A 44,379-nucleotide genomic window follows, 5' to 3' on the forward strand; every position below is an offset into this window, starting at 1 on the left:
AGACATCCGATATGGAATCGAAGGCTTCGCGCAGAAGTTCCGCGAACTCAACGAGGGCGGACAGTTGCGAAAACTGCTCAGAGAGACGCGCACCCTCACCGGGGCTCCGATAGAGCAGGCCCCGGAAGTCTTCACTGAGCAGTATCTCATCGAGCCAGTGCTGCATGGGTTGGGCTATCTGAATCCGATCTCCGAGGACTATGACAGTGCTGCCCCGCACTTCATCAGGCGGCCGATTACCTACGAGAAAGTCGAACCGCGCCAGCCCGACTATCTCCTGAAAAATATTCCCGCAGGGGACGACGCCCCCGGAGTGGTCTGCATTGTCGAAGCGAAAGCCGCCAACCGAGAACAGCCCACTGGATCGAAGCAAGACGCGACCGAGGACATCCGGGAATACCTCGACGAAGATACGTTCTGCAAGTACCTCCGCGACATCAACCAGCGGTATCTGGCCGGTATCGGCACCGATGGCCTCCGGTGGACGCTGTGGATGAAAGACCTCGAAACGGGCGCGGTGAAACAGGATTATCCGAAAGTCGATATTTCGAGCGTCGTTGAAAACGAGGCCAAGCGGCTCGATACGATTGCGGGCGAGGTAGCAGCCGGGCGAGCCAGCGACCGAAACGTTCTGACCGACGAGTTCGTCCCCGCGTTCGCAGCGACGAATCTATCCGATCATATTATCGACTCCTTCGCCGACTCGCAGTGATTTGATTTCATAGCATCCGCGAGCGACCAACGGGAGCGAGGCTGTCGGGGAATGAACCAATTTAGCGATTACGATCAATCCAACGGCAAAACGCATCGAAATCCTCGGCACCGGCTTGCTCTGCAATGTTCCGTAGGGTTCCAATACGAATCCGATCTTTCCGAGGGACACTAACTGTTCGTGGGTCAGTGTCGTGATCTTCTGGCGGCATCCATTTCAGTATCATATGGCTGCCGGTGGTACGAATCCAATCGAATCCGCCGACATTGACCAACACCGCAACGATACCATCGCCAGAAAAATCCCGCGTCACCATGTGCCGATTATTTCAGTATATCCGGTAGCTCGCCGCTCGTGTTCTCGTCGGGATCAACCCCCATTTCACGGAGTTCTTCGTCTGTGGGTTCGCGCCCTGCCTCTCCGTTGTACGCCGCGACCGCGTCATCGAGCATTTCGAGGGCCTGCTGGCGGGTCTCACCCTCCGTAGCCACGCCAGTTTCTTCATCACGGACGAGCCACACCTCACCATCGTCAGAGAGTTCCAGCGAGATTCGAGTCGGAACACTGGTGTTCTCTGGGTCGTCGTCCGATTCGATACTCATAGACTACCATACAGGGCACGAGAGCAAAAGCGTTCGGTAGCGATACACAATCCGTATGCTAAGCAGAGAAGGAAGCCCTACAGGCGTGTTTGTGCGCATCGACGCCTCACACTCATGTAGTGCTACGACCCCTCAGCCGAAGAACGGAGCATACGACATGACTTCGATACCCTCTTTGTTCGGACATCCAACACAAAAACAGATTAGCTCGGCTGATACGGATTCGTCACCGTATCGAGACGCGAGATGTGGCCAGCCACATCGAAATCGTCGTCAAACGCGTACAAATAGTCTAACTTCTCGGTTTTCAGATACGCACTTAGACAGGCATCAACGAACGAGAACGCTTCGTACTGCCGGAATTGGGCTTTTGCCATCGCACGCCCGTCCGCAGTCAGCGACTCGATATGGAAACGGGCGTTCTCTTCGATTCGATCAAGGAAATCAACAGCCGCATCGTGGCCAGCGTGTGTCGTGAGACCGTTCAGCGTCTCCGCGAGGACGTAATCGAGGACTATTGCCTCCGGCAGGTCACCGCTGTCGACACCGCGAAGGATCGCAAGTCCTTCCTCGTGGGCTGCGTCGCGGCGGTAGGCCGCTGCATAGAGCACTGTCGTGTCGATGAGCGCACGTGGCATCTATCCGTCAACGCCCCACGCGTCGTGGTCGGTGGTCACAGTAGTGTCCTGATCGCCGTCATAGCCCTCAAACGCGCCGAACGTCCCATCGCGCTGTTGGACGACCTGCACGCGAATCTCCCCTTCGTCTTCGATCCGCCAGCGAAGCGTGTCTCCGTCGTCGATGTCAAGCTCCCGACGGATGCGGGCGGGGATATTCGCCTGATTCCCCGATACCTTGCTCTCGGAGTCAACGCTGTCACTACTCATGTGTGAGTTGAGCGGTCGGTGGCTTATAAATATAGTGTGCGTTCACACTACAACAACATGGAGAATCAGTGCCCAGTAATCGATGGGGCAATCAAGTTTGTCGAGGTAGCAGTCTGAGAGTAGCATCCGCGAGCGACCACCGGGGGCGCGCGGCTCTTGTTGATCCAGCTTTTTCAAGGAGTACGAAGATCCTGCTACTCCAGACGGATGCAGCACTGCTTGAAAAACGGAGGCTACATCTTAAATCAGAAGACGAAGCGATGATCAAACTATGTCGAGTCGAGATCCGAGAGAACTGAAATCGGAACTGGAGGAAATCGAGTTCTCCGGAGATTCAGAGCAGCTTGGGGAGTTGCGCGCGGAAGCGAGAGCAACCGTCGATGCACAGCGGGAAACACTCGCCGACATCGACACGAAAGCGAGCAAGATACTCCGGCTCAATATCGCGCTGGTCGGTATCCTGATTTCGGTCGTATCCATCGCAACACAGCTCAGTTCTGGCCAAACATCGGGAGTTGGAACCGTCGAACCGTTTCTCAACAGCTACACAGTACTCGGCGTTGGCGCGCTGGTTCTCTCGACTGCGTTTGCAGCGATGACCTACACAGCATCGGAACTCGATGTTGGCGTAAGTTCCGAGAATCTCACGAAGCTGCTCAACTCCGATTTCCAACAGCAGGAAACCGAGGTACTACTGATACAAAACTACATCATGCGGATCAATTTCAACCGGAGCACAAACGTTCGCAATATCCCACTGGTCCAAGTGACAATACTGCTGATCGTCTCTGCCATCATTTCGTTCGCGCTGGGGCTGTATCATGGTATCGCGGGTACCGTCCCGATCTGGCTTTTGATCCCGTCGATCCTCTTGCTTGCTGTTGTTGTCTTGGTGTCGGGACTGCCTACCCAGACGCATCGGGCGATTACTGACCTTCGAGCGTGGCGGTGACCCAATGATTATACACCTAGCCGCCGATAATACAAGTATGAGTACCGAGAGCGACGAGCAGTCCGCCCGCGAGGAGGCGCGTGAAAGCCTTCTCAGCGGCGGCGAACGAGTCGCAAAAGGCCGACAGCGCGGTAAAAACGAAGTCGAAGACGACGAAGCCTAATCAACGACGAAATCAATTTTGTTGAGAGGGTAGTCTAGAAGTAGCATCCGCGAGCGACCGCCGGGAGCGAGCGGTTCACTGCCGACCGCAGGGTGGCAGGACTTTTTGATCCAGCTTTTTCAAGTCGGGCGGAACCGAAGGTTCCGCTGACCATGCGAACGGCGACTCCGTCGCCGTGAGCAGAGAGCGGTTGCCGCAGGCGACCCGACGCAGAAAAAGGTGGGATTGAAGCGGGTACTATACGCAACATCACACACCGAGCCATATGCACGCCGATACCCCAGCGTTCGACCGCGAGACAGTCCGGTCGATCATCGCGGTACTGACACAGCTCAAAAACACCGACACAGCGACAGGCCACGACGACCTGCTTTCGGCGACCATCACCCGCGTCTGGGCGTGTTACGACGGCGAGCCGTTCGAGGTCGACCCGGAATCCATCACGGCCACCGATGTCGAAACCGCCCATACCGCCCTCACAGCTCACAGCCCAACCCAGCAGGACGCACAGGCCTACCGCGAGGCCCACGGCACGCCACACCCCAACATGCCGCTGAAGATCGGCTTTGATTTCGTCGATACCGCCTCCCGGTACCGAACCGGCAGTCTCCCCTCGTTTCGCACCTGGAAGGCGATCTACAGCCACGACGGAACGGTGATCACCGAGCGCGCCTACGCCTACGAGGACGCGATCGCGCTCCGCCCGGTGATCGACGATGTGCGATACACGGCGACCGCGACGAAGCGAGACGCCGACGGAACCGTGCGGGTTACCCTGAAAGAACGCCCGTTCCGAACGGATATCGATGTCTACATTCACGAGAACACAGCCCAGACCGTGACGATCGAAGGCCACGATGGCCCGAACGTCCCAAGCGAAACCCACCCGATCAACACACTCGGAGCCGCTCTCGACACCGAAAGCGGCGACGACACCGAGGGAGCCGATGACACCGAGATCGTCGTCACCGAATCCCTCGATGACGTGGTTTCGTTCATCGACGATCAGGGCTGGGAGTACGACGCCGACGACGATATCGACCTCCCGGAGTGACAGGATCACTCTCCGTCTGCTGCCGGACAGCAGGCGGTATGCAGAACGTCTGATCACGTCGATCAGCTGTCGCCACTGTGGGTGAATCGTGCTGCTGCTGTCGCGTCACACGAGCCAGCAGTGTGATCCGGTTGGAGGGTCGTGTTCAGATAAGGTGCTTTCTGAAAGAGAATATAGAAAGCCCTCGGCGCGCTCGGCTCCCGGGACTCGCTGCGCGCTTCATCGCTCACTTCGTTCTCTCCTGCAGTGCTTACGTCGTCCGGGTTCGCCGACCCCGCCTCGCCCTTTCAGTCCGCCAAGGCGGCGGTTGATCAGCCGACCGACCCGCACCTGCTTAGCTGCTCTTATCTGAACGCTGCCGGTTGCAGTTCCCCGAGTATTTTATCGCTACAACCCGTAGACAGATGTATGAGCACCGGCGTCGAGATTGTGCGAACGCCAGATACTCTCCATGGTAAGCCACGAATCGACGGCACACGGATCGGCGTCTACACACTCGGGGTCGCTGTCGAATCAGGTGGAAGCGTCGACGAGTTACTCGCTGAGTATCCGACGCTCGACCGCCCGCAGGTCGAGGCCGCCATCGAATACTACGAGTCCCACCCCGAATTGATGGACTACATCCGGATGCAAAAGGCAGCCACTGAGCAAGCGATCACGGCCGAGGCCCACACTGCCGACACCGAGGAGTAAGTGTCGATGCGGGTACTGTGTGACCAGATGGTGAAAGCGTCGTACGTTGCCACCCTCGAATCTGAGTCCAGCCACACAGTTGCCCGCGTTCGGGATGTTCTCGAACCCACTGCGACCGATGCTGCGATCGCCGCTTACGCAGCAGCTAACGACTGGGCCGTTCTGACTGCCGACGACGACTTTTTCGACGAGACAGTCCCGTACGGGCTCTGTTATTATTCAGACAGCGACCCGCCATCGCCGCAAATCCTTGCCGAGGCGATCAACGCCATTGATGCGGCCTACGACGACCCTGCTGCCGTCACTGAGTGGGTTCCTGACGGGTGGGTGTGAATAATGGAGATATCGCATATCGGCAGATGACTGTCCAGCGTTGGTTTTGGGAGTGGGTGTGCTCACTCATCGTCGGTCGGCCGAATGCAGCCGCAAGATCCAGCAACTGCAACGCGGCCTGATCGGCATCGATCTGTTTTCATCCGGGGTCGTTGTCGACAACCGATTCGAGTAGCCCCCGAACGGTGGCGGCCGTCTCCGCCCAGTCAGGCTGGGCCTCGTACCGCTCGCGCGCCGCTTGCCCCATCATCGCTAACCGTTCGCGGTCGGTGTCCAGCGTCGTGATCGCGTCGGCGACCGCGGCCGAATCGCCGGGATCGACCAGAAATCCGTTGTCGCCCTCGCTGACGATATCTGTCGCGCCGCCGGCACGGGCGGCGATAGCCGGCAGCCCGAACCCCATCCCTTCGAGATAGACGATGCCGTACCCCTCGTAGCGGGACGGCACGGCCAAGAGGTGGTGCTCGCGGAACGCGGCGGCGAGGGAAGCGTCATCGATCCCGCCGGTGAACTCGACGCGACGTTCCAGTCCGTGCTCGGCGACGCGGTCGTGACACCGCGAGACGTAGGCCTCATCGGCTGGCTTCCCGACAACGGTGAGTTCAGCGTCGCCGGCGGCGGCCGCCAGCCCGTCGATCAGCGTGTCGACGCCCTTTCGCGGCGTGATGTTGCCGACGAACAGCAAGCGAAGGGGATTCTCGTGGGCACGGTCGGCGATGGCGTCGATTTCGATCTGCGGATCGAACCGGTCGCCGGCCGGCGGCGCGACAACAGTTCGGTCGGCGTCGACGCCGAAGTCGGTAACAACGTCGCGGGTGACGCTGCTGTTACAGACGACGCCGTCGACGCCACGGAGATAGCGGCGTTCGACGGCGCGGTAGAGCGGCCGCAGGCGTCGATGCTCGCTCGCTCGGAGGTGGTGGACGATGCTCACAATCGGCGTCGAGAGCCGTCGGTTCGTCCACACCAGCGAGGGATGGGCGAGTTCGTCCTGTAGCAACACGTCGTACTCGCCAGCGAGTCGCCGCGGGAATCGGGGTGAAACGTTGTCGAGCAGTCCTCGTGGGTAGGATCGCCACGGGAGTTCGATGATTTCGACGCTGTCGCCGGCTGCCCGAAGTTCCGCGACGAGCTGGCGGTCGTAGTGAAACCCGCCTGACTGCTCGTCGAACGAGCCGTAGATGACGAGACCGATCTTCATTCGTAACCCCCGTTCATGCACGATACCCCAGCGCGTCGAGTCGCTCGTCTGCGGAATCGCTCCCGTACACCCGACGCACCGGAAGCGACTCCGGTGGCTCCAACGTCGGGGTTCGCCTTTCCCTGTCGGTGGCGGTCGTTTCCGCCCACGGAACGGTGATGAGCGCGGGCACGGGCGTCTCCATCGGGTGGCCGTACAGCCCCCACTCGCCGAAGAGGTTGCCGTGGTCGGCCGTGATGGCGACTTGGCCGTCGATGTTGGCGCACAGCGATTCGACTTCTTCGAGCACGTAGTCGAGATTCGCCCGGTAGGCGGCCCGAACGCGGGCAACGCTGACCTCGTTTTGCCGGAGGGCGACCCACGGGTTCCCCGTGTTGCTGTGGCTGCCAGCCCGCACCAGCCCGTCGTCGCCGTCGAGCGGATCGGGAACGAAGGGGTGGTGCGGCTGCATGTAGTGGACGACGAGGCGATCAGGTGCTGTTTCGCGCGCGTGGGCGATAGCGCGATCCGTGACCGCCGCCGGCGGGATCGTGTTGTGCGCGTCGTCCCACGCGTACTTCCAGACCTCGTCGAGGGCGGCGAAATCGTCAGCATCGAGATAGCGATCCGTCCATGTGTTGGCCGTCACCATGACCGTTCGGTCGGTTTCGGGGTGGCCGTGGAAGGTGTTTTCCAGCCACTCCGAGGAGGAGCTGCCGACCGAGCGGATCGAGCCGACCTCGGGGAGGAACGCGTAGTCGTCGGCGACGGCAGCCAGTAGGTCGGCCCGACAGCCGTCGAGGACGACCAACACGTCCCACGACCGCTCATAGACGTTCGTTCCGTACGGCAGCCGCCGGCCGACCGCCTGCATCGCCCGCAGGTAGGCCGTCCCGAGCCGGCTCATTCCGGGTTCCACCACGGGTGGCCTTCGGCCGATACTGACAAAACCCCATCGGCGAGTCGAACCGCGCACACCTATCGCCGGGGGAGTTTTAGGCCTCGCCCGCGCGGTGAAACTGTGCACTGTCTGTTTGTCGGAGCGGGGTCGATTGCGTCGTCGTACGCCGACGGCATCGCCGACGCCGAACTCGCGTTGGCCGGCGTCTGCGATCTCGACGCCGACCGCGCCGACGCGTTCGCCGCGAGTCACGACTGTCCCGCCTTCGGCGATCTCGATGTCGCCCTCGATACCCTCGACGCGCCGCTGGTCGTCAACCTGACGAGCCACGCGGCCCACGCCGAGGTTACGCGAACCGCCCTCGCAGCCGACCGCCACGTGTACTCCGAAAAGCCGCTCGCACTCGACAGCGAGACCGCCGGCGAGTTGGTCGAAACGGCCCGCGAGCGTGATCTCGCACTCGGCTGCGCGCCGGCGTCGGTCGCGGGGCCAACCCAACAGCGCGCCCGTCGGCTGCTCGGCGAGGGGCGACTCGGGCCCGTCCAGTTGGCCTACGCCCACGCCCACGTCGGCCGCGTTACCGACTGGCACGACCGTCCGGAGTCGTTCCTCGCTATCGGGCCGCTCTACGACGGCGGCGTCTATCCGCTCTCGCTGCTGGTCGCGTGGTTCGGCCCCGTTGAGCGCGTCCGCGTCGCCGACAGCCTCGATCCGTGGCCCGAGCGAGAGACCCAACGACCCGAGGCCGACAGCCACGTCGAGGCGACGCTGGCGTTTCGAGACGGCCCCACGGTACGGCTCACGGCGAGTTTCTACGCCCCGCACCGCAGTCGGGAGTTCTACGGGCTGGAACTCCACGGCGACGACGGCTCGCTCTATCTCGACAACACCGGCCGGATGGAGCCCGCCAGCGACGCCGTGCAGTACGGCGGGCTCGGTCGGTCGTACACGACCGTCCCGCCGCAGTCGCCAACCGACGCCCGCGACTACATCGATGCGGTCGAAGACCTCGCTGCGAGCGTCGCTGCCGGCGAGCCGGATCGCCGAACAGCGCGCCGCGGGGCCCACGTCGTCGCCGTCTGCAACGCTATCCAAGCGGCAGCCGCCGATGGCGGGCCGGTTGACGTGCCAGCTCATGGCGTAGCGGGGCCGGATAAGCCCGAATCGACAGCGACCACAACCGACGACGGCACCCTGTCGGTGCCCCCGGTTGGGTTCGGCTGTTCGCGCTACCGTGGCGACGAGTACGTCGAGCGCAAAGCATCGATTGCGACCGCTCTCGACGCGGGCTACCGGCTGCTCGACAGCGCGGAGCTGTACGGCAATGAGTTCCGCATCGGCGAGCTGCTGGCTACACCGGGATCGCCGGATCGAGACCACCTCACGATCCTCGGCAAAGTCTGGCGAACGAACCACCAGCGGGAACACCTACTGGCCGCCTGCGAGGGCAGCCTGCGGGAACTCGGCATCGACGCCTTCGACTGCTACATGCTCCACTGGCCCGAAGCGTGGGCCCATCAGGGGTCGCTGGATCGACTGGCCGAGAAGCCAGTAGAAACACAGGAGGCACTGACGTTTCCGACCGACGCCGACGGTGAGATCGAAACGGCGTCGATCCCGCTGGCCGAGGCGTGGGCAAACCTTGAGACGGTCGTCGAGCGCGGCTGGGCGGAGACGCTCGGCGTCTGCAATGTCTCACGGTCACAACTGGAGACGATCCTCGATGCGGCGTCGATCCCACCCGTAGTCGTCCAGATCGAGCGACACCCCTACCAGCCACAGACCGATCTCGTCGAATTCTGCCACGACAACGATATCGCCGTCGTCGCCCACTCGCCGCTGTCGGCTCCGGGACTGCTGGACGAGCCAGTGCTGGCCGAGATCGGCGGAAAATACGATCTCTCGCCGGCCGGCGTCGTGCTGGCGTGGAACGCGACCCGCGGCGTCGTCCCGATCCCGTCGAGTACGACCGAGGCACATATCGTTGGCAACGCGGCCGCTGTGGCAACGCGGCTCGATAGGGAAGCTTGCGAGCGGATCGGCGCGCTGCGCGATCCCGAATTCGAGCGGTAATCGTCACGCGGGCGATACGATTATGTGGATTCCGGCCGGTGTAGGCATATGAGCACGGATACCGGCAGCTTCTCGCTCGACACCGACTCGCTAGGCGGCCTCGCCTACGTTGGCATCGTCGCCGCGATCATCTCGGGGCTCATCCACCTCAGACTCGGCGTCGGGTTCATCGACTCGCCGCTCGGGATCAGCTTCCTGTTGGCTGGCCTCGGCTTCCTCGGCGCGGTCGTCCTCGTCCTCGTCAACTATCGCCGCCGGACGGTCTATGCGGTCGGGATTCCGTTTACCGCGATCCAGATCGTCCTCTGGTATTACGTCAACTTCGTCGCCGGCGACTACGCCTTCCCCGCGGATGTCGGCACGCTCGGCGCGATTGACAAGGTCGCACAGGTCGTCTTGATCGCCGTCCTCGTCGTCCTCCTCCGGTGACGTAGTCGTGTCCACGTGGTACCGCCGGGCGGCGACAGTCGAGTTCGGACTTCGAGCCGGACTGCCGGCGGTCGCGGCGGGCTGTCTCGCGCTCGTGGTAGCAGCCGCAGTGCCAGCGTCGGCCGCGGCGTGGTCGCCGCTGTCGCCGTGGGCGGTTGCCGCCGCGTTCTGGGCCGCCCAGCTGTGGCATATCGGCCGTCGAACCGGCCGGGCCGAACTCGGCGAGCGGCCGGTGCGCTACCTCTTCGGGTTCGCAAACACGCTCTCGCTGCTGCGGAGCGGCCTCTACAGCGTCGTCGCCGGCCTCGCCGTCGCCGCGCCGACCGCCGCCGTCGCGTGGCTGCCCGGCCTCTGCTACGGCGTCGGCGTCGTCTTCGACAAACTCGACGGGACGGTCGCCCGAACGGTCGGCCGGGAGACCGACCTCGGCGAGCGGCTGGATATGACCGTCGATACCGCCGGCTTCGTCGCCGCGCCGGTCGTCGCCGTTTGTTGGGGATTACTGCCGTGGTGGTATCTGTCGCTGTCGGCGGCACGGTACGCCTTCCTCGGCGTGCGGCGGTGGCGACAGGTCAGCGACCGACCTGTCTTCGAGCGACCCGACAGCAACCTCGGGAAATACCTCGCCGGCGTCCAGATGGTCTTTCTGACGGCCGTGTTGCTACCGGCGGTGCCGACCGACCTCGGCTGGCGGCTCGCACCGGTCGTGCTCGCGCCGTCGCTGGCCGTCTTCGGCCGCGACATACTGGCGATCAGCGGGCTGTATCCCCTGCGCGGTGCGGTGGGTGACCACTCGGCCGAGGAGGATTGAAGCCGCCCGCCGCCGTACAGTGATCCGTGCTGTTTCCGACCCACCTCGTCGTGGCCGCCGGCATCGGGGTCGTCTCTCGGCTCCGCGCCACGCGGACTGCGGCGGCAACGGCGGTTTCGATGCCGTCGCAGTCGCCGCTGTCTCTCGGCTGGCTGGTCGTCGGTGCCGCGCTGCCGGATCTGATCGACAAACCGCTCGGGATGGCCGGCGTGACGGAGCTGTTTCACTCGGTCGGCCACAGCGCGGTTCTGCTACCGGTCGCTATCGCCGTCGCGCTCGCCGGTCGGCGTGGCGTTGCACTCGTCAGCGGGCGGGGCCTTGCGCTCGCTGTCGGCTGGGCGTCGCATCTGTTCCTCGACGCGCTGCACGTCGTCATCAACGGCCGGCCGAGCGACGCGCTGTTCCTCGGCTGGCCGGTCGTGTCGCCGCCGAATCCGCCCGCGATCCCGCCGGGCGAGTTCTTCTGGTACTACCTCGGTAGTCCGTCGTTCTACCTCGAAGTGCTGCTGTGGCTCGCGGTCGCCGCGCTCGTCGTGTGGACGGTGCGGGTCGAACGTGGCGGAACAAACCGGTGAGTCGCCGGCGACGCAGCGGCGACCTGAGCCGATGACGCCGGGCCTATGGTCGTCCGCCCCGAGGATCAGTCAACACCATGACCGGACTCGTTGCCGACGTGCTCGCCCTCATCGTCGGGCTCGACCACCTCGCCGTCGACTTCCTCGTTGCGATCCGCGACCCCGCGATCACGAAGGTAATGAACTCCGTGACCGGCCTCGGCTCGGCGACCGCAGCGGCGGTCATCGTCGGGCTGTTCTATCTGGCTGGCTGGCACGAGGAGGTCGGCACGTCGGTGCTCGCTCTCGGACTCACCGGGCCTGTCGTGCTGACGTTGATGGGGCTCGTCCAGCGACCGTTCCCGCCGGAGCCGGTCTGTGTCACGAGCGGCGAGATGGTCGCCCACTCGTTCCCGTCCGGGCACGCCGCCGGCGTCACGGTCTTTGCCCTCCTTGCCGCGCGCTCCGACCGGCTGCCGCTCGCGCCGACTGCCCTCCTCGCGGGCCTGATCGCAATTTCGCGGATGTATCTCGGCACGCACTACCTCTCGGATACCATTGCTGGCATCGGGATCGGCGCGGCCGCCTTCTTCATTGCGACGCGATGGCTGACCGATAGCCGGAAGGCAGTCGTTGACTACGTACGGAGCCGGTCGGAACGAAGCGTCAGTAAGTAAGCACGACCTGCAACACTGGTTCCGACCGTTCGTCGAGCAGTTCGTAGGCATCGGCCGCCTCGCTGAAGGGAATCCGGTGGCTGATGAGTCGCTCACAGTCGAGGCGGTCGAGCCACTCGACGGCCGTGTCGAACCGCCGCTTTCGATCCCACCGGCCGCGGCGGGCCGGGTCGATAGTACTCACCTGGCTTGAGACGAGTTCGATCCGGTCGCGGTGGAAGCTCCCGCCGAGGTCGATGGGGGCGCGTTTCTCGCCGTACCACGAGCCGACGACGACACGGCCGTCGTAGCCGACCGCGTCGATGGCGTCGTTGAGGACGGCGGGCTCCCCGGAGAGTTCGACCGCGAGATCACAGTCGCCGAGTTCGGCCGCAGCCGCCTCGGGCGTCAGCGTCCGACCTGCGCCCATCGAAGTCGCCGCCTCACGACGGGCAGCGATCGGTTCGACGACGACGAGTTCGTCGAGCGGGAACGCCGACAGCAGCCGGGTCGTACAGAGGCCGACGACACCAGCCCCAAAAACGACAACCGATTCGTCGAGTTTCGGCTCGCTGTCGAGAACGAGGTTGGTCGCGGTTTCGACCGTCGGCAACAGGCAGCCGTGGGCGGGCGAAACGCCGTCAGGCAGGACGACGAGGTCGTCGGGAGCGGCCGCAAAGCGTGTCTGATGTGGGCGAAAGCCGAACACCGACCGATCCAGCCACTCGTCGGCAACGTCGCTCCCGGTTTCGACGACGGTGCCGGCGGCGGCGTAGCCGTACCGCAGCGGGTATTCGAAGGTGTCGTCGAAGGCCTCGATGGTTTCGTCGACCGGCATCTCAGTCGGCACCTCGTCGCGGTAGACGAGGAGTTCCGAGCCGGCACTGATCGCCGAGGCGTCGGTTGCGACGACGACCTCGTCGGCGGCGGGGTCGACGCTGACCGGTCGGTGGTCGACGGTCTCGGGGCCGGTGAAGTACAGTGCGGTCTCGGTCATCGGCAGGGTGGCGATCGATCGCGGCGGGGCATCTCAGTCGTCTCCGGTCGTTGCCTGTGGGTGGTCGAACTCGACGATCGTACCCTCATACCGACAGTCCTCAAGGGCGTGTTTGGCGGCGTAGCCCGCGTCGTGGGCCGTCGTCCCGCGGCCGACGCCGACCTTCAACTCGACGCCGACATCGCGTTCGACGTGGTTGATGGCGTCTCGGTAGTCAGCCGCCGAGAGATCCGGACAGACGGCGATGATGTTGTCGCCGCCGACAAAGAAGGAAAGCGCGCCGTGGGCCTCGCGCATATACTCCATCAGCGAGGCGTAGCTGCGCTCGATGTGGATGAAGGAGTCAAACTCGTTGAGTTGGTCGGTGTATTTGCCGGTGGCGTCGTTGACATCGAAGTGGGCGATATGTGTTGTGGCGTCGGCGTCGGCACCCAGCGGCTCGCCGGCGAGTACCTCGGTGCGACCCTCGTCTTGGGCACTGCCGGCGGCCTGAATCTGTTCGGTCGCCTCGTCGAGGGCGGCCGCCGGCGTCTCGGCGGTGCCGATCCCGAGGCTGACGGTGACCGGATACCGGTTGCGGACACTTTCCTGGAGGGCTTTGTGGCCGGCGCGGCCGATGCCGTTGGTGACGGCGATCATGTTGTCGAACCGGCTGAAGAAGACGTAGCCGCCCCGGCTGCCGATGAACTGGGCGAGGTCGGCAAACAGCCGGGACTGCATGGTTTGGAGATCCATCTCCCGGCGTGGCTCAGGGGTGATCGTCCACGGCCCGTAGTTGTCGATCTGAATGAGAGTCAGCTGGGTCGTCACAGCAATCCATACGTGACGCTACAGTTAGTGTCTTTCCGTTAGTGGGGGTCGGCGAACCGAGCGTTTCAATTCGGTACGGCGGCGAGATCACCCATGAGCTACGAGGGGATCGTCCTCGATGTCGATGGCACGGTCGTCCGTGAGTCAGCACCGATCGACGGCGCGGCCGAGGGGTTGGCGGCCGTCGACGACGCAGGGGTCCGACGGGTCTTCTGTTCGAACAATCCCACCAAACGACCCGAGGCCTACGAGGAGCGGTTTGCTGAGGCGGGCTTCACGGTTTCGGCCGAGGAGGTGTTCACCGCCGGGACGATCACGACCGACTATCTCACAGACGAACACGCCGACGACCAGGTGTTTCTCGTCGGCGAGGCCGGACTCCGAGACCAGCTCGTCGACGCCGGACTGTCGGTGACGACCGACCCGCGGGCGGCCGATGTCGTCGTCGGCTCGCTGTCGACAGAGTTCGACTACGAGACGCTCTGTGAGACGATCATCGCTATGGACGACGAACCCGCCTTCGTCGGCACCGACCCGGATACGGTCATCCCACAGGATGGCCCTGACCGACCGGGATCGGGGGCGATCATTCACGCGATGGAGGGCGTTATCGACCGCTCGGTCGATGTGATCTGTGGCAAACCGTCGGCGTACGCCCGCGAAACAGTCCTCGACTATCTTGGTGTTCCTGCCGAAGACTGTCTCGTCGTCGGCGACCGACTCAACACCGACATCGAACTCGGCACGGCCGCAGGGATGACGACAGCGTTGGTGACGACCGGGATCATGGATCGATCAGCTGTGGCGGACTCGGCAGTCACGCCGGATTACGTCATCGACTCGCTGGCCGAACTCGGCGCGGTCATCGGCGGGACAGCCGAGCGGTACGTCGCCTGAAATGCCGGATTACAGTACTGAGATGCCGGAGTAGCCGCCTGAGAGCACTAGTGTGGTACTGTCTGACAAAGACTTATATACGGTGGTAGTCTGCCTCATGGTATGGTACCACATTACTCACCATACGTCTTCGGTGACGAACCGCCGACGCCGACCCGCCACGACCCCGAGGGTCGTGATCTCGTAATTATCGACGGGACGGCAATGACCTACCGGCACCACCGCGTTCGACAGCAAGCGTAGGTCGCTCCGAACACAGATATCGTAGCCGCAGCACCGTTGTTAGTCGAGGACAACCGATTCCTCGCCGTCGAGGATGTGGGTCTCCGCCCCGCTGCCGGTCGCCTGTACCTCCCGTTCCCACTCGTCGGTATCGACTTCGATCGGCGGGAACGTGTCGTAATGCATCGGGAAGGCGTGCTCCACGTCGAGCCAGTCGACAGCAACGGCCGCTTGCATCGGCCCCATTGTGAAGTGGTCGCCGATCGGGACGGCCGCGGCGTCGGGTTCGAGATACGGCCTGATCACATCTTTCATCTCGCTCATCAGACTGGTGTCGCCGGCGTGGTAGAACGTCGTCGACTCGCTGTCGGCGATCTGGGTTGGTTTGGTGTCGCTGACGACGAAGCCGGCGGGCATGCCGCCCTCGTACTCGTGTTCGGTGTTGATCCCGTTGGTGTGATCGGCCCGCACCATCGACACAAAGGCATCGCCGCATTCGACGGTGCCGCCGAGGTTCATCCCGATGCCGCCGACAGCATCCTCGAAGCCCAACTCGGCTGTCGCGTAGCTGACGACCTCCGGTGTCGCCACCAACGTCGCGTCCGCGAAGTGTTCGGCGTGACCGATGTGGTCGGCGTGTGCGTGGGTGAGCAGGAGGTAATCAGGCGTCTCGACATCCTCGGGCTCTAACTTGGTGTGAGCGTTGTCGAAGAAGGGGTCGATCAGCAGCGTTGTGTCGTCGACCGTGAGGTGCCATGTGGAGTGCCCGTGATAGGTGAGTTCAAACGTCATAGCCAGTGTACACTACCGCCAGCAGCCATATAAAATTCGGCCGCGGTGACCACAACACGTTTTGGCCCACCACGACGACGCTTGGTATGCATCTCGTCCGCTTCCGTGATCCATCCGGTACCATCCGGCAGGGCACCGCCACCGACGACACTGTCGCCTTCGGCGACCAGGGGTACGCCCGCGACAGCGTCGACATCCTTCCGCCCTGTGAGCCGACGAAGATCATCTGTGTCGGCCGGAACTACGCCGACCACGCCGCAGAGCGCGACGCCGATGTGCCGGATCGACCGCTGTTGTTCCTCAAACCACCGAACGCTGTCGCCGCCCCGGCGTCGACGGTGACGCTGCCAGCGGGCAAGGAGCGGATCGACTGGGAGGCCGAGTTCGCGGTCGTCATCGACGAGCAGTGCCGCAACGTCGCCGAGGACGACGCCCTCGATGTCGTCAGGGGCTACACCTGCCTCAACGATCTCTCCAACCGCGACGACCAAGACCGCGAACAGAACTGGGTGCGCGGGAAGGCCTTCGACAACGCCGCGCCGATCGGCCCGGTGATAGCGACGCCCGACGAGGTGCCCGACGACGCAAGCATCGAACTTCGGGTCAACGGCGAGACGAAACAGGACGCGGCGATCGACCAGTTTTACTTCTCAGTCGCGGAACTGATCGCCGAGATCACCGAGTACATGACCTTGGAGCCGGGCGACGTGATCTCGACAGGGACGCCGGCCGGCGTCGGCGCGCTCTCAGATGGCGACCATGTCGAAGTCGAGATCGAGGGGATCGGCACGCTGGAGCACGACGTGGTGATCCCGGATAGCGACTGATCGACCCCGTGTAAGCACGCTTAAGGCCCGCGGGCCGCTCCGCTCGGGTATGCAACCACGGGATCTCTCCGCGACCAGCCCGTACGTCCCAGGGCGGGGGATCGAGGAAGTCGCCCGCGATCTCGGGCTCGATCCGGCCGATCTTATCAAACTCTCCTCCAACGAGAACCCACACGGCTCCAGTCCGAAAGCCGTCGAGGCAGTCCACCAGCAGGCCGACGACGGCCTCCATGTCTACCCAAAGGCGTCCCACACCGATCTGACCGAGAAGCTCGCCGACAAATGGAGCGTCGCCGACGAGCAGATCTGGGTCTCCCCCGGCGCGGACGGCGCGATCGATTACCTCTCCCGGGCGATGTTGGAACCGGGCCAGTCGGTGCTCGTCCCCGACCCTGGCTTCTCGTACTACCGGATGAGCACACGCCACCACCACGGTGAGATCACCGAGTACGAGCTCTCGAAAGCCGACGACTTCGCCCAGACGGCCGACCTCGTTCTCGACTCGTACGACGGCGAGCGCATCATCCACATCACCTCGCCACACAACCCGACCGGCAGCGAGTGGACACGCGAAGAGATCCGGACGCTGCTCGACGAGGTCGACGACCAGACGCTCGTCGTCGTCGACGAGGCCTACGGCGAATACTCCGAGCAACCGAGCAGTATCGAGCTCCTCTCGGAGTTCGACAATCTCGCCGTCCTCCGGACGTTCTCGAAGGCCTACGGCCTCGCCGGGCTGCGAATCGGCTATGCGGCCGTCCCCAAATCATGGGCTGACGCCTACGCCCGCGTCAACACGCCCTTTGCGGCCAACGAGGTCGCTTGTCGAGCCGCGCTGGCCGCGCTCGATGACGATGACCACATCGAGCAATCGGTTGAATCCGCCCAGTGGGCCCGCGAGTACATGCAGGAGAAACTCGACGCGCCGACCTTCGACAGCGCGGCCAACTTCGTGTTGGCCGACGTTGGCGACGCCAGCCGCGTCGCCGAGGCCAGCCAGCGCGCCGGCGTCATCATCCGCGACTGCAGCAGCTTCGGGCTGCCCGGCTGTGTCCGGATCTCCTGTGGCACCCGCGAGGGGACGAAAACCGCTGTCGAGACGCTCAACGAGATCGTCGCCGAGGTGACGCCAACGTGACCGACGAGCCGGCGACGACTGACGACCCGATGATGACCGACGACGCGACGACGACCGACAACGCAACGACGACTGAATCGACAGCTAGCGACGATGTAGCACAAAAACTGGTCGTCACCGGCACGCCCGGCACCGGAAAGACGACCGCGACCGAACAGCTCGCCGCCGACACCGACGCGGAGATCATCCATCTCAACGACGCGATCCGCGAGTTCGAACTCTACAGCGAGCGCGACGCCGACCGCGATTCGCTGGTGACCGATCTCGACGCCGTCAGAGAACACCTCGGCGAGTGGCGTGGGATCCTCGAATCACACCTTGCCCACCATGTTGACGCCGACCGCGTTGTCGTCCTTCGGTGTGAACCGAGCATACTGGAAGACCGACTGCGGGATCGCGGCGACAGCGACGCGAAAGCCCAGGAAAATGCCGAAAGCGAGGCGCTCGATGTCGTGCTCTCGGAGGCTGTTGAGAACCACGGCGAAGGTGCCGTCTACGAGGTCGATACGACCGACCGCGAGCCGAGCGCGGTAGCCGCCGAGATCGCCGCCGTCCGCAACGGTGACCGCGAGCCCGGTGTCGGCGCGGTCGACTTCACGGGGTATCTCGTCGGATGACGCTCGATCGACTCCGCCCGGTCGCCGACCGGCTGCTGACGCCGTTTGTCACCGGGGCCGACAAAGTTGGGTTGACACCGAACAGCGTCAGCGTCATCTCGCTGGGCGTTGCGGCCGCGGCGGCCGCCGCCTTCGTCGTCGCCGAGCCGCTCTTCTATATCGCTGGGAGCGTCTTCGTCTTTGCCAACGGCTGGCTGGATCTGATCGACGGCGCGCTCGCCCGCCGCCAGGAGACCGCCTCCGCCGGCGGCGACCTCTTGGATCACGTGATCGACCGCTATGCCGATCTGACGATCATCGGTGGCCTTGCGGCCGGGGTCGGCAACTTCGCGCTCGGGTTTCTTGCGGTGACCGGCGTGTTGATGACCTCCTATCTCGGCACGCAGATCCAGGCGGTCGGCCTCGGCCGTGCCTACGGCGGGCTCGTCGGGCGGGCCGATCGGCTGGCGTTGATCGGCCTCACCGGCGTCGCCGCGGCCGTCGTCTCCGGCCCGATCGTCGCGGACTACGGGGTCATCGAACTGCTGTTGGCCTTCTTTGCGGTGATCGGCCATATCACCGCCGGCCAGCGGTTCTGGGGCGCGTGGAACGATCTCTGAGTCGCCGGCGGCGCATGCTTTATACCGGGCCGTCTGGTATCGGTGCGTATGGCCCAATGTGAGATGTGTGGTGCCGAGCAGTCGTCGCTCACCACCACGAAGGTCGAAGGGGCGAAACTGGATCTCTGTGACGAGTGTACGGAGTTCGGGACGGAGGTCAAAACGGAATCCTCGTCGTCGGGATCGAGCAAATATTCGACATCGAGCAGTAGTTCCGGTTCGTCGGGCGGGAGCAGCGGCTCCACAACAACGGGATCGACGGGTAGCTCGGGCAGTTCCTCGAACCAACGCCGCAAGGACATGTTCGACGACATGGACGAGATCGCTGGCGATTACGACGATCGCATCCGGGAGGCACGCGAGGGCGAGGGGCTCACCCAAGAGGAGCTCGCCAACGATCTCAACGAGAAGGCAAGCCTCATCCGCAAACTCGAACGCGGCGACGTGCTCCCGAGCGACGATGTCCGCAAAAAGCTCGAATCCAAGTTTGCTATCTCGCTGACCGAGGGTGCCGACGTGGAAGACACCGAGTGGTCGGGCAGTTCCAGCGGGTCGATGACCCTCGGCGACGTGGTCGAACGAAAGGAGTGATCCGGCCGGCAGTGTCAGAGCGGACGCACTCAGACGGTGTGTGAATCGCCGTCGGCGTCGATATCGGGTGACGGCTCAACGTCACCGTAGTTGCTTTTCAGATAGCCGATCAGGTACTCGACGGTTTTTGCATCGTACGTCCAAAAACCGTAAAAATCCCGATCGCCGCGCTCTTCGGCCAACAGCGCGCACATGTTTTCGTCGACACCGTCGCCGTCGTAGGCGACAAACCAGGTCTTCTGAATCTCCTCGTCGTGTTCGATATGGAGGGTGAAATTGTCGTGATCCGGGATAATCGGCGTCTCGCTGACCGGGGCGGCGTAGGTGTGTACCGACAGCGAGGTGTGCTCGCCAAGCTGATTGTAGGCGTCGGTCTGGCCTTCCAGTACCGACAGCGTCTGGAAGCCGGCATGCAGTTCGCCGCTGCCGATCCGCCAGGCGCGATCCTCGATCTCCCGGGAGGCCATAAACATATCCTCGATCGAGTAGGAGGTAAACAGCGTCTCATCGAGATGGTCGAGCACCGGACTTCGCTCAACACCCGTCTCCGTGGCCGGCTCTGCATCCGGCGGCTGGTAGATATCGTCCAGCGACACCGCTGTCACGAAGGCATCCTCCCGGCTGAGGATCGCAAACTGCTCGGGTTCCTCTGGCAGCGATCGTGTCTCAACCGTGAGATGCCGATCCTCGTACTGGTCGCGGAGATCATCGACGACAGACTCCGGTGTGTTGACAGCCGTCAGCGTCATGGTGCGGGCTTCGATATCCGCGATCAGACCTCGCAACGACATCCGTACTAGTTCGCACCTTCTCAGGGGAGGTATTTGATGGTTTGTGAACATATCTGACAGGTAAGGGGCCGAACCGCCGACTGAAAGATGAAGCTATATGACGCCGGCGGCAAACGGTGAGGTATGTTCATCTTGGTGAACCTGAAAGCGTATCCGTGTGATCCGATCGAAGTCGCCACCGCAGCCCGCGATGTCGCCGAGGATGCCGGCGTCCGTATCGCCGTCTCGCCGCAGGCCGCCCACATCGAATCTGTCGCCGACACCGGCGTCGAAACGTGGGCCCAACACGTCTCGCCGAACGGCTACGGCAGCTTCACCGGCAGCACCCTCGCCGAAGCCGTTGCCGAGGCCGGTGCGGAGGGGACGCTGCTCAACCACTCGGAGAACCGCCGAAAGCTCGCCGATATCGACGAGTCGGTACGCGCCGCCGAACGCGCCGGGCTGGAAACCTGTGTCTGTGCGAACAACCCGGATCAGATCGCCGCCGCCGCCGCGCTCCAGCCGGATTCCGTCGCCGTCGAGCCGCCGGAGCTCATCGGCGGCGATGTGTCGGTCGCCACGGCCGATCCGGATATCGTCACCGACGCTGTCGCCGCCGCTGGCGGCGTTGATGAGGATGTCGATGTCTACTGTGGCGCGGGGATCTCGACGGGCGACGATGTGGTGACCGCCGAGGAGCTCGGTGCCTCGGGGATCCTGCTGGCCAGCGGGGTTGCCAAGGCCGACGATCCGCGGGCCGCCCTCGAAGATCTCGTCTCCGGGCTCTAAGCGAGCCCGCTATTTTGGTTCGGCAACGTCGTCAAGAAAGCTTGCTTCGACTGATTGTACCATCGTCGATAGCTCGCTGTCGGTGAGCGTATCGGCGTAGGCCTCCCGGATCAGCTCCGGGATCGCGTACCGGTAGCGGCCCTCGCCGAGATGCCGAATCAGCCCTGACTGCCGGAGCGGTCGGTTCCGGCTGTAGGCGAGCTGGTGATCGTCGTCGCCGCCGGCCGCGAGATGCGCCGACATCGGATCACTGTCGCCGACCTCCCGATAATGTTCCAACATCTTCACCGACCGCAGCGGGAGGTCGACGATCCGATCGGTGAGCTCCGTGACAACCGCCTCGCGGGTGTCGTGTTCGACCGCCTCGACGAACTCCATGGCCTCCTCGGCGATGTCGGTGCGGGCGACGGTGCCAAAGCCTTGGGAGCCGTTGGTCGCCCGCTCGCTCGAACCCGACGAGTCCTCGGGGCCGGTGACCTCCGAGGGGTCGACCGGCTCCGGATCGATCGGGCCCGAGTTGTCGCCGCTCGTTGGATCGATGCTCTCGTCGTCGGTGTCATCATCGAGTGTCGCCGCCACAGCGTCGTCGACGCCGGTGACCGCATCGGCGAAGTCAGCCGGGGTGAGATCGTCGCCGAAGACGCCGTCGGCTGTTGTTTCGGCACCACCCGTGTCGGCAGTGGGGCTCTCGGCACCGGCAGCCGAACGATCGGCAGCGTGGCCGTTGGCACCGCCAGCCGGTCGATCGCTGGTGTGGCCCTCGGCACCGCCGGCCGGGGTCTCGGCGGTCGCATCGACCGCGGCTGCGGCCTCCTCTGCCGGTGGGGCAGTCTGGCGGTAAGCAGCCTCGGATCGCTGCAACATCGCCTGGGCGAACTGATCGGCCATCCGGCTCAGATCACGGGCGTCCTCAAGCTCCTGTTCGAGTTGTGTGATCCGGGCCTCCCTTTTGTCGAGTTCCTGCCGAAGATCGGCCAGCTCGCTTTCCCGCCGTGCTTTCTCGTCGGAGATATCGGTGAGCTCCGAGACCAGATCGTCGCTGACGGATTTGAGCTCCGGCTGTTCGATATCTTCCAGCCCGGGGGTTGCGCCGGCATCGAAGGTCTCCTTGCGGTGGAACTGCACTCGGCGGATGTCGTCCGACCAGTCAGCGACGAGGAACCCTTCGCCGTCGCCTAACTCCTCGACGGCGTCGGCGTACTCCGAGCCGAGGATGCGGCCGACGACCTTGGTGTCGTTGCGCCAGGTGAGTCGGTGCCAGACAAGCCAGTCACACTGGGTGATGAAATCCTTCTTTACATCCGCTGGGCGTTGGCTGATGCCGACGACGCCCAGCCCGTGTTTCCGGCCGCGTTTGCCGATCTTGATCAGCATCTTGCCGGCCTCGCCCATCCCACCCTGTTCGGGGATATACTCGTGGCACTCCTCGACAACAAGGAGGAAGGGCTTTTTGAGCTTTTTCTCCTTGGCAAAGAGGTGACGGGCTGTTTCGAGCAGCAGCTCGTTGGCGTCCGCGTCGTCGAGATAGCCCGACACGTCGAGGATGATCGGGATGTTTTCCTCAAGCGCGAGCGACGCGATCTTCTCGGCGTGGTCGGCGGTGACCTGGATATCGCATTCCTCGTCAGCACCGACGTGGAGGATCTCGTAGGCCTCCTTGAGCCCGTAGTACTCGCCGTCGCTGTCGACGATGAGGACAGGAAAGTTGTTGTCAAGGAGGTTTTCGAGGACGACCGATGCTGTGTTTGATTTCCCGCTACCGCTTTTGCCCGTGATGAAGCCGCGTCCGGTGAGCAGGTCGACGACCGGCAAGTCGACAGGGGTGCCGGCGTTGATCTCGTTGGTGCCGCCGGGGCCGGCGCTCACGTCCGCGACCGTGATGGTTTCCTCGCTACTCATTCACGTCCGCCAACTGTACGTGCCCACATAGTTCCTGTGTCGGTTGGCTCGCCGTCGTCAGCCGGCTGTCGGACGCTAGTCGTACCGGCCGAGCGATGATTGGCCCTCGGCGGTGTGATTGTCGCTCTCATCATCGTCGTCGGCGCGGTCGCCGTCGTCATCAACCCAGTCGGTGAGCTGTGCGTCGGTGTCGACAGCTTCACGGGCGATATCGGCTGTGTTCTCCCACTCGGTGCGATCATCGTCCTCGCTGTCGGTCGCCGGCGTGGCGTCGAACCCATCGAGGCGGGCCTGATCCTGAGCACCGAAACTAAGCTTCGAGACCCGAACACCGAGCTTGCGCACCGGATCGTCGTCGAACTCGTCGAGGAGATCGAGCGCGATCGATTCGACGAGGTCGGGTTCATCGATCGGCCCCGACAGCGAGGTGGCGCGGGTGTTGACATCGAACGGCGGGGTGACGACCTTGATCCCGACGGTCTGATACATCGCGTCGCGGCTCCGAGCCCGGGCGGCGACATCAGCCGCGAGCGCACTCACCCGCTCGCGTTTGGCCTCGGTTTCCTCGGTTGCCTCGGTAAACGCCGACTCCCGCGAGAGGCTTTTCGGGCGACCGGTCGGCGTCACCTCCCGATCGTCGTCGCCGCGAGCGCGGGCGTACAGCTCCCGGCCGCGCTCGCCGAAGCGGTCGGCGAGATCGGTTGGGTCGGCCGCCGCGAGGTCGCCGGCGGTATCGATCCCCAGCTCGGCGAGTTCTCGTTCGGTCACCGGGCCGACGCCGTGGATCGCCGCCACCGGCAGCGGCGCGAGAAAGTCGGTGACCTCGCTGGGACGGACGACCGTCAGCCCGTCGGGCTTGTCGTGGTCGCTGGCGACCTTCGCGGTCGCCATGTTCGGGGCGACGCCAACGCTGGCCGGCACGCCGACCTCGCGGTCGATCCGCTGTTTGATGTAGCGGGCGTACCCCTCAGCGATCGTTCGATCCTCGCTCCCGTCGGCATCGACGACCCCCCAACTCGTGCGATCGGTCACATCGAGATACGCCTCGTCGATGCTGACCTCCCGGACAACATCGGCGCAGTCGTGGAGGATCGCTTTCACATCGCTGGCGACCTCCTCGTAGAAATCGAGATCGACAGGCCGGTAGTAGCCGGCCGGCTCGGCGTCGGTCTCGGCGGCCCGCGGGAGGGAATCGAGAGCCTGGCTGATCGGCTGGGCGCTGTCGATCCCATACTCGCGGGCCTCGTAGCTCGCGGTGGCGACCGCACCATGGGGTTCGCCGGCCTCGTATCCCATCCCGACGACGAGTGGCTCGCCGCGGAGCGCGGGCTCCCGAAGGCGTTCACACGACGCGTAGAAGCAGTCCATGTCGACATGGAGGATGATCCGTGGATCATCGTCGCTCGCCGTGTCGGTAAACTCAGCAAACGTCATCTCCGATCACCGCCGCGGCGGGATCGACACATCTTGGTCACCGCTGTCTGAGCTGTTGGCTGCCACAGATAAGACAGTACCGCCCGGCAGCTACGCAACAGGAGGGCAACTCACTCGTACAGTGGGTGGGCCGCACAGAGTTCGTCGATCCGATCGCCGACCTCGTCGATGACGCTCTGGTCGTCGTGGTTGTCGACAACGCGGTAGATCAACTCACCGACCTCCTCGGTTGCGGCCTCGTCAAAGCCACGCGTCGTCAATCCAGGCGTGCCGGCGCGAATGCCGCTGGGGTTGAACGGCGAGCGCGTCTCGCCCGGCACGGTGTTTGCGTTGAGCACGATCCCCGCATCGGCGAGGGCTTCCTCGGCGTCGCCGCCCGGCAGGTCGGGATGGGATTCCCGCAGGTCGACGAGCACGAGGTGGGTGTCGGTGCCGCCGGAGACGACCTCGAAGCCGTGGTCGGCAAACGTTTCGGCCAACACGTCCGCGTTGTCGACGACCTGTTGGGCGTACTCTTCGAACTCCGGTTCGAGAGCTTCACCGAAGCCGACGGCCTTCCCGGCGATGTTGTGCATCAGCGGGCCGCCCTGTCCGCCGGGGAAAACGGCGTTGTCGATGTCGTCGGCGTGTTCCTCGCCCGTCATCACGATCCCGCCACGACCGGCGCGGATCGTTTTGTGCGTCGACCCAGTGACGAAGTCGGCGACGCCGACCGGCGAGCGGTGGACGCCCGCGGCGACGAGACCGGTGATATGGGCGATGTCGGCGAGGTGGTAGGCCCCCACGTCGTCGGCGACATCCTGAATCGTTTCCCACTCGACCTCTCGCGGGTACGCCGAGTAGCCCGAGACGATCATATCCGGTTCGAACTCCTCGGCCATCTCGGCGAGGCCGTCGTAATCGATATATCCCGTTTCGGGGTCGACCTCGTACTGCTCGACATCGTAGAACTGGCCGACGAAGTTCGCGGGGTGGCCGTGGCTGAGGTGGCCGCCGTGCGTCAGATCCAGCGAGAGGATCTTGTCACCGGGTTCGAGCGTGGCGAAGTAGACCGACTGATTCGCTTGGGTGCCCGAGTGGGGCTGGACGTTGACGTGGTCGGCCCCCCAGAGCTCCTTCGCGCGGTCGATCGCAAGCTGTTCGATCTCGTCGGCGTACTCACAGCCCGCGTAGTACCGCTTGCCGGGATAGCCTTCGGCGTACTTGTTGGTCAGCGCGCTGCCCTGCGCTTCGAGGACGGCCTTGCTGACGTGGTTCTCGCTGGCGATCATCGCCAACGTCTCCTCCTGTCGGGTATCCTCGCCGGCAAGGGCATCTGCGACCGCGGGATCGACCGCACGAACCTGCTCGTAGTCCATACCAAATCCCGGCCGCTTAGGCCAATAAGTGTGTCTGTCCACGCTCACCGCCCCTGTCTGTCCACGCTCACCGCCCCGGTTGCTGCCGGGCGCAATCGTCGTTATCAACGGTGTTTTATTACATATTTTGCTGGGTTAATTTAGTGCGAAGCCGACTAATGCACGCAGTGCTTTCCCACTAATATTAAGTGTGTGTTCGACGCTTATTCAGCTAGTGAGATGGCGACAAATACACTGGCGACCGACCGCCACGAGCTGCTGACGACGACACTGGCCGAGGCGACCGAACCCTGTTGGATCGTCGATCCAACCCCCGAGATGATCGAGGCGGTCGTCGATGTTGCCAGCGACGGCGACACAGCCGGCCAGCTCCGGCTGTTGGCCGCCGAGGACACCCTCAAAACCACCTTCGAGGAGTTTCTTGTTGCCAGCCGCACCGCGGATCTGGTCGCCGACAACGACCTCGCTGTGCGAACGGTCGGAACCCCCAGCACGAACTCGCTGGTGATCACCGAAAGCGCGGTGACGGCGGTTGTTGCCGCCGGCGAGCAGGTCGCCGGGCTCCGTACCGACGACCCTGAGTTCGTCGAGACAACACGCGAGGAGATCGCCGACCGCTGGGACGACGCCGAGGCGTTCCGGCTGCGAACACCCGCGATCTCGGAGATCCGAACCACGCTGAGCGACGATATCGGCGCGGCCGTCCGCGAGGATTTCGATACCGTCGTGCGGTCGCTTGAGACCGCCGACGACGATATCGCGCTCGACGAGGTGGCGATCTCGCTGGTGATCGCCGCGAAAAACGAGGTGCTGTTGTACGACATCTCGAAGTGGGGCGAGGATGTCGGGATCGCCAGCAAAGCCACCTTCTCACGAACCAAAAGCCGGCTTGAGGATGCCAACGTTATCACGACCGAGAAGGTGCCGATCGATGTGGGTCGGCCGCGGCTCCGGCTCCAACTCGGCGACGATCGGCTCAAGACGGCCCCGACGACCGACCTCGCGGCTGTTGCCGCCGAGCTGCTTGACTGACCAGCGACCCGAAGTCGACCTGTTTTTGCGGCGTGCCGTCGTGGGCGAGGTATGGAACTCGCGGTCTGTGGCGGCGGCCCCGCTGCCGAGGCGATCATCGCCGCTACCGAGGATATCGATGCTGCTGTGCGCCGCATTGCGCCCGACGCCCTCCAAGATGGCTCGGCGACACCACCCACAACCGGTGCGGTCGTCGCCCCGACAGGCGCGGCCGTCTTTCGGGCGGCAACCGACCATTTCGATCGCTGGGTTGCCGTCGAGATCGGTGGGATCGGCGGCTACCCGATCGAAACGCTCGATGCGGCGGTAACGACATTCGGCCCCGACACCGCCTGCTATCGCTGTCTCAATCAACGAGTCGGAGCCCACGAGGAGGCGACGAACACCGAGCCACACGGCGACCGCAGCAGGGTACGGCTGGCCGGCGCGGTTGCCGGCAACCGCCTGATCTCACTCGTGGCCGGCGGGAGTGACGGCGGCGAGATCACAGAGCTTCCGGGCCCAGAGCGACGGCTCTTACCGGTGCCGAACTGTGACTGTGCGAGCGAACCGAACCCGTCCCGCGCGCTCCCGCTGACCCACCGCACCGTCGGCGTCGACGACGCGTTGGCACGGGCCGAACAGGCCGTCGACGACCGGGTTGGCCTCGTGGCGAACGTCGGCGAACGCGAATCGTTTCCGGTTCCGTACTACATCGCCGAGATCGCCGACACGACCGGGTTCAGCGACACAGCAGCCGCCGACTTCGCCGCCGGCGTCGATGTCGACTGGGATCGCGCCTACATGAAGGCGATCGGTGAGGCCTTGGAGCGGTACAGTGCCGGCGTCTACCGAACACAGAGAGCGACCCGTGGCCCGGAGCGAACGCTTGCGGCTCCAGTGTCGCCGACCGCGTTTGTTCGCCCCGAGGGGTTCGAACAGCCCGAGCCCGAACAGCGGATCGACTGGATCAAGGGCCAGCGACTGCCGGACGGCGAGAGTGTGTCGCTGCCGGCGGAGTTCATCTGGTTTCCGCCGCCGAACCAACGGTATCGCCCGGCGATCACGACCGGACTCGGGCTTGGGAACTCGCCTATCGGGGCGGTTCTCGCGGGGCTGTATGAGGTGATCGAGCGCGACGCGACGATGCTGGCGTGGTACTCGACGTTCGAGCCGCTGGGGCTGGCGATCGAAGACGACGTTGTTGCGGAGCTGCGGAAGCGGGCGCGGGCCGAGTCGCTGACGGTCACGCCGCTGCTCGTCACCCAGGATATCGACGTGCCCGTCGTGGCCGCGGCCGTCCACCGCGAGGGTGAGTGGCCGCGGTTTGCCGTCGGCTCGGGGGCCAACCTTGATCCGGTCGCGGCCGCGCGGTCGGCGATCGCCGAATCCCTCCAAAACTGGATGGAACTGCGGTCGATGGGCCCCAAGATGGCTGCCGAGCAGAGTGGAGCGATCGCCGAGTACGCCGACCTGCCGGCGGCCGCCGAGGCGTTCGTCGACCCCGACAGCCGGATCCCGGCCGACGGGCTCGGCGACCCCGATCTAACGGGCGAAGCGGAGCTACGGGCCGTCTGTGATCGGCTGGCGGCGGTCGATCTCGATGCCTACGCCGCCCGGTTGACCACCCGGGATGTTGACGCGCTTGGGTTTGAGGCGGTTCGAGCCGTGGTGCCGGCGGCCCAGCCGCTGTTTACCGGCGAGCCGTATTTCGGCGAGCGCGCCCGATCGGTGCCGGAATCGATGGGCTTTGAGCCGCGGCTAGATCGGTCGTATCACCCCTATCCGTAGCGGCGGGCTCACTCGCCGCTGTCGGTCGACAGGTCGTCGCCGGATGGGTTGGCGGATCGGTCGGCGGATCGCTTGCCGGATCCCGTCATGTCGGCGGCGGCTGTCGAGTCAGCGGCCGACTGGGGCGCGTCGTCGGCCGGCGAGCCGGCGGAACGGATCGCCTCCCCAACGGAGTCATCAACCACAAGCTGACGATGCGGGTAGGCCATCTCAAGGTCGGCGTCGGCATCGATGAACCGCTGGCGGATCGCGGTACGAACCTCCGACTCGACGGTAGCGAGCTTGTAGGGTTTCGTTACCCAGTAACGCAGCCGGAGCAGTACGCCGCTGTCGGCGAAATCGGCGATCAAACAGCCGGGGCTGGCGGGGTACCGCGCGCTGCCGACGCGGATGTCCGGCCCGCCGTTGATCACGTTATCGATGTCTCGGGCCGCCAACTCCATCTGGCGGCGGGCCTCTGGGATATCGGACTCGTAGGTGACCAACACATCCAACGAGAGCCGGGTGCGTTCGTCCTCCGCCGAGTAGTTGGTCACATCCCGTTCGCGGACATTGCCGTTTGGAATTACCAGAAAGGTGTTGTCGAGGGTGAAGATCTTCGTATACCGGATCGTGATATCGTCGACGAACCCGCGGGTTCCCTCCTCAAGTTCGATCATATCACCGATCTCGAAGGGTTGGTCGGCCAACACGAAGATCCCGTTGAGGACGTTGCCGACGATCGGCGCGAGGATGATACCGACGACCGCCGAGAAGACGGTCACCGAGAGGACGATGTTGCCGAGCCTGAGGCCGACAAACGAGCCCGCAACGATGAGTGCGATGGCGATGGTGCCACCGCGAACACCGCCCAACACGATCTGGGCGACGCTTTGGCGTTCGAATCGGCGGGCGACCGGCCGACCGAGCAGGCTGACAAGGAGCTTCGACAGCGAGACGCCGAGGGCGACAACGAGAAGCGCGGCGACGACCCGGTGGCCGGGAAACTGCAGCCACGCTGGCAACACGGAGCTCGCCACCTCGGTGGCGGCTGTCTCCGTGGTTCCAGCTGGCTGGATGGTAGTCATTGACTTCACCTCTTCGCCGGCGCGAAAAAGCCTTGTCCTCCGTGCTGTCGGCCACGATCTGTCGCACAGCTAAAACGTACGGTGTTCCGAAACAAGATGCAACTCACCGAAGAGTAAATTTCATACAGACAGGCTCCAAGAAGCCGGTATGGCAGACGACCTCCGGAAGACGTTCGAAGGCGTCGGCGAGCGGTTCAATCTCGGCGAGTACGAGATCGATGCCTACCTTGCCGTCCTCGAACACGGCGAACTCACCGCCAGCGAGATCGCCGACCGCACCGATATCCCACAGCCCCGCGTCTACGACACGGTGCGCAGCCTCTCGGATCGCTCGCTGGTCGAACTCCGGGAGTCCCGCCCGATGCAGGTCGTCGCCATCGACCCCGAGACGGCCTTCGGCGACCTCCAGTCGTCGTTTACCGAGCTTGTCGACGAGCTGACCGCGCGCTACACTGCCCCGGCACGGGACACCGAGGCGGTGTCGCTGGTCAAATCCCGGGCGACGATCATCCGGTATCTCACCGAGATCATCGAAAGCGCGGAGTACGAGCTCACGCTGTCGTTGACGCCGTCGCTGCTGGCGGAGTTCGAGGACACACTACGGAGCCAGATCGACGCTGGTGTCAGCATCGACCTCCTTCTCACGCCCGCCCGTGAGGCCCCTGATCCCGACGCCTTTGAATACCGATCGGTGGCGACGACTGTGCGGGCTCGCCGGGGGATCACCACACCGGTGTTGGCGGTCGCCGACGGCACCGATTCCATCTACGCGACACAGGATGCCCTTCGGGACGACCGGGATCGCTACGGCGTGATCTTCAGCCGCTCCGCGCTGGGCTTTCTTGTCTCGGGGTTCTTCGAGACGGTGTTGTGGACGACCGCCGAAACGCTGTCGACGACGCCGACCGAGCGGGCGTTTCCACGGCGGTACGCCTCGATCCGCCGGGCGGTCAAGGATATCCGGGATCTCGGCGGCGACTTCTATGCGACCGTCGAAGGCCGGGAGACAGAAACCGGCGAGCCGGTCGTGATCAGCGGGGCCGTCGAGGAGATCGAGTTCCGCGAAAACGAATCCGTCGCCTCCCTGCTTGTCGACACCGGCGACGACCGGATCCGGGTCGGCGGGCTCGTCGCCGCCTACGAGGCGATCGAGGGACAGGCGATCCACATCGGTCGGGAGTCGCCGCCCGAGGTGTAGCCGACGACGGCAGCGTCGCCGCGGTGATACAGTTTCTGCTGGCCGGCCACGCCAGGGTGCTGTTCAGAGTAGTGCGATTGGATTGCGAACACCTCGAAAGCCCCCGGCGTCTCGCCTCCCGGGACTCGCTGTGCTCCTCGTCGTTCGCGTTGCTCACTCCTGCGGTGCTTGCGTCGTCACCAGAACTCGGAGATTTCTGGTTGGCTCACGAGAGCGAAGCTCTCGTGAACGTCCGGGTTCGCCGAGACGCCGGCCCCTTTCAGTCCCACCCGCGTCGGCAGGTCAGGCAGCCACAGTCGGGCGGGACTGAAAGGGGCGACCCGCTGGCGGAAGGCGGGCGACGCAAGCACTGCAGGGCCGCAGGCCCGAAGCGCGCAGCGAGCCCCCCGACGCCAGCGAGTCGGGGCTTTCGAGATGGTTCCAGTTTCCCCAGCTTATCTGAACACGACCAAATCGGCGGCCGAGCCGTTATATACCCGCCCAGCGAAGACAGGCTATGCGAGCGACGCCCCAACAGCAGTATCTCTACTCGCTCGGGCTAGCCGGCGAGGATCAGGTGAATCGGGCCTTCGGCGGCGGGCTACCGACAGGGAGTCTCGCCGTCGTCGAAGGCCGACACGGGGCCGGGAAGAGCACGCTTGCCGGGCGGTTTGCCTACGGGCTCTGTGAGCAGTCCCAGACGGTCACGTATCTGTCGACGGAACGAGAGTTTACGCGCTTTCTGGGACAGATGCGGTCGCTGTCGTACAACGTCCAGAAATCGTTGCTCCGGCGAGATCTGTTGTATCTGTTCGGCGATCTCACCGGCTCCGGGGGCGACGACCAGCCGGAACTGCTCTCGCGGCTGCGGGCCGCCCAGCAGCTGTGGACCAACGATGTCATTGTGTTCGATACGTTCAGCGATATCCTGCTGTACGATCCGACGGTCGAAGCACTTGCCGAACAGGGGAATTACCGCCGAGCAGTCCAGCGAATCCTGACGTTTTTCCGGCGGATCATGGCGACCGGGACAACCATCGTCCTGTTGGTCTCACCCAGCGGGCTTCCGAGAGAAACGATGGAACCGCTGCGGGCCGTGGCCGATGTGTTGCTCGATATCACGGTCGACAACTCCGACGGCCGGCGGTACCGCTGGATCAACGTGCGTCGCTTCGCCGGCATGGGCCAACAGGTCGACGACCGGATCTCGTTTTCGATCCGACCGGGAACCGGTATCGTCATCGAGAACCGGAGTGTTGTGCAGCGGTAATTTCACTCGTTAGTTACCGCCTAACGGTGGTAAGACGGTGTTGCAGCAGATTTATTATAATGTCCGGCCATCATTGGCTGTGTCACAGTTGCTATCGGCCCAAGGACTGCTTGCAGTAGTGTTGTGGGCAGCACTTGCCGTCTATGGCTTTTCCGCGCTGTGGTGGGTCATCGAGGTTGCCGCCCTCTCGTTCCGGTGGGATCACAACACCGAGGAGGTGTGGGGACTCGACGACATCCAGGTTCGCGTCCTCACGATCGATGCCGAGGCGGTCGTCCAACAAACGGTCAACGCGTTGCCCGACGGGATCGTCGATGTTCGTGTCATCGCCGAGGCCGACATCAGCATCGACGGGGCGGAGGTACACGTCGTTCCCGAGGAGTTCGAGTGCACCGCGACCAACAAGGGCCGAGCCGTCGAATGGGCCCGCCAGAACGTCGATTCCGACGAGGAGTATCTGCTGTATCTCGATGAGGATACGATCGTCACCGAGCTGACCGGGCTGCCGGATGCTGATTTCATCCAGTTTACGGAAAAACCAATCTACACCGGCTCGCGGCTGACCTACCTCTGTGAGGTGTTTCGCACCGGCTACCAGTTCGAACAGCTCGGCTTTCACCGGCTGTCGTACCCCTTGTACGCCTGGGGCGGTGGGTTTGCGATCCGCCGAAAGATCGAAGCCGAGATCGGCTGGGATGTGCCGACGATCACCGAGGATACAAACCTCGTCTGGCGGGCCGCCAGAGAGTACGATCTCACCTATCAGCTGGTCGACTCCCGGTTTCGGAATCAGGCCCCGCCCTCGCTGAAGGCAATGCTCAAACAGCGTCGGCGATGGATGTCCGGCACCGTCGGCGACGATTATCTGTTACCGCCGTTGTATCGGCCACTGTACTTTACGCGTGTCGTCGCCTGGGCGTTCTCGCCGTTCGTGCCGTTTCTGGCTCTCGCGTCGTATCTGCTTCCCGGAACAGCACCGGGGATGGAGCTGTACACGCTGCTCTCGACGGCCCTACTTGGCATTCTGTTTGTCTACATGCTGTTCGGCCTCGTCGCCTACCGAAAACACCCTTTCCTGTGGCCGGTCTTTCTCCTGCTCACGCCGGTCGCCGTGGTACTCCACTCGATCGGCGCGCTGTGGGGCGTTGTCAGCCCGGTCACGAACTTTGAGGTCACCGAGAAGGTCACCCCCGATACGGTCGAGCAGGCCAACAAGCTAGAGACGGGCGAACTCGATGCTCACGACGGTACCGGGCGACTCCTGCGGGAGTCCGACGACGAGTTCGAATGGGGCGTCTTCAGCGACGACGATTAGGATACCAGTTACTCACTCCGTGTTGTCGGCATCTCCAGCCGCCGTCTCCTCGTCGAAGCTTCCCAGGCTGACCCGCTCCGACTGTTGGAGATGGACAAGCGAGGAGATCAGATACGCCACCAGCAACACCGCCGCAACGCCACCCATCGAGATCGCGTCGGGGAGCCAGCCGAGATAGCTGAATCCGAGGACGACGCCGCCCAGCACAGTCAAGCCGAGATAGTACACCGACCACGGCACTGTCTCCTCGGGGACAACTTCGAGATAGACATCGAGATTTTTCGCCTTCTCAGTCGAGGCCAGTCGATCACCGTCGACGGAGATCAGCCCCGCATCCTCCAGCTTTGAGAGATGGTGCTGTTGGATCGATGTGTAGACGCGCTTTCGCTCTTTGGAGGTGATCTCGGCGATCGGTTTGTCGTACTCCCAGGCGGCGACCTGTTCGGCGACATCCGACAGCGTCGTCTCACCGTCGGCCTGGTTGCAGGCGTACAACACGTACCGCCGGCGGTGGCTGCTCAACACGCTAAACAGCGTATTCTTCGTTTCGCGGGCTTCCGGGGTGATGGTCGAACTCATCGTTGGGGCCGGGGGTTCGGCTCTATGCGAGAGCAATACTCTGGAGCCACTTAATCGTAGGATATGCGTACGACGGTCGGTGGGGTCACCTACTCGTCGACATCGTGGCCGGCCGACCGGAGTAGCTCGACGCATTGCTCTCTGGGGTAGTCGATATCGTAGGTGTCGGCCAGATACGCCTGCAGCGTCGCCGGTGTCCACGCCTCGGCGTCGTAGCCGGCGGCCGACGGTGAGTCGTTGAGTGCGGTGATCGCCGTCATATACTGTTCGTCGCTGAGGCCGTCGCCGCCGCCCAGCGACGCGAAGTCGTCGAAGGCGGTGGAGTCATCGCTACCGTCGCCATTGTCGTCCCAGTTCTCAACCGTCGTGTCGACATCGTCGCCGACCGCCTCGTCCGCCGTGTCATCGTCAGCGTCGTCGCCGACCGCCTCGTCGTCAGCGTCGTCGCCGACGACCTCATCGGTTGAATCGGCAGTCGACCCCGCGGATTCGTCGTCGGCAACCGGATCCCACAGGGTGTCTTCGGCTACCGGCTCCGCGGTGACATCCGAGTCGTCGACATCGGCTGTCTCTTCATCGTCGGAATCGCGCAACGGCTTGGTTTCGAAGGCGGATTCAAACGCCGCCTGTAGCCGCGGATCGACGACCGACTCATCGGCGTCGTCGGTGGCATCACCAGTAACGGTGTCGTCGCCAGCATCGTCGGGAGCGTCGGCAGCGGCGGTGTCGGCAGCAACGTCGCCGGCGGGGTCGCCACCACCAGCGGTGTCGTCGCCGACCGGTGGCTCCGGGGTCGACCCGCCGGAAGAGAGATGGCCGGCTCGCCGCAGGAGTCGCTTGCAGTCCTCCCGTGGGTAGTCGGCCCCGTACTCCTCGAAGAGATACCGCTGTAACAGCGGCAGCGACCACGCGTCGGCCTCAAGCCCAGCGTCGGCAGGCGGCTCCTCAAGCGTGTTGTGAACACCGACCAGCTCCGAATCGGTGAGCGTCCGGCGCGGCCCATCGTCGGCCGGCTGCGACGGGGTGCGTTCCGGTGTCGACTCGTCGCTCGCGTCGGCCGGGGTCGGCGGTTTGGGGCCGGACGTATCGGGGCCCTCATCCGAGCCGAACCAGTTTCGGCGATGGGACGAAGAGCCGCCGGGCGGGCTTGGTGGGCTCGATCCCGAACCACGCAGCAGGAACGCCGGCATGATCCGGCGGAGCTCCTCGCCGAGCTCCAGCTCCCGCTTTCGGGAGCGCAGCCGCAGCCGATCGGTGCCGACCGTTGCCACCGACACCCCGACGACGATCCCACCGACGAAGAGGTTGATCGCCGCGATAGCGACGACCGGGTGGATCGCATGCAGGCTGGCGATCAGCGACGGCGGCAGCACGACCAGATATCTGTACTCGCGGACAAACCGCAGGTAGCTCCCCGTCTGATCGGGGGCCTGCATCGTGATAGATGTCTCTACGGTGCTGCGTCTCGGGACATAAATCTGGGATTCACGAACCTCGACGCCGTCGCTTGCGGCCTCCAAAAACACCACCACCGGGAGGTGGCCGCTGTTCTGCATCGCGTACGTCACATCGCTTTCGCCGCCGACGGCGATGATCTGCTCGTTGTCGGTCGGCGACTCCGAGCTGAGGATCTCATACTGGTACACACCGGATGGCAACAGCATCGAGATGTTCAACGGGATGATAACAACCAACGCCAGCACCGCGATCACGATGATCGCATTGTCGAAGACGCCACCCCGCGATCGGCTCCGCTGTCGTTTGTTGGTCGCGCCGGTAACCGTTCCGTACACGAACAGGACGAGGCCGGCGACCATCGCGACCGTCGACAGCGTCGTCACCTCGATATCGAACCCAAGTGGAATGAGGATGAGATCCTGTATCGCAGTGCCGACCGACCGCACCGCGCCGACAGAGGCCCCGAGCCCCGGGATCGTGACGATCCCGTCACCGAACGTCAACGCGACAGCCCGGATCTGGCCCTCGGCGACCGGGGGTTCGTCGCCATCCTGATCGGTAAACGGGTTGGCATCACCCTGCGTGATATACCCCTCCTCGGTGATGTCGACGACCCGGTGGGTCGTCAGCTCACCCCCGCCGAGCTCCTGGGACTGAAAGAGGATCACGTCGCCGACCTCGGGGTCGTCGGCGATGATCGCCGGCACCGCAAGAAAGCCGTCGTTTGGCTCCAGGGTCGGTGACATGCTCCCGGTTTCGACGAACACGATCGCCGGCTGGCCAAGCAGTTGGCTGACCAACAACAGGAGGATCGCCCCGATCACCAGCCCGCCGACGACGTACTGGAGGAACTCCGAGGGTTTCATCGGTCGCGTCCCTCCAGGTCAGAACTCATACTCATCGAACTCATCGATGGTGGTATCCGCGTAGCTGATGAGCCAGTCACGGGCGGGCGAATCCGGCTGGATGTAGATGTAGATGTAGGTGTCGTCCAGCACGGTGCTGACACCCAGCTGCTCGTCTTCGATGACGCGTTTGTTGGTGTCGATCGCCACGTCGACCAACCCCTCTAAGGTGTCGACAAGGACGGTCTGTTCGTACTCCCGCTCGGAGGGGAACTCGCCGGTGGTGATCCACTCGGAGAACCGCTCGCGGGCCTGTTCGATCTCGATGAGCTCCTGTTCCTCGTCGGTGAGCTCGGTGTAGCCGGAGTACCGGAGGCCCAACAGGAGGATCAACAGCATGACGACGATACCGAAGGCGATGATCGAGCCGTAGGCCTGCACCGGCGAGGGCTCGGCCAACACCTCAACGGTCTCGAAGGATTCGTGTGTCTCATCGACCGTCACCGGCTCGTTGATGCGGAACGTCGACGGTGAGACGACGATCGGGAGCTCGCTGCGGTAGGTTGTGTCGACGCTATCGCTTTCGACATCGCCGGCGAGCTGGGAGACCGAGACAACCCGGACATCAACGATCCCTTCGTTCGAATCGAGCTGCTGTTGGACGGTGCCGATCGTCTGCAACACCTCCCGGATGTTGACCGTAAAGTCGACGCGGTGGGGCTCACCCGGATCGATCGTCTCGCTGTCGGCGGCCAGCGGCTCGGAGAGCTCCCAGTAGGTTTCGGTCATGTTGCCGTTTTCGATCCGCCCACCACGGATCAGCAGATAGGTGTCGGTGGTCACCTCGACGCTGCCGCTGTCGGCGGTGTACTCATACCGGTAGGTGCCGTCTAACTCCTGTGAGAGCGCGGTGTAGTACAGCGGCCGGTTGGTGGCGCGCTCGCCGGCGGCAAACGGCAGGCTATCGTTGGTGATCGACGCACTGTGGCTGTAGGCGGTCGACTCCGACCACTGTTCGGTCAGTCGCTGTTCGGTCTCGATGGTGGGTTCGAGGTTGATCTGGTAGGCCCACCAGCCGACGCCGGCGGCTGCAAGGATCAACACGACGATGAGGACGGTTGCCCACTCGTTGAGAAACGAACGAAGCTTGAGCGAGCGGTCGATCTCCGCCATTTATCGCCCTCGTCGCCCGGCCGCACTTGTTTGACAGCGATCGAGTACCCGCTCCGAGCGGTAGGGGCATCCTGATCGCTGACATCGCTGCATACCGCCACAGAGCACGCCGACCGGCATAAGTGCAGTGCCTACAGGGGTCGCCCTACAGCCGGTCGTCGTCGATGCGCTCGGTGACGAGCATGTAGCCACGCCCGGTGAGCATGCTGCCGATCCCCCCGCCGCTGATCAGGCCGGCCTCCCGGAGCGGGCCGAAGAGCTCGGTGATGTCGGCGGCCGATTTCCGAAGGATGGATTCGATATCGATGTCGCCGACAGCCGAGTAGAGGGTGACGAGTAGTTCAAGCTGGGCCGCCGAGAGCTCAACATCGGCGATCTTGCGTCGCTGCTTGCGGTAGTACCGCCGCAGAAACTGGGTGAACAGCTCGTGTTCCCGATCATCCCAGACGCTAAACTCGGTGGTGTAGACGGTCGCCGGTGGGTCGAGATGTCGCACCGCAAGCGTTTCAACCGTCGTACCGTTGATCGTCCGCCGGCTTCTGCCGACGCCGATGATATCGGTAAACCGGATCTGTAGGGTGCCGATCAGGCGGCTGACGTTTGTCACCCGGATGGTTCGGCGACTGATGGTGAGCCGGCCCGCCGCCGGCGGCGTCTCAAGGACGCGCCCGCCACGCTTGGCCGGGTGGACAACCCCAACCGGCGTGTCGGTGAGTGGGTCGGTGTCGGGTTCGGTGACGATCCACGGCGAGGGCTCGATCAGCCGTGATTGCTCGCCGCGAGGCTCCGGCGGCCGGTGCATACGCTGGGCTCAGCATCGATCGACCAAAAGCACTAGGGGTTTTCCCACAGGCGACACCACCGCTGGGGGCTCGGCGGGGGGCTTTTTGGTTGCAGACGTGGAATCAAGAGGTGCAATGGTACACAAGAAGGTCACCCTGATCGGCACCAGCACGGATAGCTTCGATGCGGCCGTCGACGACGCGATCGCCCGCGCCCGCGACACCCTGGAGAACCTCCATTGGGTCGAAGTCGAGGAGTTGGGCGTCGAACTCGCCACCGCCGACGACAAGGAGTATCAGGCGGAGGTCGAGGTCGCCTTCGAACTCGAATAGACACCACAGCAATCAACCGGCGGTGTTCAGATAAGAGCAGCTAAGCGGGCGGGTCGGACGGCTGATCAACCGCCGCCTTGGCGGACTGAAAGGGCGAGGCGGGCGTGGCGGCGAAGCCGCCACGTTTGCGGCGGCCGGCGCAGCCGGCCGCCCACTCGGCGAACCCGGACGACGTAAGCACTGCAGGAGTGAGCATAGCGAACGACGAAGCGCGCAGCGAGTCCCGGGAGCCGAGCGCGCCGAGGGCTTTCTACACTCTCTCAGGAAGCTCCTTATCTGAACACGATCAATCAACCGCCCCAAAGTGATTTTACATCCGCTGTTCGTGATACACCCATGAGCGACAGCGGGCCGCTCGGTTCCACGGGCGCGTCCCCAGCCTTCCGCGAAGCCGCCGCCCTCCTTGCGGAGCCGTGGCCACCGGTCGTCCTCCGGCAGCTGGCCGACAGCGACGGGCTGACCTTCGAAGCACTCGCCGAGGCACTGCCTGAGCTCACCGAGGAGCAACTGGGTGAAACATTGTCGGCACTGGAAGCCACCGGGGGTCTCGAACAGGTCGAGATCAGCAGCCACCCGCCGGAGTTTGCCTACGTGTTGACCGATCGCGGTGCCGAGCTGGAAGCGGTTTGTCAACAGCTCGCCGACTGGGTCGACACCGCCCCCGAGGCGGAGCGGATTATCGTCGTCGCCGACGACGACCGGCGGGTCGCCACCATGCACACCGCGTGGCTCTCGGATGCGTATGCGGTTCGCACCGCCCACGACGGCGAGGAGGCGATCGAGATGCTTGGCCCCGAGGTCGACGTGTGTGTCCTTGATCGTCGGATGCCAAGGAAGTCCGGCGACGAGGTGTTGGCGTGGCTCCGCGAGCAGGGGTACGACACCCGCGTCGTGATGATCACCGCCGAGGAACCCGGCGAGGATCTCTTCGATCTCGACTTCGATGAGTATCTCACCAAGCCGGTCTCGGAGGCCGAGTTCAAGGCTGTCGTCGCCGACCTGATCGAACGAGGCGAGTACGACAGCCAACTTCAGGCGTATCTCGCCCGGCAGTCGACGGTCAACGCACTGCAGGCGGCAGACGACGAGGAACCCGATGACGCTGTCGACGACAATGGAGCCGATGAGAACGTGGTCAGCGACGAGGACGCTGTCGACGACAAGGGAACTGACGATATGATCGACGACACGGACGCTGTCGACGACACCGACGATACCGATGGCTTCGAGTGGTCGGAGTCGAACGGGGGGACATAGCGCGATGGCAACCGATGAGGGCTTTGGGGTCGACGATGACGCATCGGTCGAGGCGGTGCTCGATCGCATCGACGACGCCGTCTACGCACTCGATACCGACTGGCGGTTCACCTTCTGCAACGAGCACGCCGCCGACCTGCTGGCGGTCGATCCGGAGGAACTGCTCGGCGAAACGCTGTGGGAGGCGTTTCCCGAAACCACCAACGGGCGCGTCGGCAAGGAGTTTCGCACCGCGATGGAGACCGGGGAGACGACTCGTTTCGATATCTACTACGACCCGCTTGCGCGGTGGTTTTCGGTGCGCGCCCATCCCAGCGACACCGGACTAACCGTCGTCTTCCGTGATCTCGCCGAGGAGGGCGGCCGCGACCTGGATCTCCAGCGCAAGCAACGACTCTTTGAGGCGGTCTTCGAGCAGACCGAGGACGCGTTGATCGTCGCCGACGGCGACCGGCGGATCACGGATCTCAACCCGGCGGCCGAATCGCTGTTCGGCTATGCGACCAGCGAGGTGGCCGGCCAGCCGGTGTCGACGCTGTACGGGGAGCCGATCGGCGAGGAGAGCGAACCCCCTCGATCCGGCGACCAACTCTACGTTCTCACCTACGAGCGCGCCGATGGCACAACCTTCGAGGGTGAGACGCTCAGCACGACGCTGACCGGGCCAAATGGGGCAGCGTTGGCAACGCTGGCCTCGATCCGCGATGTGAGCAGCCGGATGGCCTACGAGCGACAGATCGAGGCCCGAAACGACGCACTCAGGCGGTTTCATGCGATCACGACCGACGAGGAGCGATCCTTTGAGGCGACCGTCGAGGCGATGTTGGGGCTGGGTGTCGACTATCTCGACGTCGATATCGGCATCTTTGCCAGCATCGACGCCGACGAGTACGTGGTGGAAGCCACCGCCTCGGACAGCGCGCCGATCGACGCCGGCGACAGCTTCGATCTGTCGGCGACCTACTGCGAACGCGTGGCCGCCGCCGGCAAGCCAATCACGTTCACCAACGGTTCTGACGGCGAGCCCGCCGACAGCCAGGTGTACGGAACCGACGGCCTTCGAACCTATCTGGGCGTGCCGGTCGTTGTCGACGACACGCTCTACGGCACGCTCTGTTTTGCCGCCCACGACGACCGCGATGAACCCTTTAGCGACGGCGACACCGCCTTCGCCCAGATCGCCGCCCAGTGGCTTGGTGCCGAGCTCTCAAGCAACGCCTTCGAGACCAAGCTCACCGCGCTCAACGAAACCGCCAGACAGCTCATGGCGGCGGAGTCCCGCGACGAGATCGCCGAGATCACGACCGAGCGGGCGGAGGCGGTGCTTGATCTCCCGCTGACCGGCGTCTGGTGGTACGACGACGACCGCGACGAGCTCATGCCGGCGACCCAGACGGCGGCGGCAGCCGAGCTGATCGACGAGCAGCCGACGTTCCAGGAGGGTGATGCCGTGGCCTGGGAGGTGTACACCGACGGCGAGCCGCGGGTGTATGACGATCTCACCGACGCCGAGGAGCTACACAACGAGGAGACGGTCTTCGGCTCGGAGGTGTTGGTGCCGCTCGGCGATCACGGCGTGCTCATCACCGGCGCGACGACAGCGCATGCGTTCTCGGAGACCGATCGAACGCTGATCGATGTGTTGGCAGCGACGGTCACCGCCGCCCTCGATCAGGCCGAACGCGAGGCGATCCTCCGGGAGACACAGGGCGACCTCGAAGCCGCAAACGAGGAGCTCGCGTTGCTGAATCAGGTCGTCCGCCACGACATCAAAAACGATGTGGCGGTGATCTTGGGTCACGGCCAAAGCCTCGCCGACCGGCTTGATGACGACAGCGCGGACGCCCTCCAGCCGGTGTTGCGGGCGGCGACCCACATCACCGACATCACCGAGACGGTCGGTGAGTTCCTTGATGTCCTCGGCGGCGACGCCGAACCCGCACTGGAGTCGATCGATCTCGCCGCGGTGGTGACCGACGAATGCCGGAAAGCACGCGACACCTACGAGAACGCCGACATCCGGATCGACGATGCGTTCCCGATCGGGGTCGAGGTTGCGGCGACGGAACTGCTTTCCTCGGTGTTCCGAAACTTGATCACCAACGCCGTCACCCACAACGACAAACCGACCCCCGAGGTGACGATCAGCGGCGAGGAGCGCGGCGACAGCGTCGTCGTCCACGTCGCCGACAACGGCCCCGGCATCCCCGAGGATCGCCGCGACGAGATCTTCGGCCGCGGCGAACGCGGATTACAGAGCCCCGGCTCGGGGATCGGGCTGTATCTCGTTGATACCCTCGTCAAGATCTATGACGGCGATATCGAGATCAGCGACAACGATCCCGAGGGGAGCGTGTTTACACTCACGCTTCGGAAAGCTGAGGCGGCGGCGTAACCGACACGGGTGAATGGGTCGACATCGACTGCGACGGTCGCACCTGCTTGGTGTTGATTCGGCTACACCGCTAAGTGTGCGGGCCCGCTATCGGGCGTATGCAACAGCCGATCGTCGGCGATCTGCCGGAGTACTCCCTCGGCGAGAGCGATGTGCCGTGGGTGCTTGGGACACAGTTGACCACACGCTCCGGCCCGATCGCCCGCGCAGCCGAGGGGTCGCGGGTGCTCATGATCGAGGCCCACGACTTTGCGGCGCGGAAGCCGTATCACCACCACAAGCTGACGCTCGTTTTCGCCGCGATGCGACAGTTTCGGGATCGACTGCGGGCGGCCGGCTACGAGGTTATCTACATCACAGCCGACAGCTTCGCCGACGGCTTTGCGGCGTTTTTCGACGACCACCCCGATACACGGCTGGTGGCGATGCGCTCGCCCAGCTACGGCTCCGAACGCCGGTTTCGGGAGTTGATCGAGGCCGCCGGCGGCGACGTGCGGTTCGTCGACAACGAGCTGTTTGCCAGCACCCGGCAGGCCTTCGACGAGTGGGCCAACGCCGACCCCGACGACGAGACGCCGACGTTCAAACACGAGTCGATGTATCGGTGGCTGCGCCGGGAGACCGGCGTGTTGATGGACGGCGACGAGCCGGTCGGCGGTGAGTGGAACTACGACGACGAGAACCGTGAGTTTCCAGACGAGACGTGGGCGGCCCCACCAGCTCCGTCGCCGGAGCCCGACGAGCAAACAGTCGAGACGGCTGCCTGGGTTGAGGACAGTTTCGAGACGTGGGGTGATACCTCAGTTGATGACTTCCCGTGGCCCGTCACCCGCGAACAGGCGCAGGACGCCCTTGATCGGTTCATCGATGAGCGACTCGGCGAGTTCGGCGAATACCAGGACGCGATGCGGGCCGACGACTGGGCGATGGCCCACTCGCTTCTGAGCTCGTCGATCAATCTCGGGCTGTTGCATCCGGTGGAGGTTATCGAAGCCATTATCGACGCCTACGACTCTCGTGACCTCCCGCTCAACGCCGTTGAGGGCTGTGTTCGGCAGATCCTTGGCTGGCGGGAGTTCATGCGACACGTCTACCGACACGCGATGCCGGCTCTCGCGGAGGCCAACCAACTCGATGCGACCGCGTCGCTGCCGGACTTCTACTGGGATGGCGACACCGAGATGGAGTGTCTCTCACAGACCATCAGCGAGGTCTACGACCGCGGCTACTCCCATCACATCCAGCGGCTGATGGTGTTGGCCAACTTCGCCACGCTCTGGGGTGTCGAGCCGGGCGAGCTCAACGACTGGTTTCATGCGACCTACGTCGACGCCTACCACTGGGTGACGACCCCGAACGTGATCGAGATGGGCCAGTACGGCCACGGCGTTTTCGCCACGAAGCCGTACGTCTCCTCGGCGAACTACATCGACAAAATGTCAGATTACTGTAGTGATTGTCGGTATTATAAGACGAAGACAACCGGCGAGAACGCCTGTCCGTTCAATGCGTTGTACTGGGATTTTCTTGATCGCAACGAGGAACAGCTCCGGAGCAACCACCGCATGGGCCTGATGTATAGTCACGTCGATGACAAACAAGAGAGCGACGAGCTGTCGTCGATCCGCGACCGCGTCGCCACGCTTCGCGCCAAGGCTGCTGACGGCGATATATGACCTGCTCAGAGATGCTACTGAGGACACAATAGATATCTAACACATTAAATATCCGATTGTTATGCCCCCTGCCGACCCAAACTGAACAAATAGATGGTTAATAATACTCTTCCCCCAATTTCAGCAGAAATTAATATTCAAATATAAACATGATATATCCTAAATGATCATGTTTATACTGGTGGTTTCTGTACTGTCAGTATGGCTCGGGTGCAACTGGCGAGAGATCAATCCGACGTGGAGTGCCGGCACTGTCGCCACGACGCCCGCCATACTACCAGGTGATATCTATGACAGACACATACGTTGGTTCAATTGACCAAGGGACGACTGGAACTCGTTTCATGGTCTTTGACCATGACGGGAACGTCGTATCGCAAGCCTACGAAAAACACGAACAGATCTATCCGGAGCCCGGCTGGGTCGAGCACGACCCGATGGAAATCTGGGAGAACACGAAGCTCGTCATCAACGAGGCTCTCGACAAGGAAGGCCTCGACGCTGACCAGC

The 44,379-nt window shown here is 63.9% G+C and carries 47 protein-coding genes (1 of these 47 cut by a window edge); 29 read left to right on the forward strand and 18 right to left on the reverse strand.

The window, feature by feature from the left end; translation table 11 throughout:
- A protein-coding gene (locus EWF95_RS13740) for a hypothetical protein (RefSeq protein WP_221886661.1) crosses the window boundary here: on the forward strand, nt 1-712 show its 3' portion. Its footprint begins 50 nt before the window's first position; only the last 712 of its 762 coding nucleotides appear in the window; the start codon falls outside the window, past its left edge; the stop codon is at nt 710-712.
- A gap of 61 nt (nt 713-773) precedes the next feature.
- On the opposite strand, the gene EWF95_RS13145 is transcribed toward EWF95_RS13740, so the two are convergent.
- The 4 genes from EWF95_RS13145 to EWF95_RS13160 form a co-directional block, all read right to left on the reverse strand.
- A complete protein-coding gene (locus EWF95_RS13145; RefSeq protein ID WP_142444542.1) occupies nt 774-1,028 on the reverse strand; it encodes a type II toxin-antitoxin system HicA family toxin in 255 nt (84 codons plus the stop codon).
- 7 nt (nt 1,029-1,035) lie between these two features.
- Entirely contained in the window at nt 1,036-1,314 is a 279-nt protein-coding gene (locus EWF95_RS13150; protein WP_185911792.1) for a type II toxin-antitoxin system HicB family antitoxin, read from the reverse strand.
- A 203-nt stretch (nt 1,315-1,517) separates the two neighbouring features.
- A complete protein-coding gene (locus EWF95_RS13155; protein ID WP_142444543.1) occupies nt 1,518-1,952 on the reverse strand; it encodes a PIN domain-containing protein in 435 nt (144 codons plus the stop codon).
- The gene (locus EWF95_RS13160; protein ID WP_142444544.1) at nt 1,953-2,201 is read right to left on the reverse strand and encodes an AbrB/MazE/SpoVT family DNA-binding domain-containing protein; all 249 of its coding nucleotides are present in this window, start codon (nt 2,199-2,201) and stop codon (nt 1,953-1,955) included.
- 271 nt (nt 2,202-2,472) lie between these two features.
- Between EWF95_RS13160 and EWF95_RS13165 the strand changes: the two genes are divergently transcribed.
- The 5 genes from EWF95_RS13165 to EWF95_RS13180 all read left to right on the forward strand — a co-directional run bounded on the left by EWF95_RS13165 (nt 2,473) and on the right by EWF95_RS13180 (nt 5,396).
- The gene (locus EWF95_RS13165; RefSeq protein WP_142444545.1) at nt 2,473-3,153 is read left to right on the forward strand and encodes a hypothetical protein; all 681 of its coding nucleotides are present in this window, start codon (nt 2,473-2,475) and stop codon (nt 3,151-3,153) included.
- Nucleotides 3,154-3,190: 37 nt separating this feature from the next.
- Nucleotides 3,191-3,316: a hypothetical protein gene (locus EWF95_RS13845; RefSeq protein WP_281285202.1), complete on the forward strand. Its 126-nt coding sequence runs from the start codon at nt 3,191-3,193 to the stop codon at nt 3,314-3,316.
- Between the two features lie 265 nt (nt 3,317-3,581).
- Entirely contained in the window at nt 3,582-4,370 is a 789-nt protein-coding gene (locus EWF95_RS13170; protein ID WP_142444546.1) for a hypothetical protein, read from the forward strand.
- Between the two features lie 408 nt (nt 4,371-4,778).
- Nucleotides 4,779-5,063 (forward strand): DUF433 domain-containing protein, encoded by a 285-nt coding sequence (locus EWF95_RS13175; RefSeq protein WP_142444547.1) that lies wholly within the window; start codon nt 4,779-4,781, stop codon nt 5,061-5,063.
- A 6-nt stretch (nt 5,064-5,069) separates the two neighbouring features.
- Nucleotides 5,070-5,396: a DUF5615 family PIN-like protein gene (locus EWF95_RS13180; RefSeq protein WP_142444548.1), complete on the forward strand. Its 327-nt coding sequence runs from the start codon at nt 5,070-5,072 to the stop codon at nt 5,394-5,396.
- Between the two features lie 139 nt (nt 5,397-5,535).
- Here the strand turns inward: EWF95_RS13180 and EWF95_RS13185 are convergent, their stop codons facing one another.
- Both EWF95_RS13185 and EWF95_RS13190 read right to left on the reverse strand, forming a co-directional pair.
- Nucleotides 5,536-6,597 carry a glycosyltransferase family 4 protein gene (locus EWF95_RS13185; protein WP_142444549.1) on the reverse strand — a complete coding sequence of 354 codons (1,062 nt, stop codon included), beginning with the start codon at nt 6,595-6,597 and terminating at the stop codon, nt 5,536-5,538.
- Between the two features lie 13 nt (nt 6,598-6,610).
- Nucleotides 6,611-7,483, reverse strand: a complete 873-nt coding sequence (locus EWF95_RS13190; protein ID WP_142444550.1) for a hypothetical protein — start codon at nt 7,481-7,483, stop codon at nt 6,611-6,613.
- Between the two features lie 114 nt (nt 7,484-7,597).
- Here EWF95_RS13190 and EWF95_RS13195 point away from each other — a divergent pair, with 114 nt between their 5' ends.
- From EWF95_RS13195 to EWF95_RS13215, 5 genes are all read left to right on the forward strand, one after another.
- A complete protein-coding gene (locus tag EWF95_RS13195) occupies nt 7,598-9,550 on the forward strand; it encodes an aldo/keto reductase (protein WP_142444551.1) in 1,953 nt (650 codons plus the stop codon).
- A 48-nt stretch (nt 9,551-9,598) separates the two neighbouring features.
- On the forward strand, nt 9,599-9,979 hold the full coding sequence (locus tag EWF95_RS13200; protein ID WP_142444552.1) for a DUF7475 family protein: 381 nt from the start codon (nt 9,599-9,601) through the stop codon (nt 9,977-9,979).
- 7 nt (nt 9,980-9,986) lie between these two features.
- Nucleotides 9,987-10,790, forward strand: coding sequence for a CDP-alcohol phosphatidyltransferase family protein (locus tag EWF95_RS13205; RefSeq protein WP_221886662.1), 804 nt, complete (start codon nt 9,987-9,989; stop codon nt 10,788-10,790).
- 26 nt (nt 10,791-10,816) lie between these two features.
- The gene (locus EWF95_RS13210; protein WP_142444553.1) at nt 10,817-11,365 is read left to right on the forward strand and encodes a metal-dependent hydrolase; all 549 of its coding nucleotides are present in this window, start codon (nt 10,817-10,819) and stop codon (nt 11,363-11,365) included.
- Between the two features lie 77 nt (nt 11,366-11,442).
- Nucleotides 11,443-12,021 (forward strand): phosphatase PAP2 family protein, encoded by a 579-nt coding sequence (locus tag EWF95_RS13215; protein WP_142444554.1) that lies wholly within the window; start codon nt 11,443-11,445, stop codon nt 12,019-12,021.
- Here EWF95_RS13215 and EWF95_RS13220 read toward each other — a convergent pair.
- Both EWF95_RS13220 and EWF95_RS13225 read right to left on the reverse strand, forming a co-directional pair.
- Nucleotides 12,011-12,997: a zinc-dependent alcohol dehydrogenase gene (locus tag EWF95_RS13220; protein ID WP_142444555.1), complete on the reverse strand. Its 987-nt coding sequence runs from the start codon at nt 12,995-12,997 to the stop codon at nt 12,011-12,013. The genes EWF95_RS13215 and EWF95_RS13220 overlap by 11 nt on opposite strands.
- Before the next feature lie 33 nt (nt 12,998-13,030).
- Nucleotides 13,031-13,807, reverse strand: coding sequence for a GTP cyclohydrolase III (locus tag EWF95_RS13225; RefSeq protein WP_142444556.1), 777 nt, complete (start codon nt 13,805-13,807; stop codon nt 13,031-13,033).
- A gap of 93 nt (nt 13,808-13,900) precedes the next feature.
- Between EWF95_RS13225 and EWF95_RS13230 the strand changes: the two genes are divergently transcribed.
- Nucleotides 13,901-14,704 (forward strand): HAD-IIA family hydrolase, encoded by an 804-nt coding sequence (locus EWF95_RS13230; RefSeq protein ID WP_142444557.1) that lies wholly within the window; start codon nt 13,901-13,903, stop codon nt 14,702-14,704.
- A 102-nt stretch (nt 14,705-14,806) separates the two neighbouring features.
- The gene (locus EWF95_RS13665; protein WP_185911793.1) at nt 14,807-14,947 is read left to right on the forward strand and encodes a hypothetical protein; all 141 of its coding nucleotides are present in this window, start codon (nt 14,807-14,809) and stop codon (nt 14,945-14,947) included.
- Nucleotides 14,948-14,986: 39 nt separating this feature from the next.
- Here the strand turns inward: EWF95_RS13665 and EWF95_RS13235 are convergent, their stop codons facing one another.
- The gene (locus EWF95_RS13235; protein WP_142444558.1) at nt 14,987-15,718 is read right to left on the reverse strand and encodes a metal-dependent hydrolase; all 732 of its coding nucleotides are present in this window, start codon (nt 15,716-15,718) and stop codon (nt 14,987-14,989) included.
- An 86-nt stretch (nt 15,719-15,804) separates the two neighbouring features.
- Here EWF95_RS13235 and EWF95_RS13240 point away from each other — a divergent pair, with 86 nt between their 5' ends.
- From EWF95_RS13240 to EWF95_RS13260, 5 genes are read left to right on the forward strand one after another with little or no spacing between them, the layout of a single operon-like run.
- Entirely contained in the window at nt 15,805-16,545 is a 741-nt protein-coding gene (locus tag EWF95_RS13240) for a fumarylacetoacetate hydrolase family protein (protein ID WP_142444559.1), read from the forward strand.
- A gap of 49 nt (nt 16,546-16,594) precedes the next feature.
- Nucleotides 16,595-17,683, forward strand: a complete 1,089-nt coding sequence (gene hisC / locus EWF95_RS13245; RefSeq protein WP_142444560.1) for a histidinol-phosphate transaminase — start codon at nt 16,595-16,597, stop codon at nt 17,681-17,683.
- 29 nt (nt 17,684-17,712) lie between these two features.
- Nucleotides 17,713-18,300 carry an adenylate kinase family protein gene (locus EWF95_RS13250; protein ID WP_394348590.1) on the forward strand — a complete coding sequence of 196 codons (588 nt, stop codon included), beginning with the start codon at nt 17,713-17,715 and terminating at the stop codon, nt 18,298-18,300.
- On the forward strand, nt 18,297-18,899 hold the full coding sequence (locus EWF95_RS13255) for a CDP-alcohol phosphatidyltransferase family protein (protein ID WP_142444561.1): 603 nt from the start codon (nt 18,297-18,299) through the stop codon (nt 18,897-18,899). The genes EWF95_RS13250 and EWF95_RS13255 overlap by 4 nt, the downstream gene beginning before the upstream one ends.
- Before the next feature lie 48 nt (nt 18,900-18,947).
- The gene (locus EWF95_RS13260) at nt 18,948-19,490 is read left to right on the forward strand and encodes a multiprotein bridging factor aMBF1 (protein ID WP_142444562.1); all 543 of its coding nucleotides are present in this window, start codon (nt 18,948-18,950) and stop codon (nt 19,488-19,490) included.
- Between the two features lie 29 nt (nt 19,491-19,519).
- Here EWF95_RS13260 and EWF95_RS13265 read toward each other — a convergent pair whose 3' ends face one another.
- A complete protein-coding gene (locus tag EWF95_RS13265) occupies nt 19,520-20,281 on the reverse strand; it encodes a DICT sensory domain-containing protein (RefSeq protein ID WP_142444563.1) in 762 nt (253 codons plus the stop codon).
- A gap of 123 nt (nt 20,282-20,404) precedes the next feature.
- On the opposite strand from EWF95_RS13265, the gene tpiA reads away from it, so the two are divergent.
- Complete coding sequence (gene tpiA, locus EWF95_RS13270) at nt 20,405-21,049, forward strand: triose-phosphate isomerase (protein WP_142444564.1); 645 nt, start codon at nt 20,405-20,407, stop codon at nt 21,047-21,049.
- 9 nt (nt 21,050-21,058) lie between these two features.
- Here tpiA and EWF95_RS13275 read toward each other — a convergent pair whose 3' ends face one another.
- The 3 genes from EWF95_RS13275 to glyA form a co-directional block, all read right to left on the reverse strand.
- Nucleotides 21,059-22,948, reverse strand: coding sequence for a helicase HerA domain-containing protein (locus EWF95_RS13275; RefSeq protein WP_142444565.1), 1,890 nt, complete (start codon nt 22,946-22,948; stop codon nt 21,059-21,061).
- 75 nt (nt 22,949-23,023) lie between these two features.
- Nucleotides 23,024-24,382, reverse strand: coding sequence for a DNA polymerase IV (gene dinB, locus EWF95_RS13280; RefSeq protein ID WP_142444566.1), 1,359 nt, complete (start codon nt 24,380-24,382; stop codon nt 23,024-23,026).
- A 110-nt stretch (nt 24,383-24,492) separates the two neighbouring features.
- Complete coding sequence (gene glyA / locus EWF95_RS13285; RefSeq protein ID WP_142444567.1) at nt 24,493-25,740, reverse strand: serine hydroxymethyltransferase; 1,248 nt, start codon at nt 25,738-25,740, stop codon at nt 24,493-24,495.
- Nucleotides 25,741-25,959: 219 nt separating this feature from the next.
- Here glyA and tbsP point away from each other — a divergent pair, with 219 nt between their 5' ends.
- Complete coding sequence (tbsP, locus tag EWF95_RS13290; protein ID WP_142444568.1) at nt 25,960-26,772, forward strand: transcriptional regulator TbsP; 813 nt, start codon at nt 25,960-25,962, stop codon at nt 26,770-26,772.
- Nucleotides 26,773-26,823: 51 nt separating this feature from the next.
- Nucleotides 26,824-28,542 (forward strand): YcaO-like family protein, encoded by a 1,719-nt coding sequence (locus EWF95_RS13295; protein WP_142444569.1) that lies wholly within the window; start codon nt 26,824-26,826, stop codon nt 28,540-28,542.
- A gap of 8 nt (nt 28,543-28,550) precedes the next feature.
- Here EWF95_RS13295 and EWF95_RS13300 read toward each other — a convergent pair whose 3' ends face one another.
- Complete coding sequence (locus EWF95_RS13300) at nt 28,551-29,609, reverse strand: mechanosensitive ion channel family protein (protein WP_142444570.1); 1,059 nt, start codon at nt 29,607-29,609, stop codon at nt 28,551-28,553.
- A 148-nt stretch (nt 29,610-29,757) separates the two neighbouring features.
- Between EWF95_RS13300 and trmB the strand changes: the two genes are divergently transcribed.
- The 3 genes from trmB (at nt 29,758) to EWF95_RS13315 (ending at nt 33,371) form a co-directional block, all read left to right on the forward strand.
- Complete coding sequence (gene trmB, locus EWF95_RS13305; protein ID WP_142444571.1) at nt 29,758-30,807, forward strand: HTH-type sugar sensing transcriptional regulator TrmB; 1,050 nt, start codon at nt 29,758-29,760, stop codon at nt 30,805-30,807.
- Nucleotides 30,808-31,303: 496 nt separating this feature from the next.
- Complete coding sequence (locus tag EWF95_RS13310) at nt 31,304-32,056, forward strand: ATPase domain-containing protein (RefSeq protein WP_142444572.1); 753 nt, start codon at nt 31,304-31,306, stop codon at nt 32,054-32,056.
- A 79-nt stretch (nt 32,057-32,135) separates the two neighbouring features.
- A complete protein-coding gene (locus EWF95_RS13315) occupies nt 32,136-33,371 on the forward strand; it encodes a glycosyltransferase family 2 protein (RefSeq protein WP_142444573.1) in 1,236 nt (411 codons plus the stop codon).
- A 12-nt stretch (nt 33,372-33,383) separates the two neighbouring features.
- Here the strand turns inward: EWF95_RS13315 and EWF95_RS13320 are convergent, their stop codons facing one another.
- The 4 genes from EWF95_RS13320 to EWF95_RS13335 all read right to left on the reverse strand — a co-directional run bounded on the left by EWF95_RS13320 (nt 33,384) and on the right by EWF95_RS13335 (nt 38,228).
- Nucleotides 33,384-33,950 carry a DUF7344 domain-containing protein gene (locus EWF95_RS13320; protein WP_142444574.1) on the reverse strand — a complete coding sequence of 189 codons (567 nt, stop codon included), beginning with the start codon at nt 33,948-33,950 and terminating at the stop codon, nt 33,384-33,386.
- Nucleotides 33,951-34,039: 89 nt separating this feature from the next.
- The gene (locus EWF95_RS13325) at nt 34,040-36,274 is read right to left on the reverse strand and encodes a signal peptidase I (protein ID WP_142444575.1); all 2,235 of its coding nucleotides are present in this window, start codon (nt 36,272-36,274) and stop codon (nt 34,040-34,042) included.
- 18 nt (nt 36,275-36,292) lie between these two features.
- The gene (locus EWF95_RS13330) at nt 36,293-37,426 is read right to left on the reverse strand and encodes a DUF5305 domain-containing protein (RefSeq protein ID WP_142444576.1); all 1,134 of its coding nucleotides are present in this window, start codon (nt 37,424-37,426) and stop codon (nt 36,293-36,295) included.
- Between the two features lie 145 nt (nt 37,427-37,571).
- Nucleotides 37,572-38,228: a CheF family chemotaxis protein gene (locus EWF95_RS13335; protein ID WP_142444577.1), complete on the reverse strand. Its 657-nt coding sequence runs from the start codon at nt 38,226-38,228 to the stop codon at nt 37,572-37,574.
- A gap of 115 nt (nt 38,229-38,343) precedes the next feature.
- Here EWF95_RS13335 and EWF95_RS13340 point away from each other — a divergent pair, with 115 nt between their 5' ends.
- From EWF95_RS13340 to EWF95_RS13360, 5 genes are all read left to right on the forward strand, one after another.
- The gene (locus EWF95_RS13340; RefSeq protein WP_021039911.1) at nt 38,344-38,541 is read left to right on the forward strand and encodes a dodecin; all 198 of its coding nucleotides are present in this window, start codon (nt 38,344-38,346) and stop codon (nt 38,539-38,541) included.
- A gap of 336 nt (nt 38,542-38,877) precedes the next feature.
- Entirely contained in the window at nt 38,878-39,798 is a 921-nt protein-coding gene (locus EWF95_RS13345) for a response regulator (RefSeq protein WP_142444578.1), read from the forward strand.
- Between the two features lie 4 nt (nt 39,799-39,802).
- Nucleotides 39,803-42,193, forward strand: a complete 2,391-nt coding sequence (locus EWF95_RS13350) for a GAF domain-containing protein (RefSeq protein ID WP_185911794.1) — start codon at nt 39,803-39,805, stop codon at nt 42,191-42,193.
- Nucleotides 42,194-42,291: 98 nt separating this feature from the next.
- Nucleotides 42,292-43,869 carry a cryptochrome/photolyase family protein gene (locus tag EWF95_RS13355; RefSeq protein WP_142444580.1) on the forward strand — a complete coding sequence of 526 codons (1,578 nt, stop codon included), beginning with the start codon at nt 42,292-42,294 and terminating at the stop codon, nt 43,867-43,869.
- Between the two features lie 290 nt (nt 43,870-44,159).
- Nucleotides 44,160-44,379: FGGY family carbohydrate kinase (locus EWF95_RS13360; RefSeq protein ID WP_246055732.1), on the forward strand; the 220-nt coding region annotated here is incomplete at its 3' end.

Origin of the sequence: Halonotius roseus, from assembly GCF_006861655.1 — an archaeon.
Classification (GTDB): domain Archaea; phylum Halobacteriota; class Halobacteria; order Halobacteriales; family Haloferacaceae; genus Halonotius; species Halonotius roseus.

Coding starts and splice junctions, on each gene's coding strand:
- EWF95_RS13145 (WP_142444542.1), bottom strand. CDS start 1,028: ATGGTGACGCGGGATTTTTCTGGCGATGGTATCGTTGCGGTGTTGGTC.
- EWF95_RS13150 (WP_185911792.1), bottom strand. CDS start 1,314: ATGAGTATCGAATCGGACGACGACCCAGAGAACACCAGTGTTCCGACT.
- EWF95_RS13155 (WP_142444543.1), bottom strand. CDS start 1,952: ATGCCACGTGCGCTCATCGACACGACAGTGCTCTATGCAGCGGCCTAC.
- EWF95_RS13160 (WP_142444544.1), bottom strand. CDS start 2,201: ATGAGTAGTGACAGCGTTGACTCCGAGAGCAAGGTATCGGGGAATCAG.
- EWF95_RS13165 (WP_142444545.1), top strand. CDS start 2,473: ATGTCGAGTCGAGATCCGAGAGAACTGAAATCGGAACTGGAGGAAATC.
- EWF95_RS13845 (WP_281285202.1), top strand. CDS start 3,191: ATGAGTACCGAGAGCGACGAGCAGTCCGCCCGCGAGGAGGCGCGTGAA.
- EWF95_RS13170 (WP_142444546.1), top strand. CDS start 3,582: ATGCACGCCGATACCCCAGCGTTCGACCGCGAGACAGTCCGGTCGATC.
- EWF95_RS13175 (WP_142444547.1), top strand. CDS start 4,779: ATGAGCACCGGCGTCGAGATTGTGCGAACGCCAGATACTCTCCATGGT.
- EWF95_RS13180 (WP_142444548.1), top strand. CDS start 5,070: ATGCGGGTACTGTGTGACCAGATGGTGAAAGCGTCGTACGTTGCCACC.
- EWF95_RS13185 (WP_142444549.1), bottom strand. CDS start 6,597: ATGAAGATCGGTCTCGTCATCTACGGCTCGTTCGACGAGCAGTCAGGC.
- EWF95_RS13190 (WP_142444550.1), bottom strand. CDS start 7,483: ATGAGCCGGCTCGGGACGGCCTACCTGCGGGCGATGCAGGCGGTCGGC.
- EWF95_RS13200 (WP_142444552.1), top strand. CDS start 9,599: ATGAGCACGGATACCGGCAGCTTCTCGCTCGACACCGACTCGCTAGGC.
- EWF95_RS13215 (WP_142444554.1), top strand. CDS start 11,443: ATGACCGGACTCGTTGCCGACGTGCTCGCCCTCATCGTCGGGCTCGAC.
- EWF95_RS13220 (WP_142444555.1), bottom strand. CDS start 12,997: ATGACCGAGACCGCACTGTACTTCACCGGCCCCGAGACCGTCGACCAC.
- EWF95_RS13230 (WP_142444557.1), top strand. CDS start 13,901: ATGAGCTACGAGGGGATCGTCCTCGATGTCGATGGCACGGTCGTCCGT.
- EWF95_RS13665 (WP_185911793.1), top strand. CDS start 14,807: ATGGTACCACATTACTCACCATACGTCTTCGGTGACGAACCGCCGACG.
- EWF95_RS13235 (WP_142444558.1), bottom strand. CDS start 15,718: ATGACGTTTGAACTCACCTATCACGGGCACTCCACATGGCACCTCACG.
- EWF95_RS13240 (WP_142444559.1), top strand. CDS start 15,805: ATGCATCTCGTCCGCTTCCGTGATCCATCCGGTACCATCCGGCAGGGC.
- hisC (WP_142444560.1), top strand. CDS start 16,595: ATGCAACCACGGGATCTCTCCGCGACCAGCCCGTACGTCCCAGGGCGG.
- EWF95_RS13250 (WP_394348590.1), top strand. CDS start 17,713: ATGATGACCGACGACGCGACGACGACCGACAACGCAACGACGACTGAA.
- EWF95_RS13255 (WP_142444561.1), top strand. CDS start 18,297: ATGACGCTCGATCGACTCCGCCCGGTCGCCGACCGGCTGCTGACGCCG.
- EWF95_RS13260 (WP_142444562.1), top strand. CDS start 18,948: ATGGCCCAATGTGAGATGTGTGGTGCCGAGCAGTCGTCGCTCACCACC.
- EWF95_RS13265 (WP_142444563.1), bottom strand. CDS start 20,281: ATGTCGTTGCGAGGTCTGATCGCGGATATCGAAGCCCGCACCATGACG.
- tpiA (WP_142444564.1), top strand. CDS start 20,405: ATGTTCATCTTGGTGAACCTGAAAGCGTATCCGTGTGATCCGATCGAA.
- EWF95_RS13275 (WP_142444565.1), bottom strand. CDS start 22,948: ATGAGTAGCGAGGAAACCATCACGGTCGCGGACGTGAGCGCCGGCCCC.
- dinB (WP_142444566.1), bottom strand. CDS start 24,382: ATGACGTTTGCTGAGTTTACCGACACGGCGAGCGACGATGATCCACGG.
- glyA (WP_142444567.1), bottom strand. CDS start 25,740: ATGGACTACGAGCAGGTTCGTGCGGTCGATCCCGCGGTCGCAGATGCC.
- tbsP (WP_142444568.1), top strand. CDS start 25,960: ATGGCGACAAATACACTGGCGACCGACCGCCACGAGCTGCTGACGACG.
- EWF95_RS13295 (WP_142444569.1), top strand. CDS start 26,824: ATGGAACTCGCGGTCTGTGGCGGCGGCCCCGCTGCCGAGGCGATCATC.
- EWF95_RS13300 (WP_142444570.1), bottom strand. CDS start 29,609: ATGACTACCATCCAGCCAGCTGGAACCACGGAGACAGCCGCCACCGAG.
- trmB (WP_142444571.1), top strand. CDS start 29,758: ATGGCAGACGACCTCCGGAAGACGTTCGAAGGCGTCGGCGAGCGGTTC.
- EWF95_RS13310 (WP_142444572.1), top strand. CDS start 31,304: ATGCGAGCGACGCCCCAACAGCAGTATCTCTACTCGCTCGGGCTAGCC.
- EWF95_RS13320 (WP_142444574.1), bottom strand. CDS start 33,950: ATGAGTTCGACCATCACCCCGGAAGCCCGCGAAACGAAGAATACGCTG.
- EWF95_RS13325 (WP_142444575.1), bottom strand. CDS start 36,274: ATGAAACCCTCGGAGTTCCTCCAGTACGTCGTCGGCGGGCTGGTGATC.
- EWF95_RS13330 (WP_142444576.1), bottom strand. CDS start 37,426: ATGGCGGAGATCGACCGCTCGCTCAAGCTTCGTTCGTTTCTCAACGAG.
- EWF95_RS13335 (WP_142444577.1), bottom strand. CDS start 38,228: ATGCACCGGCCGCCGGAGCCTCGCGGCGAGCAATCACGGCTGATCGAG.
- EWF95_RS13340 (WP_021039911.1), top strand. CDS start 38,344: ATGGTACACAAGAAGGTCACCCTGATCGGCACCAGCACGGATAGCTTC.
- EWF95_RS13345 (WP_142444578.1), top strand. CDS start 38,878: ATGAGCGACAGCGGGCCGCTCGGTTCCACGGGCGCGTCCCCAGCCTTC.
- EWF95_RS13350 (WP_185911794.1), top strand. CDS start 39,803: ATGGCAACCGATGAGGGCTTTGGGGTCGACGATGACGCATCGGTCGAG.
- EWF95_RS13355 (WP_142444580.1), top strand. CDS start 42,292: ATGCAACAGCCGATCGTCGGCGATCTGCCGGAGTACTCCCTCGGCGAG.